The following is a 57,671-nucleotide window of genomic DNA, read 5'->3' as shown; positions in this document are numbered from 1 at the left end:
ATCGCCCGACGCCGCGAATCGGGCATCAACGCGACGGTCGGATTGTTCAGTGTCGGTGTGCAGACGAGCGCCGAGATGCGCTCGCTGTCGCACATCTCCTCGAAATGCTCGGGGTGAATGCCGTACTCGTCGATCTCGAGGCCCTTCAGCGTGAAGCCGAGCACGTTGGCCGAACCTATCACGCCGTGATCCGTCAGGCTTTCGCACAGCACGGTGTCGCCCGGCCCCACCAGCGAAGCGAGCGCGAGAAAAATGCCGTGGGCGGCGCCGTTCGTGACGAGCAGCGTATCGGCCGAAGCCGGCATGCCGAGCGACGCGAGCCATGCAATACCCGCCTGGCGATGATGCTCGAAGCCCGCGATCGGCCGGAACGCGCGAATCCACGGCTGATCGTCGAGCGTCGACAGCGTCGCGCAGACCTTGCGCCACATCGCATCGTGCTCGGACGTGTGAATGATGCGCGCGATCGAAAAGTCGACCACCGAACGCTCGGCCGTATCGAGCATGTAGCTCGACATCGTTTCGGTGACGCGCGCCGCGACGAAGCTGCCGCGCCCGACCTCGCAGCGGATCAGGCCTTGCCGCTCCAGTTCCTTGTACGCGTTGGTCACGGTCTGCACGCTGATCGCGAGTTCGGCGGCGACGTCGCGCTGCGGCGGCAGGCGCGCGCCCGGCGGCAGCGACGTGTTCTCGATGTCGCCGGCAATCGCCTTGACCAGTCGCTTGTATTTCGATTCCACGCCGTGCACCGCGCGCACGGCCTCGCGCCACTGCTCGATCACCGCTGCTCCTATGTTGGTGGTGGATGCTGGCTCCGTGAGGAGTCGGCGTCGTCTCGCTTAATCTCCCATAGTGCGGCAGAAACGGGGGAGGAAATTAATGTCCTAGGGCATTTAACGCGAAAAAATGTGGGGCAGGATCTCGCCAAGCGGCGCCATCCAAGGATGACGGTTGAATGAGGCCACCTATTCCAGCGTCGCCAGTTCAACATGGAAAACGCGTGAGTGGACGTTATGCGGAGGCAATCGATCATGTCACTGTCGACGGCCAAGACTTCGGCTGGCCATGCTACGAAGGATGGAGCCCTGGCGCCAACTTCGCTGCGGCTCCCGAGCCCGACTATCAAAGCTCGGGCTACTGCGGAAAGTTCGTGGGTGCCAAGGAGCCGTTTTATGCGTACGCTCACACGAGCTACATTTCAGCCGATGACAGTCGTGGAAGAACCTGCGGCGGCAAGCGGAACGGCAGAGGGCCGGACCAGAACGGCAGTGTCATCTCTGCGATCGGGTTTACCGACAATGCGAGCGCAACCTACCCTGCTCAATTCAAAAACGCACTGTACTTTGGTGATCTTCTGCGGCAATGCATCTGGACCATGCAACCTCTGAACAATGTGCCCCAGACTTTCGCAAGGGGTCTGCAGGGAGGACCGGTGGATCTGAAGGCGGGCCAGAATGGCGACTTGTTCTACGTGGATCTCGTGACCAGTACGATCAGGCGAATTACACACGACTAGGAAGAAGTATCGGTGGCGCGCTACAGCAACCCCACAAAATGCGCCAGCACAAACACAACCGCGCCGCCCGCGATCAACACCAATGCATTGATACGCGTCGTCATCACGAGCACGGTCGCGATGGCCGCGGTGAGCCACGCCATCCACCCGCCTTCGAGCTCCTTGAGCAGCACATAGACGGCCGCGAGAATCAATCCGGCAGCCACCGGCCGCAACCCGGCCTGCAACGCATTCAGCCAGCGCGCGCCTTCGTGCCGGTTCCATACGTGCACGACGCCATACATCAGAAACGCAGTCGGCCCAAATAGCGCGACGGTCGCGACGAGCGCGCCACCGAGTCCGCCGACCTGATAGCCAATCAGCGTCGCGAGCAGCGAGCCAGGACCGGGCGCGAGCCGCGCGATCGCGAAGTCGCTGAGAAATTGCGCATGGGTCATCCAGTGATGCACGTCGACGACCTGCCGCTGCACTTCGGGGATGATCCCCTGGCCGCCACCGACGGTCACGATCGATAGCGGCGCGAAAACGGAAAACAGAGTGATGAGAGTTCGAGGCACGACGAAAGCTTTTCCGGAATTTGACTAGCGGCGATCCAAGCCGATCAGCGCTGGCGCGCCTCGCGCACGTATTCATAGCCGACGCTCAACGCCCCGGCGATCAGCACGGTCCAAACCAGCGACACGCGAAACACCGCCGCAGCCGCGAACGTCGCGAGCAGCACCAGATACGGAAACACGCGGCGCGGCAGCCGGCGTGCGGCGGTGATCGCCATCGACAGCGACAGCCCGATCGCGCCGGCCGCGGCGCCAGCGAGCGCGATATGCGTGAGCGGAAACGATGCGATCGCCGAGAAGAACGCGCCGAGCAGAATGATCACGACGGCCGCCGGAAAAACGATGCCGAAAAATCCCGCTACAGCGCCGCGCCAGCCGAGCAGCCGGTAGCCGATCCAGATCGCCAGATTCTTCACGTTGACACCGGGCAGCGCCTGCGACAACGCGAGGCCGTTGAGAAATTCGTCTTCGCTCATCCAGTGGCGGTCGTGCACGAACTCGCGCATGAACCAGCCGCTCAGTCCGCCGCCGAAACTCGTCAGACCGATGCGGGCGAAGATCAGAAAGAGGCCCAGCGAGGTCACTTCGCGCGGCGGTGGCGCGTGGTGTGGCGCGTCGTCTTCGGATCTCGATACCGGGTCGCTGACGTGTTGCCCGTGGATGCCTTTGGCCAATGCTCGTCCTTAGTCGTTTTGATCGTGCTGCGCTTGCCGCGCGCCCGGCATGATAGCTGCAGACGTCGCCGATGACGTAGCCGATGAAGCAGACGCAGCCGAAGGCGAGGAAGCCGAAGAAGCCGCCGCCGGATGCCGCGGATCATGCAGCTCATCGGTCGACCATCCGCCGCCCAGATCGCCAAACAACGACGCCGCGTGCAGCAAGCGCGATTCCTGCACGTTCAGCGCGGTCTGCCGCGTCGTCAATTGCGTCGCTTGCGCAATCGCGACCGTCGTGTAATCGACGGTGCCCGCCTGGTATTCGTTGAACGCGATCTCCGCGCCACGATCCGCGTCGCGCACCGCCGTTTCGAGCACGAGCGCCTGCTCGGCGAGAATGCGCAGGCCGGACAGATCGTCCTCGACGTTCTGGAACGCGCCCAGCACCGTGCCGCGATAGTTGGCAACGGCCGCGTCGTAGGCCGCCTTCGCCGCGTCGACATCCGCGCTGCGCAGGCCGCCGTCGAACAGCGTCTCGGTCGCGCTGCCGCCGAGCGACCACACGTAGTTCGCGGCCTTCAGCAGACCGGACAGCGGCGACTGCGTGAATCCGGCCGCGCCCGACAGCGAGATGTCCGGGTAATACGCGGCCACCTCGACGCCGATCGCCGCATTCTGCGCGGCCATCTTGCGCTCGGCGGCGGCGATGTCGGGGCGGCGTTCGAGCAGCGTCGACGGCACGCCGACCGGCACCGAGGGCAGCGCCGGCATCGCGGTGCTATGCGTGATCGACAGTTCCTCCGGGTTCTTGCCGACCAGCACCGCGATCGCATGCGCGTTCTGCGCGCGCGCGACGCCGAGCGCGATCAGATCGGACTTCGCGGTATTCAACTGGCTGCGCGCGGTGATCACGTCGCTCGGCGGAATCGTGCCCGCGCGATCCTGCTCGGTGACGACGTCGAGATAGTGCTGATACGCGACGACCGTTTGCTGCAGCAGGTCGATGTTCGCGTCGCTGGTGCGCAGCTCGATGATCGCGGTCGCGAGCGCGACCTGCTCGGAGAGCGTCGCATTCGCGAGCGTCGCTTCGCTCGACTGCGCGGTCGCGGCGTTTTCCTCGACGGTGCGGCGCACCTGGCCCCACAGGTCCGGCGCCCAGCTCACGTTGCCTTCCAGCGAACCCGAATTGACGATGCGCGCCGCCGTACCATTGACGAAGCTTCCCGATGCACTGACCGAACCGCCGCTCGCGCGTTCGCGCGTCGCCGAACCGGTGGCGCCGATGGTCGGAAACAGGGCCGCGTGCGCGGCGCGCACTTCGGCGAGCGCTTGCTGGTAGTTCGCGTAGTCCACGCGCACGGTCTGGTTCGACACCGCGACGAGCGGTTCGAGTTCGTCGATCAAGGGATCGTTGAACGCGCTCCACCATGTGCCCTTCGGGCCGGTCGCGTTCGGCTCGGCCTGGGTCCAGCCCGGCAGTTCCGAGTACGTGGCGGCCACGCTCACCTGCGGCCGGTGATAATCCGGGCCGACCATGCAACCGGCGTTGAACAGCGCCAGCAGCGCGACGGCGAGCGTCGCGATGCTCGGCAACCCGGCGCGAGACCCTGTGATTCGTTCAGTCGCAATCTTCATCGTCATGCCTTCGTATCCGCTTGTCCCGGCTTCGCGTCGCGGTTCCAGCGCAGCCCCGCGGACCATCTGACCAGCCGTGCACGCAGACGGTCGAGATACAGATAAATCACCGGCGTCGTATAGAGCGTAAACATCTGGCTCAGGATCAGCCCGCCCATCACCGTGATACCGAGCGGCTGGCGCAGCGAGCCGCCCTGGCCCATGCCGACCGCGAGCGGCACCGCGCCGAGCACGGCCGCGAACGTCGTCATCATGATCGGCCGCAGACGGATCAGCGCGGCCGCGTGGATCGCGTCGCGCGCGGGCATCTGTTGCTGGCGCTGCAACTGGATCGCGACGTCGACCATCATGATGCCGTTCTTCTTGACGATACCGATCAGCAGGATGATGCCGATCATCGCGATCACCGAGAACGGCGTGCCGAAGATCAGCAGCGCGAGCGTCGCGCCGATGCCCGCGGATGGCAGTGTCGACAGAATCGTCAGCGGGTGGATCGAGCTCTCGTACAGCACGCCGAGCACGATGTAGACGACGCCGAGCGCCGCGAGAATCAGCAGCGGCACCACGCCCATCGACTGCGAATAGGCCGCCGCCGCGCCCGCGAACGAGCCGTGGATGCTCGCGGGCATGCCGATGTCGCGGATCGCTTCGTTGATCGCCGCGCCCGCCTGGCTCAGCGACCCGCCGGCCGGCAGGTTGAACGAGATCGTCGCGGCGACGAGCCCGCTCTGGTGGTTCACCTGCGTCGACGTATGGCTGTTCCTATACGTCGTCAGCACCGAAAGCGGCACCATCGTTTCGGCAGCCGTGCTGTCCGCGCTACCGGTCGAACTGCCGCCCTTGCTGTTGGCGATGCTGTTGTTGGTCGCGTTCGACTGCGCGTCCGAGTTGCGCGAGTTCGTGTTCGACGACGTGCCGGTCGTGGTCGCGGTAGTCGTCGCCGATACCGTGCCGTGCGGCATCTGTGTCGCGGCCGTGCCGGTCGGATTGCCGGCGGACGTGCTCAGATAGATCCGGTTCAGCGTCTCTGGATACTGCCAGTACTCTGGCGCGACCTCCATCACGACGAAGTACTGGTTCAGCGGGTTGTAGATCGTCGACACGGTGCGCTGGCCGAACGCGTCGTACAGCACGTTGTCGATCTGATTCGGCGCAAATCCGTAGCGCGCGGCGGTCGCGCGATTGATCGTCAGGTAGGTCTGCAGGCCGTTCTGCTGCAAGTCGGAGTTCACGTCGAGCAGCCGCCCGCGCTCCTTCGACAACGCGGCGACCAGCTTCGGCGTCCACGCAAACAGCGCGGCGGAATCGTCGCTCGTCAGCGTGTACTGGTACTCGGCCGCCGATTGCCGCCCGCCGATGCGCAAATCCTGCTGCGCCTGCAGAAAGAGCCGCGCGCCCGACACTTCGTCGAGCTTCGGCCGCAGCCGGTTGACGACCTGGGTGGCCGTTGCGTGCCGCTGCGACAGCGGCTTCAGCTCGATGAACACATTGGCGGTATTGAGCGCGCGCCCGCCGGTAAAGCCCGCGACGGACTGCACCGCCGGATCCCTTTGCACGATCGACTGCAACTGCGCGAGCTTCTTCTGCATCGCCGTGAACGAAATGCTCTGGTCGGCGATGATCTGCCCGATCACGATGCCGGTGTCCTGCTCGGGGAAGAAGGTGGCAGGCACGAGTTTGAGCATGAACACGTTGCCGACCAGCAGCGCGAACAGCAGCAGGATCACCAGCAGCGAATGATCGAGCACGGCCGTCAGCGAGCGCGCGTAGACGTCCTTGAAGCGATCGAACTGCCGCTCGATCCACCGCGCCCAACGCGCTTTCGAATGACCGGCGTTGTCGCGGCTCAGCACGTACGCGCACATCGCGGGCGTCACCGTCAACGAGATCACCAGCGAAATCAGGATCGCGATCGACAGCGTGATCGCGAACTCATGGAACATCAGTCCGACGATGCCCGGAAACAGGATGATCGGCAGAAACACCGCGATCAGCGACAGGCTCATCGAAATCACCGTGAAGCCGACCTCGCCCGCGCCCTTCAGCGCGGCCTCTTTCGGACTCAACCCCTGCTCCATGTACCGCACGACGTTTTCGAGCACGACGACCGCGTCGTCGACGACGAAGCCGGTGCCGATGGTCAGCGCCATCAGCGACAGATTGTCGATGCTATAGCCGAGCAGATACATCGGCCCAAAGGTACCGACGATCGACAGCGGCAACGCGACCGCCGGCACCAGCGTCGCGCGCGGCGACTGCAGGAAGATGAACACGACGCCGACCACCAGCAGCACCGCGATGAACAGCGTGCGCTCGGTATCGCTGACCGACGAGGTGACCGACTGCGAGCGATCGATCGCGACATCCACGTGCACGCTGCTCGGCAACGTCGCCTCGATCGCCGGCAGCACGTTGCGTATCTGCCGCACGGTGCTGACCACGTTGCTGCCCGGCATCGGATAGACGATCACGAGAATCGCCGATTTGCCGTTGAAGAGCCCCGCGTTGCGGATGTTTTCGTTCGAGTCGCGCACCTGGGCGACGTCGCGCAACTGCACCGGCGCACCGTCGCGATACGCGACCACCAGATCGCGATACGGCGCCGCGTGCGTGATCTGATCGTTCGACGTGACCACGTAGCGCTGATCGCCGACGTCGATATGCCCCTTCGCGCTGTCGGCATTGGCCGCGCTGATCGCCGCGCGCACGTCTTCCATGCCGATCCCGTAGCTATTGAGCTTGCCCGGCTGCAACTCGACGCGCACGCTCGGCAACGCGCCGCCGCCGAGCGTGATCTGGCCGACGCCCTGCACCTGCGACAGCTGCTGCTGGATCACCGAATCGGCGGAGTCGTAGAGCTGCGCTTTGGTCAGCGTGTCCGACGTCAGCGACAGCACCACGATCGGCGCGTCGGCCGGGTTGTACTGGCGGTAGCTCGGATTGCTGCGCAAGGTGGTGGGCAGATCGGCGCGCGCGGCCTGGATCGCCGCCTCGACGTCGCGCGCGGCGCCATTGATGTCGCGCTTCAGACCGAACTCGACGATGATCATCGACGAGCCCGCGTAGCTGATCGAGGTCAGCTCCGCGACGTCGGCGATCGTCGCGAGCCGCCGCTCGAGCGGCTCGGCCACCGTCGACGCCATGATGTTCGGGCTCGCGCCGGCCATGTTGGCCTGCACGACGATCACCGGAAATGCGATGTTCGGCAGCGGCGCGACCGGCATGCGGAAATACGCGAGCATGCCGGAGATCAGGATCGCGATTGCGAGCAGCGTCGTCGCGACCGGCCGCCGGATGAAGATCGCCGGGATGTTCACCGCGAGCCCTCCGCGCCGCCTTCCGGCGGGCGCCCGCCCGGCTCGTCGCCGCCGTTGCGCTTAGCGCGCTCGGCGCGCCAGCGGTTCACGCGCGTGGCCATACGGTCGAAGAACAGATAGATCACCGGCGTCGTGAACAGCGTCAGCACCTGGCTCAGCGTCAGGCCGCCGATGATCGCGAGACCGAGCGGCCGGCGCAGTTCCGAACCGGTGCCGGTGCCGAGCAGCATCGGCAGTGCGCCGAGCATCGCGGCGAGCGTCGTCATCAGGATCGGCCGGAAACGCAGCAGCGACGCCTCGAAAATCGCATCGCGCGGCGCCTTGCCATGATTGCGTTCGGCATCGAGCGCGAAGTCGACCATCATGATCGCGTTCTTCTTGACGATGCCGATCAGGAGCACGATGCCGATGATGCCGATCACGTCGAGATCCATACCCGCGAGCATCAGCGAGAGCAGCGCGCCGATACCGGCCGACGGCAGCGTCGACAGAATCGTGACCGGGTGGATGAAGCTCTCGTACAGCACGCCGAGCACGATATACACGGCAACGAGCGCCGCGATCAGCAGATAGACCTCGCTGGACAGCGAATCTTCGAACGCCGCGGTCGCGCCTTGCAGCGACGACGTGATCGACGGCGGCAGGTCGATCGCCCGCTCGGCCTGGTGAATCTCCTTGACCGCGGTGCTCAGCGATGCGCCCTTCGCGAGATTGAACGACACCGTCACCGACGGAAACTGCGCGAGATGGCTGATCACGAGCGGCGCCTTCGCGATCTGGATCTTCGCGATGCCGGAAAGCGGCACCTGACCGGTGCTGCTGGTCTGGCTCGGCAGATACAGATTGCCGATCGACTGCACGGTCGGCATCGTTTCAGGCTTCGCGACCAGAATCACGCGGTACTGGGCCGACTGCTCGAAGATCGTCGACACGATGCGCTGGCCGAGCGCGTCGTACAACGCGTTGTCGATCGTCGCGGGCGTGATGCCGAAGCGCGCGGCCAGTTGCCGGTTCACTTCGACGTTCACGCTGAGGCCGTCGCTGTTCAGATCGCTCTGCACGTCCGACAGCGACGGAATCTGCTTCAGGCGCGCGACGAGTTCCGGCACGTACTTCTGGAACGCCTGCTGGCTCGGTCCGCGCAGCACGAAGCTGTACTGGTTCGGCGACACGGTCGTGTCGAGCGTCAGGTCCTGCTCGGGCTGCATGAACAGCTTCACGCCGGGCACGTGCGCGACTTCCTGCGCGAGCCGTCGCGCGATTTCCTGGGCGTTGTCCGAGCGCTGGTCGCGCTCGCGCAGATTGATCAGGAAGCGACCGTTGTTCAGCGTCGCATTCGTGCCGTCGATCCCGACGTACGACGTCAGCGACACCACGTCCGGGTCTTTCAGGATCGCATCGGCGAGCGCGCTCTGGCGCTGCACCATCGCCGCGTACGACACCGAGTTGTCGGCGACGCTGATGCCCTGGATCACGCCGACGTCCTGCACCGGAAACAGTCCCTTCGGAATCACTACATACAGGATGCCGGTCAGCACCACGGTGGCGATCGCGACCATCAGCGTCAGCGTCTGATGATCGAGCACCCAGCGCAGGCCGCGCTCGTAGGCGGCGAGCGTCTTGTCGAACAGGCCCTCGCTGATGCGCTCGAAGCGGCTCGGATGGCGCTCGGCCTGCGCGCGCAGCATCCGCGCGCACAGCATCGGCACCACCGTCAGCGACACGACCGCCGAAATCACGATCGTGACCGCGAGCGTCACCGCGAACTCGCTGAACAGCCGCCCGATCACACCGCCCATGAACAACAGCGGAATCAGCACCGCGATCAGCGAAACAGTCAGCGACAGGATCGTGAAGCCGATCTGCCCCGCGCCTTCGAGAGCGGCTTCGAGCGGCGACATGCCCTCTTCCAGATAGCGCACGATGTTCTCGATCATCACGATCGAGTCGTCGACCACGAAGCCGGTCGCGATGATCAACGCCATCAGCGACAGGTTGTCGATCGAGTAGTTGAGCTGATACATCACCGCGAGCGTGCCGATCAGCGAGACCGGCACCGAGATGCTCGGAATCAGCGTGGCGGGCACGTTGCGCAGGAACACGAAGATCACCGCGACGACCAGCACGATCGCGAGAATCAGTTCGAACGCGGCGTCCCCGACCGACGCGCGGATCACGCCGGTGCTGTCCGACACCACGGTCACTTTCATGCCGGCCGGCAACGTCGATTCGAGCTGCGGCAGCTCCTTCATGATCTGGTTGACCGTCTGGATCACGTTCGCGCCCGGCTGGCGCTGCACGTTCAGCACGATTGCGGGCGAGCCGTTGTACCAGGCGCCGCGCTCGACGTCCTGGGCGGCCTGGCTCACGCGCGCGACGTCGCGCATGAATACGGGCGAGCCGTTCTGGTAGGCGATTACGGTGTCGAGGTAGTCCTTCGGATCGGTGATCTGATCATTGCCGTTGATCGTGTAGTCGAGATCGGGGCCGTCGAAATTGCCCTTCGGCTGGCTCACGTTCACATAGCTCAGCAGCGTGCGCAGATCGTCGATGTTCAGACCGTAGGCGGCGAGCTTGTGCGGGTCGGCTTCGACGCGGATCGCGGGCACGTTGCCGCCGCTCGTCGTCACGACGCCGACGCCCGCCACTTCCGAGATCTTCGTGCCGAGGCGGTTGTTCGCGACGTCCTCCAGTTGCGTCAGCGACATCGACTTCGAGGTGACCGCGAGCGTCAGAATGGGCTGGTCGGCAGGATTGACCTTTGCGTAGGTCGGCGGTGCCGGCAAGCCCGACGGCAGATAGCTGTTCGCCGCGTTGATCGCCTGCTGCACGTTCTGCTCGGCGATGTCGAGGTTCAGCGACAGATCGAACTGCAGCGTGATCACCGACGCCCCGTCCGAACTGTACGAGGTCATCTGCTGCAGGCCCGGAATCTCGCCGAGCTGCACCTCGAGCGGCGCGGTCACGGTGGTCGCCATCACGGTCGGGCTCGCGCCCGGATAAAAGGTCTGCACCTGAATCGTCGGATAGTCGACGTTCGGCAGCGACGAAACCGGCAGCACGCGCATCGCGATCAGACCGACGAGCACGAGCGCGATCATCAACAGCAGCGTCGCGACCGGGCGAAGAATGAACAGGCGGGAAATGTTCATTGGCGCGGGGGTCCGTTACGACGAGGCGGCTTCGGACGCGGCCGGCGCAGGCGATGCCGGCGCGCTCGACGCCGGCGCGGCTTCGGACGCGGCGGCGGGCGCCTTCGGGCCGACGGCGGACGTGCCGGTTGCGGACGTGCCGCTCGCCGCGGCGGCGGACTTCGGATGCGCCGGCTGGATCTTCGCGCCGTCGTTCAGACGATCCGTGCCGTCCGTCACGACCTGGTTGCCGGCCGCGAGTCCCGACACGATCACCGTGTTCTTGCCGTCGCTCGGTCCGAGCTTGACCTTGTGCACGGACACCGTGCTGTCCGGATTGACCAGATAGACGAAGTCGCCCGGCGCGCCGGACTGTACCGCGGCGGTCGGCACGAGAACCGCGTTCTGCATCGTGTCGACGAGCAGCTTCACGTTGACGAACTCGTTCGGGAACAGCGTTTCGTCGTCGTTCGCGAAGGTCGCGCGCAAGGTGACGGTGCCGGTCGCGGTCGCCATCTGGTTGCTGACCGCGTACAGCGTGCCGGTCGCGATCTCGCGCGAGTTATCGCTCGAATACGCGGTGACCGGCAGCTTCGCGCCGGTGGCGAGACGCTGCACGATCGACGCGAGCGAATCCTGCGGCACCGTGAACTGCACCGTGGTCGGCTTCACGGTCGTGATGACGACGATGCCGGTCGACGACGACGCGGTCACGTAGTTGCCCGGATCGACGAGCCGCAAGCCGACCTTGCCCGCGATCGGCGCGGTGATGCGGCAATAGGCGAGGTCGAGATCGAATTGGGCGATGTTGGCGAGGTCGACCTTCACCGCCGCTTCGTCCTGCTGCACGAGGAATTGCTGATCCGCGAAGGTTTGCTGCGCGATCGACTTGTGTTCGTTCAGCTGCGTATAGCGCTCGAGATCGGCGCGCGCCTGCGCGAGCGACGCGCGGTCTTTCGCGAGCGTCGCTTCCGCCTGCTGCTTGCTGATCTGATACTGGCGCGGATCGATCTGCGCGAGGAACTGGCCCTTTTGCACCTCCTGGCCTTCGTGATAGCCGACTTCGGTCAGATAGCCGCTCAGCTGCGGCAGCACGGTCACGGTTGCAGTCGGCGTGACCGTGCCGAGCTCGCTCAGCGTGACCGGCATCGAACCGAGCGTCGCCTGCGCGACGGTGACGACCATCGCCGCGTTCTCGCGCACCGGCTTCTTGCGCGTCAGCAGATGAACCGCGACGAGCGCGACCAGCACGAGCACGACAACCGCGAAGATGATGAGCCCGCGTCGGGAGCGCTTTGGCGGCGGGGACACGGTTTCGCTCATGTTGATCTCCGGGAACGGATTTTGGTGCTGATACTCGGTTGGAAGCTCGTCCGCCGACGGGACTGCGCAAAAGTGCCATGGTTCCCGCGCGTTGTCATCAGTCGAAGGCCTCCGGACGTGTCGTTATGAAGATGTAAGGAAGTGGGCAAGGGCTTGAATACGGGCATGCGTGAATGTAACCGGCTTGCGCCGGCCTTGAGTTACAGGGGTGCAACATGTTGGCCGGTGAAAGAGTCAGGGGCATCGATCGGGCGGCACGTGGGGGCGGACACCCGCATGGGCCGAGTTATGGGCGCGGCGGGACATCGCAATATGCGGTAACAGACGACAGTCAACTGAAACCCGGGCCGTGCGTCCAGAGTCGTCACAATCGTCCGCTATCATCGCGAGCCAGCGTCGCGCGCGCCGCGACTATCACGACACCCCACAACCTCGCGCCGATGTCCATCACCGTCAATTTCCCAGCCGAAGTCCGCGACTGGATCGCCGCCAACCTTTCGCGCGGCGTCGCGCCCCAAGCGATCGTCAACGAACTGGTGAGCCGCGACAACGCGGCCGAGCTCGCGTCGGCGATGGTCGATGCAGTCGCATCGGCGTTCCTGTACGGTATGGCGCTGCCCGGCGACAAGCTCGAAGTCGGCAGCGCGCCGCTCAGCTACCAGCACGAGCCGCTGCGCGTGCCCGACGGTCCGCTGATCCAACTCGGCGAGCGCAAGGTGCGCGTGCTGTCGCGGCTGCAACGACCGGCCGCCGTGCACATCGCCAATTTCCTGAGTGCCGATGAATGCGAGCAGCTGATCGCGCTCGCACAGCCGCGGCTCGACCGCTCGGCCGTCGTCGATCCAGTGACCGGCCGCGATGTGATCGCCGGTCATCGCAGCAGTCACGGGATGTTTTTCCGTTTGGGCGAGACGCCGTTGATCTCGCGCATCGAGGCGCGCATCGCCGAACTCACGGCAACCCCGGTCGAGAACGGCGAAGGCCTGCAAATGCTGCACTATGAGGAAGGCGCGGAGTCGACGCCGCACGTCGACTATCTGATGACAAACAACGAAGCGAATCGCGAGTCGATCGCGCGCAGCGGCCAGCGCATGGGCACGCTGCTGATGTATCTGAAAGATGTGGAAGGCGGCGGTGAGACGGTGTTTCCGCAGATTGGCTGGTCGGTCGCGCCGCAGCGCGGGCATGCGCTCTATTTCGAATATGGGAACCGCTTTGGGCTGTGCGATCCGAGTTCGCTGCATGCCAGTACGCCGCTGCGTTCGGGAGACAAGTGGGTGGCTACCAAATGGATTCGGACGCGGCGCTTCGCGCCGCGCGTTCAGGCTTGAGAAGTCAGGCCTGAAAGGCAACGCTTGTCGAGATGAAAAGGGCGTGCTGATTGTCCGAGAACGTGGAATAACATTCGAACGGCTCGCGCGAGCCGTAGTCAGCGTCGCGCTGCTAGCCGCGGGGGGCTGCAGCGCGAAGCCGGTAGCAGGAAGGACGCATCAGTCGACGCGCCCTCGAAGCAAGCTCATCAGAACTGCTCGATCCACGTGGCGAGGCGATCGGCGGCGAACTCGCTACCGCGCTGCGCCGGCCGGAACGCGATCGCATCGCCTTCACTAGCCGGCTGCAGTGCAACGTCATTGCCGTCGAGCCACAGAAGGCTCGCCAGCCATACCGCGTGCCCGCTCGACACCGCGTTGTTGCCCGGCTCCGCGAGAAACTCCGCGAGGGTGGCCGGCTGGTCGCACACGAGACCATCGCCTTCGCGGCGCACATTGATGCCTGCCTTGGAAAATGCCCCGACCAGCGTCGTCAGTGCGTCGCTCGCAGTCACGCTCGCGCTGCCGTGACGGCTGCGCAGCGTGGCGAGGTGCGCGGCCACCGTATGACCGAACGCGCCGCTGCGGGCACTCTCGGCCGCGATCAGATCGGAGTAGTCCTGCAGCAGCCAGTCCGGTTCGGAGTTCGGCACGTCGGCGAGTACCGCTGCGGCGAGATACGTCTCGACCGGCTGAAAGCGCTCGGGCCCGATCAGCGTGGCCGACAGCGAACGCAACAGACCGATGCGGGTGGCGACCACCTGCTTTTGCAGCACGCCCAGCTTCTCGCGCACCAGCGTGTCGCGCTCCTTGCGCAGCTCGGCAAGCTCGAGCGCCTGCTTCAGCTCCATGCGCAGCGCCGTGATGTCCCAAGGCTTCTTGATGTAGCGATGGATGTGACCGAGGTTGACGGCCGCGACGGTCTGATCGATTTCCGAATACGCGGTGGTCAGAATCCGCACGACATGCGGAAAGCGCTCGCTCGCATAGCGCAGCAGCTCGTTGCCGAACTCGCCCGGCATACGCTGGTCGGAGACCAGCACCCCCACCCTGTCGCCGTGCTCGTCGAGCAGCGCCTTGCCCTCTTCCACCGAGCCGCCAGTCAGGACCGGCGCCAGGCTTCCGATGGCACGCTGGAAGTACTTTACGGCGGTAGCTTCGTCATCGACGAAGATGATCGCCGGCGCCAATTCCTCTGTGGCTTTTGCTTCGTTCATCAACAACTCCTGTGCGTTTGACCTTTGATATGGGGGAAATCCAGCACTACGGTGGTGCCTCCCCACGACGTGGACTCGATCCTGAGTCCGCCGCCACAGGACTGCATGACACGGTTGCATAGAATCAGGCCCAAGCCGTTCCCCCCGGATTTCGCGTGCGTTGTAATTGGGTCCGTCAACAGGCGGTCTTTGATCTCGGGCGGAATTCCCGGCCCGTTGTCGCAGATGCCGATGCTCGGGTGGGGTTCCGTTGTCACGGTAAAGCGCACCGACGGCGACGACACATCCGCGAGCGCGCGCAACGCGTTGGACAACAGCGACGACAGCACGAGCGCCACGCAATTCGGTTGCGTGAGCACGGCAAAGTCGCTGTCGACGTCGACCTGCACCCACGAGCGCTGCGCGGTCGTAAACGGATACGTATCGAGCAACGCCGAGATCAGCCCATGGGCGGTACTCTCGATGCGCGCCTCGTCGCCCTCCAGTTGCCGGCGCCGCCCGTTGTGGACTGAGCGCCAGAAGGACGACACCACCGCCATGCAGTACTGCGCGCTCTCGCGCATCGATTTCGCGGCACCGAGAATTTCACCTTCCGCATCGCGCTCCGCGTCGATGCGGTCTTCGATGCTGTGCGCGTTCAACGCGATCGCCGCGAGCGGCGTGTTCAGTTCGTGCGCGATGAACGCCAGGGTTTCGTCGATGGCGATCAGGCGCTGATTCTGCATCGCGCGTTCGTGGTAACGATCGAACGCCAGTTGCAGCGTATCGCGCACTGCCGCCGGCTTCAGCGGCTTTTCGAGGATGCGGAACACCTCGCCGGTGTTGACCGTCCGCAATAACATCTCGACGTCTGCATAAGCAGTGACCAGAATCCGCACGATGTGCGGATATTCCAGCGCCACCTGGCGCAGCAGTTCGCCACCGTCACGCCCCGGCATGCGGAAGTCCGTGACCAGCACCGCGATGCGGGCGTGGTCCTGCTCGAGGATAGCGATCGCCTCATCGCTGCTCGTCGCGAGCAGGACCTCATAATCGGCACCTACGGTGCGCGCGAAATATTTGCAGGCCAACTCTTCGTCATCGACGTAGAGAAGAGTGGGCTGTGTCTGTCGGATGTCATTCATGGCGTTTCTCAGGGTGCGGGCGACAGATCGAAACTGAATGACGCCCAACTGCCCTGCTCGCTCTCAGCAAACAGCAGGCCGCCATGACGCTCGATCACCGCATAGCTGATCGACAGCCCGAGGCCCAGGCCTTGCCCCACTTCGCGGGTGGTAAAAAATGGCTCGAACACGCGCGCGATATGCTCCGGAGCGATGCCTGGCCCGTTGTCTTTTACCGTCACATGCAGGCGGTCTTCGGTCCATCTGACGTTGACGTGAATCGCCGGCGCGGGCGTGGCCGCCTTGCGCATCGCCAGCACCGCATTCGACAGCAGGTTGATCAGCACGCCGATGATGGCCGCCTCGTCGCCCTGCACCAGCGTATCCGCGGGCAGCTCGCGCGTGACGGTGACGCCGCGCAATTCATGCCCGACGAGCCGGATCGCCGAATCGAGCGCCTTTTCGAACAGGAACGGCGTGCCCAGCTCCGCCTCGGCGCCGGGCTTGCGATACGCGAACGTCTTCAGGTCCGACACGATGTGCTGGATCCGCTGCATGCCCTGCCGCGCATCGACCAGACATTCCTGCAGCGTCGGCTCCTTCTTCGAGATCGGCTCTTCCAGCGCAACCTCGATTGCCATCAGACAGAAGTTCACCGGGTTGTTCACTTCGTGCAGCAGGCCGGCCGCGAGCGTACCGATCGCCGCCATTTTTTCCTGCTGCAGCAGTTGGCCCTTGATGTCGAGCAACTGCCGATTGATCACTTCGAGTTCGGCGTTCTTCGCGGAGACCTCCGCGTTTTTCTCGGACACTTCGGCCTTCAGGCGAAACAGCATGAAGCGCACGCGTTCGTTGAAAAACGTGTAGACGGCACTTGCGGCAGCGGCGAACAGAAGGAGCAGAACATTGACGGTCATCGTGCCGAGCGGCACGCCGTCATGCGGAGGCAACAGGCAGGCCAGCAGATACAGAAAGCAGGACAGCACGCCGAACACGAGGTTTTGCCAAAGACCGAATGGCAACGCAATGCCGGACGCGAAGATGGCCAGATTCAGGCCCATGTAGTAAGGCGACAGAACACCATCGGTGCGCCAGATCATCCATGAAATCATCGCCTGCGGCAGCAGCAGCCAGGACAGCGTCAGCCATGGAGTAAGCCGCCGCCCCATGCTGGTGTCGAGCAAGGCGATGACACCGCCGATCATCAACGACACGAGCAGGCGCGCGAGCGCGAACGACGTCTGATACTGCGGATACTGCGCGTAATCCAGCCCCACGCCGAGCAGCACGAGCGCAATCGCCGTGCACGCGCCGCCCCGGCTGAACGTGACGCGAAAGTCGGCCAGCTCGGTTTGATAGCCGCTTTGCAAGGGACTGGTAGTCATGGACAGGGATGTCGACACGGTTTCAGAGGATCGTGGCTTCCGCGAACACATTCACCCCGGTCACGTCGACGTAGAGCTTTTGGTCAGTGGAATTAGCGGGAAGCAGCGAGCTCATGCCGCTCTCGTTCCGATAGATCAGATACCACTCGAGCAGATGCTCCATCCCGTACTTCTCCGGATTCGCCGAATGGACGTTGGTGACCAGCAACTGGCCGCCAACTCGCGTGCGAGCGGCGAAGTAACTCAAGAGACGCGCGCAGACCTTGTCCGACAGATAGTCGAACAGACCCGCGCAGTACACCGCGTCGAATTCGCGCGCGGAGGGGTCCGTTGAAATTTTACGCTTGAGCAGATCGTGCACCGACTGATGCACCATTTGCACCGAGGCTTTATGGCCCGCGGCATTCGCCGAGCTTTCGATCGCGTCCTTCGTAAACGCCAGCGTTTCCTCGCTGAAGTCGACCAGCTCGAACGACAGCAGCTCCGGATGCGGATATTCGCGCACGAAGCGCTGGATCTCGAAAGCGGGCCCGCAACCGACGTTGAGGATGCGGAACGGCCTGCCGGCAGCGCGCGCCGCTTCGGCCTGACGCGTCAGAAAGTCGATCAGCAGCGTGATGCGGTTGCGGTGCGCGGTCGCGACCGCCGCTTGCAGGAACGCGGTGTTGACGATCTGGAAGTATGTGGTCGGACCTTGCTGCGGATCGCTGAGGATCTGGTTGACCATCTCGTAGTCGCCGGCATAGCCGAGCGGCTTGGTGAACGTGCGGTAGACGAATGGCGCGCGCAGCAGCAACGGATGCAGTGCCGCTTGTGCATACGTGCGATGCACGGGTGCGGTCTCGGCTTCGACGCGCTCGGCCTCTTCCTCCAGGCGGTCGAGGAAGAACTTGATCTTGAGCATGATCGGCGTGGCGAGCTCGTAGAACAGGTCCTCGCGCAGCCTGCCTTCTTCGGTCTTCGGCAAGCTCTCGGTCAGGTCGACCTGCTCGACCCAGCGCGACACTTCCGACAGGAATGCGCGCATCTCGTTCACGACGATCTGATAGTCGCGCCGGATATTGAAACGCGCGTCCCAGTCGCTAATAAAGAGTTCTGCTTCCCGGCCGACCGACTTCGCTTCATTGGGCAGAACGCTAAGCTCGCGCCATTCGTCGATGAGTGCCAGCGAAACCACCGCGGTCAGACCGGTGTTCACCAGACTCACCACCACGGCCTTGCCGAGATAGGCATTCTTGGTGCCCATGCGCACGCTCAGCTCGCTTAACACCTCGCTGACCTGCACGATGGAATAGGGGTTATAGACCTCCATGACCAAAGACTTTCTCTGGAGGTTGATGATCGTCCCACGCACGTGCTCGCGCTGCGAGTTGCGGAAGCTGATCACCGGGTCGATTTGCGTTTGAGAGTACACGGTATTAGTACCTGAGGAATCCGGGAACGCAGCAGGGTGTTGGAGAAGTCCAGTGAATGGCTGCCGCATGCACGACACCAGCGACAAGTCGTGGACGCGTTTCAAACCACAGTTGAGCTGGAAACACCAAAGCCCCTTGCCAGAATGGCTCCAGCGGGTTGCAGTGTAACATCAACACATTCAATTCTGACTGAGGTCAAATTCAGGATGAAAAGTATACGCAAGGTTTTCTTGCGAGCATGTACGTGCTGTAGAAAGCCGTTTTTGCAAAGAACCACTTGAAACGAGTTGGCGAGCGCGCGGGTGCAATCGCCGACAATTCGTTTCTCGACAAAGACTTGCAATCGCATTGCCACGATGGCGGCACGATCCGCTATTGAGCGGGTGCGTTGCTTGTGCCTTTCTGATCTATGCCCTTTGGATATGCCCCGTGCATTCGCCGAATAAGCCTTTTTTGTTTTAACGCAATTCGCGCCCGGCGCGGCAAACGTTTTTCTTTTAGAGCTTCGGCGCGAGTACCGTCGACAATCGAGCGGCTCGCGCACTCGTTGACTCATTCGTGCAAGGCCAAACCTTTCACGGCCTTATCGACGGCTTTCTTCGGTCCGTGCAGTGCGAGACCGACGAGGTCGAGATTCGCCGCGTCCTCGGCGCGAAAGACTGCGCGATTCGCCGCGTCATGTCCTGTCGAAAACATCGCGTGCACGTACGGCACGATTCGGAGTTCGCGCGACAGCGCCTGCCGATGCGCGCCCTGCAGACCGAACCGGTCGGCGGCGAACACCATCATCGGCTGGCCGAGCATGCGGCCGTAGCGGTGCCCGGCGGCATCCTCGTAGGGTTCGCCCAGCGCATCGGGCGCCGCGGCCGCGACACCGGTCGCGAGAAACGCGATCACATTGAGCTTCTGCCAGACCGCGAGATCGCTGCGCACGATCAGCGCCACTTTGGTATCGAACATGATGACTCCTCGTTGAGCCGCTCATGATCGACGATGCCGCGCGGTCAGTCTGGAACGTTTGTGCACATCTGCCGGTACGCCGCCGGCGTCATGCGGTACGCCCGACGAAACCAGCGGCCGAGATGGCTCTGATCCGCGAAGCCGACTTCGGCGGCGACCTGCGCGGGCGTGCGGCCGGTCGCGAGCAGGCGCCGCGCGGCGCGCAGGCGCAAGCGCACCAGATACGCGTGCGGCGAGGTGTCGAACGCGCGCTGAAACAGACGCGTCAACCTGAACCGGTCGATGCCGGCAACTTCGGCGAGTTCGTCGAGCCCGAGATTGCCGTCCATGTGTTCGTGCAACAGATCGCGCACCCGCGTGATCGCAGGTGACGCAGCGAGGTCGCCGCTCAGCGGTGCATCGCGCAGCTGGGCGCCGAGTTGCAGCAGCAGACGATCGAGCGTCTGGTCGCGCGCGAGCCGGCCCTCGTTGCCGTAAATCGCGGCGAAGGCCCGGCCGATCACATCGACGAGCGCGCGGTCGTCGACCAGCGTACGGCCGAACGCCGCCTCGACGCCGGCCAGTCCCGGCAGATCGAGCCGCCGCGCCGCGCGCTCGACCCAGGCTTGCGGCAGATACAGCATCGCGTAGGTGAAGCCGGCCGCCTCTGGCGCGTGACCGTCGTGCAGCGCGCCGGGCTCGATCAGGATCGCGCGGCCCGGCACGCTCGTGTGCAACGACCGATGACACTGGAAGCGTTGCACGCCCTGCTCGGTATAGCCGATCAACATGTCGTCGTGATCGTGCGGATCGTAGGCGTGGCCGCCGAAATGCGCGCGCAGGCTCTCGATGCCGGTTTCGGCATCGCGGCGGGCGATTAGCCAGTTGGCGGGACTGAGTGAAGTGGGCATGGGTTGGAGCTGGCGGGCAGCGGGCGATGCGGCCAGCGGATAGTGTACGGCAGCGGGGGAATCGGGTTGGGCCAACGCCCCTGTCGGCGAAACGTCCTCACGATGTCAGTGCAACTCACCCCGCTCGTCGCCGACCAGAACGACGATGCCAACGACCGTTCCTGTCGACGAAGGCAACCAGCGTCACGGCTTCTTCGAACGCGGTGGCCGTGCGTTGACGAACGGGTTATAGCCGCGCGAACTCGCCGGCCGATCCTGTTCGGTCGCGCGGCGGCGCTTGCTGGATCGTCTGTCGCCCGACAATTGCGCAAGCAGTTCTTGCGATTCGGACTCCGACTCCGCGTCCGTTTCATCCACGGGCGGCGCGGTTTTTTTGCGTCGCGCGGTTTTTGGCTGCGCTGCTTTCTCGTCCGTATCCGACGCGACGCCCGCGATGTGTTCGATCACGGTCATGAACGATGCCGATGCCGATCGGACAGGTTGTCCCGGCAGCATCGTCAGCGCGACGATTTCGTGCAGTGAACGACCGTCCACGGAGCGGCCCTGCACCGTGTCATGCCAGTCGACATCCGCTTGCGCGAAGGCGCCGATCACACGTTCGAGCACTGCCGGCGACAGGACGCCGCCGTCGTACAACCGGATGACGACGCTTTCGAACATCTGGAGCGGGGCGATACCCGTTGTTTTCGGCGCCACGTTTTGTCGTCCGGTTGGTTTCTCTTCCAGTATCAGCCAGCAAATCACATGCCGATGTAGAGAGTAACTCATCGCGATCGCCGAATACGGCATGCACGAGGCGTGAATCATGCTCGGGCCGAACTTGGCAAACAGATCTTCTTCGACGCGTCGCTATCGGCCTCGGGAAAGATGTCATGCGCGAGCTGCCATAGTCCCGAGCACGCCTACGGTCCACCGAACTGCCTTGCCGTGCAACTGGGCGGCGCCGACATGCGCCAGCCGGGTACGCGTTCGGTGCCGTCGCTGCGCTATCTGAGCTTCACGCCGTTGTTCAGCCGGCACTTCTATACGCCCGCCTCGGAAGATACCGAGGACGAAGGACCGACGGGCGGCTTCATGCGCGACGGCGCCGCCGCATCGTTGCACGATCAGGCGTCGATGCCGCCCTGTTGTCGGAGCGGCCGCTTCGATGCCGTGGAAATCATACTTCATCGCATCGCGCGGGCGATCATCGATTCCGCCTGGACGCATACCCTACTTCAACGGCCCTGCCCGCTTGCTACACTATGTACAAAGGTCGCCGGCGCTCCCGCAAGAGTCATGAACCGCCTGCGACGCAACTTCGCTAAAAAATAGAGGATGAGCATCCAAATGACGCTTTCGACGAGAAAATTTGGTCGTACCGGCTGGAATGTGTCGGAAATCGGTTTTGGGGCATGGGCGATCGGCGGCTCGTGGGGCAGTGTTGCGGAAGATGACGCCAAGGCCGCGCTAAATGCCGCGCTCGATAACGGTGTCACGTTCATCGACACGGCCGATGTCTACGGCGATGGTCGCTCCGAACGGATCATCCGCGACGTGCTGCGGCAACGAGGCGGCGAACGTCCGATTGTCGCCACCAAGCTCGGGCGCCGACTCGACCCGCATGTGACCAGCGGCTATCTGAACAAGCGCGAGCTCGAAGCTTTCATCGACCGGAGTCGCTCGCATCTCGGCGTCGAAACGCTCGACCTGGTCCAGCTGCATTGCCCGCCGACGGAGGTTTACTACCGTCCCGAGGTGTTCGACGCAATGGACGACTTCGTCGCCGCCGGCAAGATCCGCTACTACGGCGTGTCGGTCGAAAAGGTGGAAGAGGCGCTGAAGGCGATCGAATATCCGAACGTGGTTTCGGTGCAGATCATCTACAACATGTTCCGTCAGCGTCCATCCGATCTGTTCTTCAGGCAAGCGCAAAAGAAAGACGTTGCGGTCATCGCGCGAGTGCCGCTGGCCAGCGGCATGCTCACGGGCAAGATGTCCGCGGATTCGACTTTTGCATCAGACGACCATCGTGCATTCAATCGGCATGGCGAGGCGTTCGACGTCGGCGAAACGTTCTCCGGCGTGCCCTACGACGTCGCGTTGCAAGCGGTCGACGAACTGCGCGGCCTCGTACCAGTGAACGCCTCCATGGCGCAGCTGGCTCTGCGCTGGATCCTGATGGAGGATGCCGTCTCCGTCATCATCCCGGGCAGTAAAAACGCGGCCCAGGCGGCGTCGAACGTCTCGGCCGCGAGCCTCGCGCCGCTGTCCGACGAGGCAATGCAACGGGTCCGGGATGTCTATCAGCACCATATCGCGCCGCACGTCCATCAGCGCTGGTAAAGGAAACGCGGTGGCGGCTTCGCGGTGGGCGCATTCGACATGCAGGGAGCACCCGGAATAAATTGTGTTTGCACCTGGACTCTGGAGAACCCCATGACAGACATCGCACTTGCACGCAAAGATGCTTGCCTCGCAGTGGTTCATGCGGTACTGACGGACTTGAGCGACGACAGCAATCTGATCGGCGCGGCTCTACGTGTTGCGGACTACCTCGTAGATGATCTCGAAGGCAAGATCACCGAGACCGACGCCATACTGCTCGCTGTCACCGCGCTAACCAGGGTCAATCGCGCGATTCGCGAGTGGAACGACGTGGACGGCAACGCGATGGACGCGATGAGAGTCGCGGATTTCGTCATCGATGAACAAATAAACGGGTACGACAGCGCGCCACATCAACCGACTTCGTCGGCGGCAAGAATCGAGGCGCGAGCGGCCGCGGTGATCCGGCCGACGGGGTCCCCGGTGCGGCCTGTTCACCACTGAGTTTCGTATCTCACTCCGGGCGCGCCACCGCCGGCCGTTTCAGCGGCTGGATGGTGGCCATCGCAAGCCCCGCTCCGGCGAACGCACACGCGGCGCAGACGAGCGCGACGGCCCGCAGCGCGTCGGTCATCGCATCGGCTTGCGCGCGCGCCACGGATGTCTCGCGCGGCGTATGCGAGGCGCCCGCCGCCCCTCCCGCCTGCTCGACCGGCGCCAGCAATTGCGCGGTCTGGCGCGTATCTTGCGGCATATGCAGTTCGTCGAGGCGCGCCGATAGCGCCGCGTGGTGCGACCACACGAATACGATGCCGAGCACTGCAATCGCCAGCAGACCCGCCACGCGCGCAACGGCGTTATTGATGCCGGACGCCACGCCTGTTCGGTCGCTCGGCACCGCGCCCATCACGGTCGTGGTAAGCGGCGCGACGGTGATCGTCATGCCGAGCCCGAGCACGACGAGCGCAGGGAAGAATTCAGCCCAATAGCTGCCGCGCACGAACGGCAGCGCCAGCAACGTGAACCCGACTCCGGCGACGCCCGGACCAACGGTCAGCAGCGTGCGCGAACCCAAGCGGCTAGTCAGACCGCCAGTGAAGCGCGATAGCAAACCGATGATGAAAGGCACCGGCAACAGCGCCGCCCCCGCTTCGGTCGCGGTGTAGCCATGCGCGCGGATCAGCGTGAACGGCAGGAAGAAGAACATGCCGCCGAGGCCGAAGTAAAGCAGCAGTGTGACGAGATTGGCGCCGGTGAAGTCGCGCGAGCGAAACAGATCGAGCGGCACCATCGGGTTGGGGCTACGCGCCTCAATGGTCACGAATGCGGCGAGCATCAGCACGCCGGCGCCGATCGCACAGAATACGAGCGGATGCGCGAAGCCACGCGCCGATGCCTCGGTCAGGCCGAACGTCAGAGCGCCGAGGCCCGTGGCCGCGCTCAGCGCGCCGGGCCAGTCGAGCTGTCCAGGCGCATCGGCCCCGTGGCTGTTGGGCACCGCCGATATGGCGAGCGCGATCGTCAGCGCCGCGAGCGGGACGTTCAGGAAGAAGATCGCGCGCCACGACCACGCGTCGACGAGCCAGCCCCCCGCCACCGGCCCCACGGCAGACGTGATCGCGCCGACGCCCGCCCAGGTGCCGATTGCCCGTCCGCGCGCTGCGTCGTCGAACACCGCGCCGATGATCGCGAGACTGCTGGGTACGAGCAGTGACGCGCCGATGCCTTGAACCGCGCGCGCGGCGACCAGCGCAAATGCATTCGGCGCAAACCCGCAAGCAGCCGACGCCAGCGTGAAAAGCGCGACGCCCGCGATGAACACCGTGCGCCGGCCGAGCTTGTCGCCCATCGATCCGCCGACCAGCACGAGGGAGCCGAGAAACAGCAGATACGCGTTGACGACCCACTGCATCGCCGCAACGCTCGCGCCGAGTTCGCTCTGAATGGACGGCAGCGCGACGTTGACGACGGAGCCATCGATGAACGCCATGCTCGAACCACCGATCGTCGCGGCCAGCGCGAGGCGCTTTCGCTGGCACGGGCGGCCGGTCGTGATGGGCTGCGTGCGGATGACGAGCTCGTCGCACGGGCTCGCCTGCGCGGCGACGATGTGCGCCGTCCTCGGCTTGCTGCCAGAATGATCAGGGTCGGCCACGTTCGCTCCCGTGCTGGTCGATGAAGACTTAGAGCCTGTTCGTGCCACCGAGGCTAGTCAACCCCGCAGCGCAACATCGCGGAGCGGGTTTTGCCCATTCGGGGTGTCCCGCGCCGCCGGACGGGACGCCAAGGACTTCGCCGGCGAGCGGTTACAGGCGATAATCGGTTGGAAGCAATCGATCTATAAAAGCGGAGAAGGAATGGACAAGCAAGGTTTCACCACTGGCATCGTTCACGGCGACAGAATTGCAGGCACCGAGCACGGTGCCTTGCGTCAGCCAGTTCATACGTCCGTGCAATATGGTTTCGAGCGCGTCGAGGACCTGATCGGCGTGTTCCAGGGCACGAAGAAAGGCGGCTTCAATTACGCGCGGCAGGGCACCCCCACAACCGCCGCGCTCGAGCGCAAGATCACCAGCCTCGAAGAAGGCGTCGGCACCATCTGCTTCAGCACCGGCATGGCCGGCATCACCGCGACGTTCCTCACGCTGCTGCGCGCGGGCGATCATCTCGTGTCGAGCCGCTACGTGTTCGGCAACACCAACAGTCTGTTCGGCACGTTGCGGATGCTCGGCATCGAAGTCACGACCGTCGACGCGTGCAACGTCGACGACGTGAAGAACGCAATCCGGCCGAATACGCGCATGGTGTTCGTCGAAACCATCGCGAATCCGGGCACGCAGATTCCCGACCTGCAAGGTATCGGTGACGTGTGCCGTGAGCGCGGCATCGTGTACTTCGTCGATAACACGATTACCTCGCCTGCATTGTTCAAGCCAAAGGCGGTCGGCGCGAGCCTCGTCATCAACTCGCTGACGAAGACTATCGCGGGTCATGGCGCCGCGCTCGGCGGCGCGGTGACGGATACGGGCCTGTTCGACTGGAGCGCGTATCCGAACATCGCCGACGACTATCGGCGCTCGGCGGCGAAGGATCAGGGGCTGCTGCAGATCCGCAAGAAAGGCCTGCGAGACATGGGCGCGGCATTGTCGTCCGAGCAGGCGCACTCGATCGCGATGGGCGCGGAAACGCTCGCCTTGCGCGTGAAGCAAAGTAGCGACAATGCGCTCGCGCTCGCGCAGTTTCTCGAAGGGCACGAAGCGATCGGCAACGTGTTCTATCCTGGCCTGAAGAGCCATCCGCAATACGAGATCGCACAGACGCTCTTCAAGGGCGCGTCGTGGCTGTTGTCATTCGAATTACTCAACGTGGATCGCATGGTCGAAGTCGTCAATGCGCTCAAGCTGCCGGTCAAGGCGACCGGTCTCGGCGACACGCGCACGCTGATCATTCCCGTCGCGCCGACGATCTTTTTCGAAGCCGGGCCGGAAACGCGCAAGGCGATGGGCATTTCCGACGGCATGCTGCGGCTGTCCGCGGGCATCGAGGATATCGACGATCTGATTGCGGATTTCGCACAGGCGCTCAAGTTGGCGGCGTAGTTTTTCGGGCCTTCGAGATTTTGAGCGAGGCTGGTGCGCCGGCCTCGCTTATTTAGTTCCTGGCAGTGCAATCGGACGTCGGGTATCAGTTGAAAGTCTGGGCTACTTCCTGCGCCGCTGATACATGAGCTTCACGATATCGGTCGTCGGCCCGCTGGTCATGAGGCGACGGATGTCGTCCATGTGAACCCAGCGACACCTGGATATTTCGTTACTGGGGCGAGCCTTGGCCCGATTCGGGATTTCGCAGGAAAACACGTGATGGTGCTTCTGCTTGCCACGGAAGTCGAAGAGATGCTTGGCCGACTTGCCGGATAGTTGAGTTTCTTCCTTGAGTTCCCGAAGTGCGGCGTCCGTGCGATGTTCTCCACGCTTGAGGATCCCGCCCGGCAAAGCCCACTTTGATTGACTACGTGCGACCAGAAGGATTCGCTTACCTCTGCGACAGATCACGGTGGCGCGTTTCTTCAAACCGAACTCCCACTTATGCCCCAGATGCTCTCAAGACGCGCCCCGCACGGCGGCGTATCGGGCTTTGCCAGACAATAGTTGAGCATCCTAATACAGAACAGCGGAAGCCAGAAATGTTTCGAAGCGAGGACAGCGGACGCGCGGCAGCTTAAAGTATGTCATCAACGCGTCACAATCTCGGCGCACGAAGGTCGCTATGGTAAGGTCTGGGCAAATGATTTTCTATCCGACTCGAGGTTGCAATGGATATGGATGGTGACTGGTCCTTGCCACGGCCAAACACTCTCTTCAAAGCAAACCGCCGGACGGCCGGTTCATCACTGTCAAAAACGAGTTCCGTTGCCAGTACCTTCTCGTCCCTGGCGGCGCCAGTGGTGGCCGAAGCCGTGCAAAGGGCAAGAGAGCTATCCACGCAGAGCGATGCAGAAGGGTTTCATCAGCTTCGCGTCGCTTTCAGAAAGCTTCGGGCTTTGTACTGGGCGTACTCTCCATACCTCGGAGAGGAATCGACCGCGCAAGCCACCGAAGAATTCAAGCGTCTTGCGGCCGTGGCAGGCGGAACCCGTGACTGGGACATAGCCGGCGATCTGCTGAGAGCCGCCCAGGAGTCCGGCGCCTCGATCGAACTGCTGGTGGCCGCGGCGCGCGAGAAGCGCGCGCAGGCGGTGGTACATAGCCAGACGATGATCAAAAGCGACGATGTCGAGGCGTTCCTGAACGATGTCCTGCTTCGCGCGCAAACCACACTCCTGTCGCGTTGCGACAATCTACCCATTCAGGCGTTCGCCGAGAAGCGTGTCCGTCTGGCACAGCGCGCACTTCAAAAGCGAAGCAGACGCGCTGCACGCAGCGAGGACACCCACGAGGAGGATCTTCACGACGTTCGAAAGGCAGGCAAAAAACTGAGGTATCTGCTGGAGTTTTTTCAACCCGTTATCAAAGGCGGACACGGTCGCACCATCAAGGAATTGACATCCGTGCAGAACAAGCTGGGGCAGTTCAACGACATTGCCGCAAGCGAGGCGCTGATTCGCAGCGCGTCATTCAATGAGGTTCCGGCCGAGGTCGTGCAGGAATCGCTGCAATGGTTGGAAAAACATAAGTCCCAACGGATGCGGGCGGCATCGCGGCGGGTCCGGGGCATCTCTAACTGAGGCGGGCGCGATCTCACTGAATGGATGCCGAAGTATCAGGGGGTTGTTGCGCGGTTGGTAAGCGGCTGCGCTCAGCCATGAAGGGACCGTCGACGCGTATAGCCAAATCGTCGGCAATCTACGGCGCCGCGCCGTCGACGAGCGGAAAAGAATCTCGCTATAGCGGGGTAGCTCCCGCTGGAACTCTTCAACTGATACTTGTACATGCGGAGATCGTCGAAGCGATCGTTGCCTTCCACATACAGGTCGCCAGAATTGAGTTCGCGCATGATCTGATGGACGCATAGCTCGAAGAACCACCGATCCTGGGTGCGCCGACGGCGCTAGATAGAACCGCTCGGGCCACCCTCTGCCACAAACCACGGATTCGCGAAATCTACGTCGCTGCTCTGCCCGCGCTTGCCGTAAGTCAACACCGTGCCGTCCATCGACATGACGCGACCGCCCGCGGCCGACAGCACCGCATGCCCCGCGGCGGTGTCCCACTCCATTGTCCGGCCGAGCCGCGGGTAGATATCCGCCGCGCCGCTCGCGATGGCGCAAAATTTCAGCGACGAGCCGACCGACACACATTTTGCGTCGGGGTAGCGCTGGATAAATTCGTCGGTATCGGCCGACGCGTGCGATCTGCTTGCGACGATGGTCGGCGGCTCGCAACGGGCGCGCACCGCGATTCGCTGCCGGTTGCGTATTCCGCGATCAGCACCGACCTCCGACATGCACGCGTAACCGGGGCGGCCCGAGTACAGCACGCGCGTCGCCGGTGCAAGCACCACGCCGATCAGTGGCGCACCGTCCCGTATCAACGCGATGTTCACCGTGAAATCGTTGCGGCCCGCGATGAACTCCTTGGTGCCGTCGAGCGGATCGATTAGAAAAAAAGCTCGCCCCAGCACGTTCGGCACCACGCCCGCCGATACCGCCTGTTCGGCCACGCACGGCACGCCGCGATACACCGCGCGCAATCCGTCCACGATGACCGCCTCGGCGGCGTGATCGGCTTCGGTTACCGGCGACCGGTCCGCTTTGGCCCATACCGGGCACCGGTTGTCAAAATACTCGAGAATCTTTTCGCCCGCCGCGATGGCGATCTGCTCGAAACGGTCCAGCGTGCTGGCATCCACCGACAACGCGTCTTCCTGTTCAATCATTCAAATACCCCCGCTCCTTCAACCATACCTCCACTCGCTCGACCGTTTTCTCTACCGAGTGCCCGACGGTATCGAGCCGGATCTCCGGTGACTCGGGCACCTCGTACGGAGAATCGAGTCCGGTGAAGTTCTTGATCTCGCCGCGCAGCGCGCGCGCATATAGGCCCTTTGGATCGCGGCGGACGCACTCCGCAATTGGTGTCTCCACAAACACTTCGACAAACTCGGCTTTTTCGGATTGAACGAGATCGCGATGTGGTCGATGTCCGATGCTTTCAACCCGCTGCGCGCGAGACAGCTTTCGATCGCGCGCTCCGGAAACTTCTGGGAATGTTTTTCGCCCGTCAGGCGCTCGTCTTCCACGGCGACCAGCAGTTCGCCATCGGCAACGACACATGCGGACGAGTCATGAAAAATGTAGACGTGAAATAATGGTGATACATGCGTTCTTCAAAAAATATTCCGTGCTCCTCGACACTGCCCAACTGGTGTTCGTGAATCTTCGCGGCAAGCCGGCCTAATTCGGTATTCGGCCAATAGCTGATTCCCTCGACGCATTTTCGCAAACCCAATATATCGAGGATTTTCCACAGCGTGATGAGCGGAAAGCGCCATTCCAGATGTGTCAGGGAAAAGAAGGTATTCGCGTCGAGCGACAGCGTCCGCAGCAGGAACGTTGTTCCGCTGCGCGGCTGGCTCATGATGAAAACCGGCCTGGCCAACTCCTGATGCGTAAACCGTGAAAACAGAATCTCGTCAAGATACCAGAGCACCGTGAAAAACGGTGCACAAATCAATTCCTTGCAAAGATGCCATGCCATGCTGCGCTTCTGATTCAGCGTCACCTCGCGGCTTCGAATAACCTCCCTCGCGACGACAAGAAATGATCGCCACAAAAAGAACGGACAACAGGCAACCAGAAAAAAATAACTGATCAATACCATAAACAACACCACTCACCTCCCCCATACTTCAGTTTAAAAATTAATTCCTTCGGAAGAACGATGTGCGCTATCACGAAATTGACTTTGATTATCATATATCTGCAAATGGCCTCGATGCATCCGCAGATTTGCAGTCTTGAACTGCAAAATTGCAGTGAGTAACAATTTATACAGACGTGCCCGCACTTAATTATCCATATTGATTTAAAACAGCGGCGCGCGACTGGTGATTTCACATTGTTTGACTATTGGCGCATACCGGTGATGCAGTTATGATCCGATCCAGACGATAGATCGCGTAAGGAAATACGGTGTATGTCAAAAGAAAACTGGGACGACCTGCGCGTCGTGCTGGCCGCTTCGCGGACCGGCAATTTCGGCGAGGCGGCGCGTCTGCTGTCAGTTAACGAAAGCACGGTGGTCAGGCGGATTGCTCAGGTCGAAGAGCGGTTGGCCGCGCGCCTGTTCGATCGCGTCAAAGGCAAACTGACGCTGACGGATGCGGGCCTCGAAATCGCCAGCCTCGCCGAGCGCATCGAGATCGAAGTGCAAAGCTCCACGCGGACGATTTCCGGCGCCGATGTTCGCGTCGCCGGCACCGTACGCGTCACGTCGGTGCCGATCCTCACCAACCGTATTCTCATTCCGGCGTTGCCGAATCTGCTGGGCCAGCATCCCGACCTCAACGTCGAACTGGTCGCTGAGGCGCGTTCGCTGAGTTTGACCAAGCGTGAAGCGGATATCGCGATTCGCCTCGCGCGGCCGCGCGACGAACTCAGCGTGGTCGCGAGAAAATTGGGCGATTTGCCGTATGGTGTCTATCTGCGCGAGGGCGCGGCAGAAGACACGCTGCGATGGCTCACCTACGATGATCGGATGAACGATCTGCCGCAAGCGGAATGGATGGCGAAAACCATCGGACTTGGACAAGGGTCGGCGGGCCAGGTGATGGTCAACGATGCCGAGGCGCTGCTCGCCTGTGTACAGGAAGGTCTGGGCAAAACGCTGCTGCCGGTCGCCGTCGGCGAGAGCATCGGCGGCCTTGTCCGTGCGACGCAATTTCCTTGCGACCTGACACGCGAAATCTGGCTACTCGTGCATCCCGACCTGCGCAAGCTGAACCGGGTGCGCACGGTTATCGACTGGGCCGCGGCGACGGTGAACGCGCTCGCGTCGCGCCACGCCGCCGGGTGTTGAGGCGAGCGCTTAGCGGAACAGATAGTCTTCGCTCGAACTGCGCAGTTTGATGCCGGTCGCCCGAGCCGTTTGACCGATGATCCACTCGGCCAGCAGGCTGCTTTCGTGCGCCGATGCGCCGACCACCTGAAAGTGAAACGGGCACGTACTGCTGTCCATTTTCGCCACCTGCGTGCCGCGGCTGACGTCGAAGCGCCAGCCGGCCAAACGTTCCTTGAACGGCGCGTTCCAGTGCGGCGCGATCGCTTTTTCCACCTGCGTCGATTCCGCCGCGCCGATCATTCTGGTGGTCGCCGCCCGGATCGGCACGATGTCGCGGCACGCGACCGGCATCGCGCGCGTCAGGTACATGTCGACGAGCAGATCGTACGCGTCGATGCCGGTCGCGAGCTTGAAAACCGTCGGCATGTTGCCGCCCATGATGCGCGGATTCGCCTCCACCAGCACCGGCCCGTGTTCGCTCAGAATGATCTCAACGTGGAAGATGCCGAAGTCCAGCCCCACGCTGCGCACGACCTCGACTGCGTAAGCGCGCAATGCATCCGCCACTTCCGACGACACGGGAGCCGGCATCGTCGTGCCCAGTTCGATCGCGGGTTCGTCAATGCAGCGCTTTCTGGCGGAGACGATCAGCGGCACCACTTCGCCGGCGGCCGCCGCGACCTCGACAGATAACAGCGGCCCGTCGATGTAATCCTCGAGCAGCGTTTGCGGTGAAATCGCGTCCAGCAAACCGGCAGGCAACGCAAGCTGCTTGCCCAGCGAGGCGAAGTACGCGCGCAGCCGGTCTTCGTCGTCGATCTTCTCGGCTAGGATACTGCCGCCGCCGCTCAACGGTTTCGCGATGACCGGATAGCCGATGTGCGCCGCGCGCACGAGTGCCAGCTCAAGGGTGTCGACGACGAAATGGCCGACAGACCTCAGGCCGCTCGCGCTGATCCGGTCGCGGCAAGCGGCCTTGTTCTGCGCCAGCGACAACGCGGCCGGTTCGGTGCCCGCGAGGCCCAATCGCTGCGCGCAACGCGCCACCGAACTCGCGCAGTACTCAAGCACCGTCACCACCGCGTCGAGCGGATGTTTACGGTTCAGCTCGGACAGCGCGGCAAACAGTTCGTCCTCGTCTCTCGACGCATCGATGCGGACGATCCGGTCGGCCAGACCGCGTGCTTCGATCGCCGACAGATCGCCGAGAAATTCGACAAACTGCTTCGACGAAACGAACGTGACTTCGTGTCCGCGGCGCTTCGCGGCAAGCAGCGCATTCAATCCGACCGGATTACTGTCGACAAACGCGATATGCATGATTACCCCACTTCTTTACCAAGGAAGCCGGCTTGGTTTCCGAACGCCGCCCGGCGAAACCGGGAGAACAGCGGCACCAGCGCGGCGATGACTATCACGATGAGCGTGACCGGCGCGAAGCCGATTTTGCTCACTAGATAGCTGCCGCCCAGCGAGACGGCCAGCATCAGGCCGAGCGCCCACGCATTCGCGTTGGCCATGATTCTGGGCATGCTTGCCGACGGCACAGAAGGTGAGCACGAAGCGCATATGCACGCAGTACGCGGCCTCGAAGCCGAACGCGAACACCGCGTACATCGGCACGCCGAACGCAGGGCGCGTGATGAAGATCAGCGGAATCAGCGTGGCGAGCTCGATGCAGTGCGACAGTGGCCCGATCGTGCGATAGCGGCCGCCCGCAACACCGATGCGCGCCGCCGCGAGCGCGCCGACCACATACGCGATATTAGTAACGGCCTGCAGCAGCGCGATACCCGATGCCGGCATGCCGAGCTGATCGACCGCGAAGACCGAACGGGCGACGTTGTGATACCCCTGAAAGAGCGCCACCGCGGCAATGAAATAGACGAGCGCCGATTGCGCATCCGGATCGGCGCGCTCGTTCACCGCGCGCGATTTGCCGGACTGATCGGCGGGCTGCCGTGCTTTGGCGACCGTCGCATAGCTGCAGGCCGAAATCAGGTGAAGCGCGATCGAAAGTGCGATGACCTGCTGCGAACTCAGACGCGGCAGGAACAGCGCGCCGGCCAGCGCACCAACACCGCCGCCGAACAGCATCGCTGTGTTGTAGTACGACGCGGCGCGATCCAGCGTGGCGCCGGTAAAAAGCCGCTTGACCGCGACGGGGCGCGCGACCTTCGACACGTTGTCGAACGTGCCCTTGACAACGAGAATCCCGAGCAACGGATAGAGATCGTTCAGCAGCCGCATCGCGACCAGCAAGGAAAGCGCCGAGCCCACTTCCGCCGCGATCAGAAGCGAGCGCCCGTCGTAACGCGAAGCGAGCGACCTAATCAGCGGCAACGCCAGCACTGCCGGCACCCACTGTGTCAGGACGATGCCGTTTGAAAAGACCGGGGAGTGGGTTTGTGTGAACACGGCGGCTGACAGTGTCATCAGCAGCAGGAAGGTTGCGACCGTTGACGCGAATATCGCCGCCCAGATTCGCACGAACGTCGCGTCGCGCACGACCCAGGTTTCCGGCAGGTTGAGTGACCGTTGATTCACGGAATCCTCTGCCTTTTCGGCTAGTTAAATGATCGAGATGAACTTGATAAAGCCGAGCACGCTGAAGATAAGCGGCGATGCTTAAAATTCAATTTCTTATCTAAAGTAAGCACTCAACCAGCGAAGCTATACATTCCGCTTAACCGTCGAAAACACCTGGGGCCATTCAAAAATGCGAAACGACTTTCTCAAACCGGTCGGCCAGAATGGATCTTCCTTGATTAAACCGAGGACCTGCTCCGGCGTTTCCGCCTCGACCACCCACAGGCCGCCTGCACCCGTGCCGTCAGCCGTGTCGATCAGCGGTCCGGCCTGCAGAAACGCCGCCTTGTTTTTTTGCAGAAACGCCAGATGCGGTTTCATATTTTCCGCACGAGCAGAGGCAATCGCCTCATTGTCTTCGAACTGCACACAGTAAATCATTTTATTTTCCCGAATGATGCTATGCTGGGCATAGTAGCATCGGTACGGCAGGTTTTACCCGCGCATATTTGCCTGGCAGAATTGCATTAATGCGGGCGGTTGGGATGAACTTTGCGCGCGCAGGCGCATCATCGTTCAGAGACGAAAGAAACTGCGCTGGCGGATTGGACTTGCGGACCGGAACGCATGCGCCAAAGCTGGCTTATGGCGGGTCTGGGACAACGCGGACGGCTCGCAGACTGCTTCCATGACCATGCTTACTCTCAACGCCGCCGAGCATCCGTTGATGAAGCGGTTCCACAAGCGCGGCGGCGTCGTGCTTCCGCAATCCGAACACGTCGACTGGCTATCGTGCAAGAGCACGGACGAAGCCAGATCTTTTCTACGACTGCTGCCAGCCGACGCCTTGCAGGCGGAGCCATACCCGCTCCCGCCGCGCGTACGGACCCCGCTCGCTCCCGAAGAGGGCGATCAACCGTCCCTTATCTAAGCTGGCAGGGCCGACTCCGTCCCTTGCAGTTCTCGCCTCGTCGGGCCACAAAGATCGTTCTTCGCGGATTTGCGGGAGACCACTTGCCGACAGGCAGTAGTCGGCCACAAGCAGCCTGTCGAAATGGCCACGCAGATCGTCGACAATATTCGGGTTAGCCGTAGAGCCCAACGCAATTTTCCCAAGGGTCGCGCAGCATGCACATCCGCTTTCCATCTTCCACTTGGCCTGGCCCACGATAAAGCGTGGCACCTATGTTCAGAAAATGCTTTAGCGATTCATCGAAGTCATCGACGGTCCAGTAGACGACTGTGCCCGCCGATCCCGCCGATAATTTTGCATCGGCGGGAACAATTTCGAGTCTGATGCCATTGAATTTGAGGTATGTCAGATTGAACTCGTCAAGAAAGCGCCTCTCAGCGCCTCGAAAAGCTGACTGATACCAGTCCAATGCGGCCGGCACGTCTGGCACATACACAAGCACTGCACATATTTGCGAGTTCATGCGGGTTCTCTTTTGTGTCGTCGCTGAACGAGGTGAGGAAAGATCGCGATTCGCGATATTGGTCGAAAAATCTGCTTTAGCAAAGTGGGCCACCTAATTGTTGAACCGAGAGAGCGCTTTGTCGGTACCCATTTGTCCGCTACGGTCGAGGCATGTAAATCGGATAGGGTTGTGGCCGACCATGAAGAGACGTTCGACACACGTTTCTGATTCGTCGACAATTGGTGAATATAAACAAACCTCGACGGAATACTTGAGATGCTGCTGCGGCCGACCGAAATCCAGATTGAATCAACCCGGCTCTTGATGAAACCGTTCTCGGCCAGCGACGCGGATGCCACGTTTTCATGCATCACCCCTTCGCTCACCCGTCACATGGCGTGGGAGCCACCGGCATCCCGGCATGACTTTGACGGTGTTTGGCGGTCCTGGATACCGTCGATAGCCGACGGGTCAGACTATGTATTCGCGATACGTCAGTGCGCTGACGGGAGTTTCCTTGGGTTGGCCGGACTTCACCGCGTACACACCGAGAGCCCGGAACTCGGCATCTGGATTCGTGAAGATTGTCATCGAAATGGCTTTGGTCGTGAAGCTGTAACTCGAGTTGCACACTGGGCAACGCGAACCATTGGCTCAGCGGCCTCAAATCTGAAGTGCAACACCTATCTCGTATAAGGTGTTGCGATGCACGAAAGAACTCAGTACCAGCAACTTCAACCTGAAGAGCGTCTGACCATTGCAAGCCTGCATCTGCAGGGTTCGAGTATCCGGGCCATGGCCCGGATACTCGGGCGCTCGCCGGCCACCGTTAGCCGGGAACTGACGCGAAACAGCTCTCCCGCTGGCTACGCGTCCGTGTCGGCTGAAGCACTCAGTGCCGCACGCCGCAGCGCGGGTCGCCATCCCACAAAGCTTTGCCTGCAAAGCGTCTGCTGGCGTATCGTTCTCACCCTGCTCGAGTGGAAATGGTCACCCCAGCAGATATCGGGCACACTCAAGCGTATGTATCCGACCGACCCGACCCAGCAGGTTTCGCACGAAACCATCTACACGGCCATCTATGCCCAGCCGCGCGGCGAACTGCGCCGTCAGCTCATTGCGTGCTTGCGCCATGGCCACAGCACGCGCATGCCGCGTACACGGGGCACAGACCGGCGCGGACAGATTCCTGACATGGTCAGTATTCATGTGCGGCCGCCCGAAATCGAAGACCGACTGCTGCCTGGGCACTGGGAAGGCGACTTCATCAAGGGTGCCGGCAACCAGTCCTCGGTAGGCGTGCTGGTCGAACGGACCAGCCGGCTGGTGCTGCTTGCCAAGATGGAAGACGCCACCGCCGCTTCAGCGCTGGCGGGCTTCTCCGCCAAACTCAATTCGATTGTCGCGCCATTACGGCAGAGCTTCACCTACGACCAGGGCAAAGAAATGTCGCGCCATAAAGAGCTCACCGCCGCAACCGGCGTGAAGGTGTACTTCTGCGACCCCCACAGTCCCTGGCAACGCGGCACTTGCGAAAACACCAACGGGCTACTGCGCCAGTATCTGCCCAAAAGCACAGACCTTTCGGTCTACAGTCAGGACGAACTTGACGCTATCGCCGACAGTCTGAACAGCCGACCTCGCGCGACTCATGCCTTCCATTCGCCATTTGAGGTCTTCGCCGCGACCCTTGCCTCAGCAACTCAACCTCAAGGCTCTAAACATTAAACCCGCTGTTGCGCTTCACTCTTGAAATCGCCCTCTGAAAGCTTCACCTATCCGGCTGCCGAAGAGAACCACCCCAGCCGACGCATCGCCGAGTCGTTGGGCGGCGTCATTGTGGAAAGGCGCGTGACACCAAAGTACAAGTCCGTCGTCTACCGAATTCCTCGCCAGCCACTCGCGAAAGAGGCATAGGCGGTTCGGCCTTCAAACCGACGGTCGTCGGCGAATACTGAATCGTCGACAATTTTGACGCGGTGAACAGCCAGTAGAATTTGGCCGATTACCCAAATACCCTTTCCCGCGTTCGCCTGGTTGGAAAAAGCAATGACTCATGTGATCCGCATCGTCCGATGGGAGGCATTAAGCCCGGCCCAGAAAATCGACGTTGAGAATTTGAAGATTTCCGATCAACAGATTGAGTATGCTGGGCCCACTCACCGCGCAGTCGAGGCTTGCATGTCCGATCTGACTGGCGAAATCCAAGGCGCGGCTATATTCCACACGGAAGTAATTGTAGGTTTTCTCGTTCTGAAGAGGCGAAACGCCGCCCCCAGTTGGGCTTCAACGCGAGCCGCCGTCATTTCGGCCCTACGTATCGACTTACGCTTCCAAGGTCTAGGAATCGGAACGGCTGCGCTCCAGCGTCTGCCGGAATGGCTTTTGACCCACTGGGCCGACACCAAGTCCATTATGCTTTCCGTCGACGAAGAGAATGAGACCGGGCGCCGTTCGTATGCAAAAGCCGGCTGGGTGGATCTGGGAACCCGGGACGAGGGAAGAATCGGGTGGGTTCGCTATATGAAGCGCGACCTGCAAACGGTGTTTGCTGTCTCTGACTGAGCTCAGCGCAGGAACTCGCTTCGGCCCCAATCGGTCAGGCGGAAAGGCGGCGACAATTTTCGTTTGACGTATCCTTGAGGATCGATGTTCCGACACTCTTGGCCAACGATCCCGATAACAAAACCCGATGCAAGCACATCTCAGAATAGCCAGACCTGTCAGCGACCTTTCGCGGGCAGAAAGCATGTATTGCGCAGCGCTCAGCCTCGTTGTGCTGGCGAAATTTCAAGACCATCAGGGGTTCGACGGGTTGATACTCGGACGTTCCGGCATGGACTATCACTTCGAGTTCACACAGTGCCGTGAACATCCGGTAGCGCCAACACCAACGCGTGAGGATTTGCTGGTGTTTTACGCCCCGGATCGAGTTGAGTGGCAGTCGACTTGCGATCGTCTCGCCGAGAGCGGATTTGTTTGCGTGGCGTCGCTCAATCCTTATTGGGACGTGTCAGGCAAAACATTTGAGGATCACGACGGCTACCGAATCGTTTTGCAAAACTCGGCGTGGCCCTCATGATGCTTGCGTAATGCATTTGGATGCCGGCCCGATCGCTTTGCAGCAAGTCGCACGGTCGCGTGAGAGGCGAACTCCGGCCATATACGGCTAAACGGCTTACCTCCGTGAACTGCTGACACTCGCTATCTTAAGCATCGCCAGTAGCGAATCGGACGTGTATGTCGTCAATTAGCGAAACGCCAGCGTCTGGAGGCGTGCATCTAAATTTCGGCAAAAAATGTTGAGGTAGCATCATCGGACTCAACGGGGGAAGACGGTGTTTCGGGGAATCAAGTCTCACATAAACGCAATTGGCGTCCCTCTTGCCCGTCTGCTTCTCAGCGATCTGCTGAGGATCCTGGCAGAAATGGTTGGCTACATCACGCTCCCTTGGTGGATCGTTCATCTGGGCGGCGCACACGACTTGGCGATCTACAGCGTAAGCATTGCCGTCACCACGATTTTTGCAATGCCACTACTTTCGCCTCTTGGGGACCGCTACGCAAAGAGGCCACAGATTGTATGGGGTCTGTGCGCCCTGATGGTCGTCGCCTTTACCCTCGCTACGCTCGCGTCCCTGTCCGACTACCGGCTTATGCTGATCGTCTGCATAGGCATGGTGACGGTTATCGCGAAAGCTTTCATCGATCCAGCTAGCTCCATCATTTCGGCTGAACTTGTTCCGGCGGATCGTTTGGCCAAAGTGCTTCGTCTTCGTAAATCGACGCAGGCGGCTGGCCGTGCCTTAGGACCCACATTGGCTGGCGCGACTCTGGCGTTGGGTGGTATCGCCGCAACATTTTGGATGAACGGCATTTTGCTCGGCGTCGCTGCCTACGTGGCCTGGCAGCTTCCATCGCATACTCAGCCTAACGAACGCCATCGCGGTTTAGCCCGTTGGTGGGAAGACCTGCGCGCCGGCCTGCATGCTAAATGGATCGTCCCGTTGGAGCGCGGCTGGACGCTTGTCAATTTCTTCGTTTGGATATTCCAGGGCCCTGCAGTCGGCATGCTGATCCCGCTCAAAGTTCAATCACTTGGGCTATCGGGTCTCTGGCTAGGTGCTAGCGAAGCGGCCTTATCTTTAGGTTCGCTTCTCGGCAGCTTTCGTGGTTCTGATGCGCTAGTCGGTCGTTTCGGCCGATTCAATGTCAGGGTGGGGGCCGCCATGTGCGAAGGGCTGGCGCTTGCTGCTTCGGGCTGGGCGCACTCACCCATCGTTCTCATACTGGCGTTTACATGTGTGGGTTTCGCCAATGCATCGATGGGGCTCGTCGGCGCGACGCACCGTTCATTGGCTATCCCGCAGAACTTCCGCGTTCGCATTCTCGCTGCCAGCATGATGACCACGCAGATTGCGGGCATTCTTGGACCAATGATCGCAGGCGCTGCGCTCACGCATTGGGCGGTGGGCGAGGTCTATACATGCTTCGGCTTTGGCACTTGTTTGCTCGCTTTTGGTTTTGTCCTGATACCGCGATCGCGCGAATTCTTTGCGCTCAACCACGATCAGGTGAAAGATTGGTTTCGTCACGAATATCCCCAGGCATTCAAAGCATCTGCGGTGCCCGAATCGAGACAAACTACGTAGATCGAAACGCGGCAAGTCTCGGGAAACGCCAAGTGTATGTGCGGATCGGACTTACCCGAGACACGATCGAGTGACCGCTTTGTAGAAATTTAGTCGACCGCTCATGGTGGCGGACCTTCGGCCCCAAAGTGCAAATTGGTGACAATCGATTCGGCGCGATAGTATTTGCACAAGAAGTAAGCCTCGCGAATCCTTTGACCGGAAGCCGTTCCCAATGAACATCGCCTTTTCCGATACAACCGAGTCCGACGCCGACACACTGGTCGCCATTCGTATCGCCGCGATGCGCGAGAGTCTGGAGCGCGTCGGTCGTTTCGACCCGCAGCGTGCCCGCGAGCGCTTCCTCGCGTCATTCGACCCTGCGCGGTGTCGATTCATAGAGGTCGATGGCGTTCGGTCGGGCTTTATCCTCATTCGCCCACAGGCAGACTACTGGCTACTGGACCACCTTTACATTCTGCCGGCGCACCAAGGGAAAGGAATCGGCGCAGCCGTCCTGCGGGACGTCTTCGCGAACGCCGACGCGCAACGCATGCCAATCCGCCTCGGTGCTCTACGCGGCAGTGATTCAAACCGCTTCTACCAGCGGTATGGATTTGTACAGACTGACGAAGGAGAATGGGATATCTACTATGTGCGTCAGCCAATCGAAACACAGGAAGAAAGCTAGGCTGTATTGGTATTCATAGGGCGGGGCCCATCGCTGGAGTCGGCGACAGAAGTTCGAGCGCCCAGACGCGTAACCATGTACTGCCGAGTTCGGCCAGTTTGGGACATTCGACGTCGTGGGCCAATTTGTTGACAATCGGGTCGACCCGTTGCCCTGCGAACCACACACCACACACGGGAAACGAACGCGATGGAATCGGCCAGGATACGAGCCGGACCCGTGTCTCGCCGATTATCCGAGATCGGGAATTCCAGTCCAGGCGAGTCGGGTCGAGCGCATCTTTACGTATTCCGGGTCAGACGACAGCCCGGGAGATAGTTGACTCCAGGTCAACTCGGAGGGCGACCCAAGATAAAGGACGGCGTCGAACTGATCTTGCATCACTGGAGATCGCGTCGGATCAACGTAGATTTCCACCATGGCATCGCCGTCCTTGGCGAACATCGCGTTGGATAATTTCCGCTGCACAACTGGCACGGTCGCCTAACGCTCGCCAAGCTTTATCGAGTTCCTCGGCGCTCTCTATTTTCGACCAGTCTATCGGCGCATCGCCCAGCAATACACGGATCTGACGGTCTCTTGGAAGAGGCATTCAGATGACGGACTTCACGAAAAAGCCCTTCAAAGACGGGACGGTCCCACACGTCGTGGGGCTGCGTGGTGTTTTGCCAGGCTTGCCGGAGTTGATTTTCGGGGATGTCTTCCCCCGCAACGAACCGGTCCATCATCTCCTGATAAAGGGAATTGCCACTTTCAACTACGATATCGTTCACGGTGTAAGCAAATCTGGGGTCCCGGATCAACGAGACCCGAAATGCATAGGCCTGTTCACATCCGTGGCCGCCGTCGCAAATGGCGACGACATCGTGCGATTTGAAGGCTTCGAGAATGCCGGTGATCGGATCGATCGGACTTGCAGCTATTGTCACTCGGGGGGCTCCTGCTCCGGCGTCAAACGTTACGAATCCTTCATCATCGAGCGTTTGTGACGGCCAGATAGGGAGGAAGTTCCACGTTTTGCATTGGTTTGCATGTCCGGGTTCAATCGGCGCGGCCGCCGCTGGAGACTCGGTTTGGCGCGTGGGCCGTTGGCCCGCGTTCGGCCAAAAACGGGCGCTCGACAGCCGCCGCTAAATCGTCGTCAATTTGCGACGCTGCAATTTCCTTAAAACCGTCTCCGTCCCAATAGCGCTCCGTCGCACGAGTCCATCGTTAGCTCGCGCTTCCTCGCGTCGATTACGGCTAGAAATGTGGCACTAAGCAATGCAATAAGCACCGCGACCATAGTCGGTACCAGTACGTCGATGGTGAGGCCAAATATGATGGTGCTGAACGAGACGGCCAGGCCAGAATAGGCTGCTGCCCGAATGGTGGGGTCGGCCGCGCGGCGGCTGCGCCAGAAATAAACTGACAGGCCGAAGTAAAAAAGCACAAGAGACAGGACGCCGATCAATCCCTGTTCAGCGAGCGTCGAGAAAAAGTCACTATGGGCGCGCTCGTTGACGATTCCGGCGTTTGCTACGCCCCGTTGTGCCAACTCGCCAAGTGCATCCTCCAAATGTCCCTTGCCCACTCCGTACACCGGGTGCTCCATGAACAATCGGTATGATGCCAGCCACAATTGAATACGTATCCCGACGGACGTGTGGTCTTTACCTTGATGCATCAGTACATAGTCGGTCGCGATATCCTTGATGCGATGCGCGACGCGCTCGTTTGACCAAAGCGCACCGGCGACCATCACGATCATGATGGCCGATACGAGCAGCCTCTTTCCGTTTGCGAACCATTGATATTGAGCACCGAGCAGCACGACGAAGACTGGGATGGCAAGCCATCCGCCACGGGTTCCGGAAAGGTACGACGCAAAGCCACCGCACAGAAACGCCAACAGCTTGACTATCAGCATGCGCCAGTTGCTCGGCCCATCCCAGCCGAGCGTAAACATCGACAGAAACGCGAGCAGCAGGGCCGTATCTCCGAACGGGATGGCATTCGTGTAGTAGTTGTCGAGCCGGCTGTCGTCGGTCCACCCGCCCTGCGAGCGCATGATCAACGCCCAGCCTCCGACGGCGATGGCGCCCGCCGCACAACCCCAGCCGATCGCACGCAAATTCCGCGAGGGCAATTGACGCAACAGCAGGAACACTGGCAGCGCTAGCGCGAAGCGCGAAATCGAATCGAATTCCCGCGGCATCCAATACCCAAGCAGCGGCTGCTGGACGATGACCGCTATAAGGACGGTCATCATCCCGACGGTGTACCAACGGTATCGATGCAAAGGCGAGAAGAAACCGTTGGCTCGGCGGGAGCGTACCGTGATGCAAAGCGCTAGCGCCAAAAGCACGAAGAAGCAGTATCCGCTACCACCACGCCACACGAGGTTGAGAGCAGGTGCAAAAAACAGAAGTGCGGAGACAAACCAAAGCAAACTGGGGGGAAAGACCATCGGGCGAGCATTCCTTGCTAATCGGCTACTGTTAGGCGCGGTATTGGTCGCGGAGCTCAGCGCTTGTTCGAAATAGTGTGCGGCGGGCGATTATAACCATGCCTGCTTCGTAGCGTCAGTTGAGTTCCCGTTGTGGGATAATGCGCCGCATAATGCTCAAGATACATCTGATGATTTCGCGATGGTGAGATGATCAGCCTCAAAACACTCAATATTTAAGCAAAAAATGCGCCGCTCAGGTGAGAGACTTTTGGATTCAAACTTGAGTCAGCGTATCGGGGCCTCGAGATTGTGGAATTCAGAGAAGATATAAATGGCCTGCGAGCCATCGCTGTACTGTCAGTTGTCCTTTACCATTTCGGCGTGCCTGCATTTGGTGGCGGATTCATAGGGGTCGATGTATTTTTCGTTATCTCCGGCTACCTGTTAACCGGTATCGCGCGTCGGGATCTCGAAGTCGGTCGCTATTCAGTTATCAGATTTCTCTCGAACCGACTGCGCCGAATATTTCCAGCCCTATGTGCGGTTTTGGCAGCCTGCGTCCTCTGGGCGACGTATTCCTATCTGCCGGGGGACTATAAGCGGATCGTCCGCGATGCCACGTCGGCACTTGTGATCCGCTCAAATTATGCATTTGTCGACAATGCCGGCTATTTCGCACCGGACGCCAGACAGAACATCCTGCTGCATACATGGTCGCTGTCAGTCGAGTCCCAGTTTTATCTCGTCTTCGCACTGCTTTGCGGTGTCTTTTGGCCGAGATCGGGGCAGTTCGCGCGGAAGGTTGGATTCGCACTTTTCTCTGCTTTGGGTGTGGCGTCGCTGGGTTGGTGTCTTGTGCACACGCCTGGTAACCAGCCGGCCTCGTTCTACCTGCTCTGGAGTCGTGCGTGGGAATTCATGGCGGGCTCGATGGTGTCCATTTACGGGGCTCGAAACCTTCGCATCGCTCACGCGAACACGCTTGCCAGCATCGGAGCAATATCGCTGACGGCCAGTATTGTTGGCCTCGATTCCGCGATGCCCTACCCAGGGTGGCGGGCCTTGTTTCCCGTGATGGGGACGATGCTGATCATCTATGCAAAGCGAGGCTATATCGCGCAGATTCTGTCCACCACTCCATTCCAGTTCGTCGGCCGTATTTCGTATTCCGTGTACCTCTGGCATTGGCCGTTGCTGGTAGCATTTCGCGAACGCACAGGTGTCGACCCGTCCCGGCTCCAGATCATTCTGCTCCTCGTCGCATCTCTTGCTGTTGGCTGGATGTCGTTTCAATTCGTAGAGCAGCCTACCCGTCGACGGGCGCGGAATTCGCACCTTGCGGGCGCGTTGGTGACAGCAATCGCTGCAGGCTTCATTTTCTCAGGCGTTCTCTCGTGGAATCAGGGTTGGCCGCAAAGGTTGCCTGCGTATCTTCAGCAAGCCGTTGCCGGCCGGGAAGAGCCGAACCCGCTCGCGGCCGAGTGCATGCGCCAAGCCGATGGAACAAAGCGATCGCCTGGCGACTTTTGCCGGCTTGGCGACCCGGGCGATACACGGCCGCCCGTAGTAATGCTTTGGGGTGACTCCTTTGCCAGCGGGTTGCAGCCCACCGTCTCGTCGATCGTGAGCGATTTGGGCGTTCCTGGAATTCTGGCCTCAGAGGGAGGATGCCCACCCTTCATAGGAGCGGCCTTCAAGGGATCTGGCGCAGAAATATTCCCAGGATGCGAGAATTATGCGAACTTCACGTTCAAATACTTCGAGCGTACGCCGTCCATTTCTCTCGTGGTCGTCGCCGGCGACTGGAAGCGCTACAACGCTGACTACGAAGGGCGTGTGCTCAAGAAGATCGCTGAGATTCTGGCAGCGCGGGGCGGGCGCATGGTCATCCTCGGCGCAGTCCCGGACCCTCAAGGAGATGTTCCACATCTATGGGCCCATGCACAGTTTCAAGCGGGGCACGCAATCGATGAACTGACCGTTCCGCGTGCTTCGCAAACCGAACTGCTCGATAAGGTCGAGCAGATTGTCGGTCCCGCATTGAAGGTCGGAAATGGGACCGTAGTCGAGCCGTTTAAATCGCTTTGTTCGGATGACTTCTGCTACAGCGTGAAGGGAAACCGCGCACTCTTTATGGACACTGACCATTTGAACACGGCCGGCCTGGCGTATGTGAAGCCCTTGATGAAAACCGCAATCACGCATGCGCGCAATGAAATAGAGGCGGAGGCCGATAGGCAGCAATCCGGAAATTCTGCGTCAGTCGCCTTCGTGAAGCATAATCAGCCAGGCAAACTTCGCGACCGCGGTGGTTCGCCTCTAGATCTTTCGATACCGGATCAAAACTAAGCGTTGGATCCCTGCCGCTCGTGACGCGCGTCTTGGAGTTGAACGGTCGAAGAACCGCCTTGGGGCTCAGCTGGCGTCGATGCGCAGTCGGTCAGCCACGACTCATCGCAGTAGTTCGTCGATACCAGCCAGTTCACAGTTCAGGGCACTGCAGAGGCCAAACGCGGCAACACGAACATTACATTGAGTCATGACAAGAATATCTATCGTTGTTCCATGCTTTAACCAGCAGGAACTCATCGCGGAAACACTCGAATCAGTGTTGCATCAGTCGTTTACCGATTGGGAATGTATCGTTGTAAACGATGGTTCGACGGACGACTCAGAGGCCGTCATTCAGCGATACGCAAAAAAGGATCATCGGTTCCTGTCGTTCACTAGGAAAAACGCAGGCGTTGCGGCGGCGCGAAATTTCGGCTTCGCCGAGGCAAGTGGCGATCTCTTTGTGCCGCTTGATGGCGACGACAAGATTCATCCTGATTTCCTGCGGCGGGCCTTGAAGTGTTTCACTGAACAACCCGACACCGATCTCGTTCACTGCAAGACGCAGCGCATCGGAGAATCCAGAAAAATCTGGCGCTTGCCTGAGTACAGCTATGAAAAACTTCTTTGGCAAAACATGATCGTCAATACGACCATGTACAGGCGCGACGCTTTTTTTCGTGTTGGCGGATATTCACCCGAAATGATTCACGGGTTCGAGGACTGGGAATTCTACGTGCGACTTCTGAGCCCCGCATCCAAGGTGCGGTTTATTGATGCGCCGATGTATCTTTACCGCGTGAAGAAAAGTTCACGGTCAACCGAACTGGTGTCGCTGGGAAAGGTTGAGGAATCGCAGCGCCTGATCTACATGCGTAACCGGGAAGTGTATGGACCGTTCATGGAAAACCCGATCAGCGCTTTCGGCGCACGTATGAAAGAATTTGCCCCATTTTTTTCTGCACGGTACAGGCGAACACTCCGGTACGTGCATGCGGGCTATGCAAGTGTGATCGCAGCGCTGCTGATCAACATTGCATGGCTGCTATCAAGGCACTAACACATGCTGATTCGTGATCGGGTTTGACCGGGCAGTGCGGGACAGTCAATATTGAACCGGAAGCCGGATTACTGTGGCACGTCACGTAGCGGGTGCCGATCGGTGCGCGCACACTTCTCCGCGTCCTCACGACGACGCTCTTACGGCAGCGCTCGCGCTATTGTCTTGGCATCTGGTCGAGCGCCCAGCACTATGCCTGAAACGATATCTGAAGCGTGTGCATAGATTCTCCACCCGGGGTAAATCTGTCAGCTGAGATGTTGGAGCCCGGTTTCCGAGAAGGATGAAAATTCGGCCTGATCCGGGTGTCAGGCGCCGATATTGTGGCTAAAACCGCATGGTCGGCGGATCTCGACAGTCCGCTAACGAGAAAGCTGAATGCCTTTTCAGGGTCGCGTGCTGCCGATCGCTGCCGTCTGGACTAGCCGGGCGCGTATGCGATTTGCATACGGCTGCGCTCGCCCAGTTTCCGCCGCTCGTTGCCATGCGCACGATGTCGTTCGAGCGGCCACTTCGCATAACACGCGACGGATGTCGCGTTCAAGAGACTCGCGCAACCGCTCGTGCCGGTGAGCTGTTCCATACGGGCGAGCGCCGGCTTGCTACCGCCTGCAAGCGAAGGTCGCCGCGCAGCTTCCTGCTGAGCGGCCCAGTCGATGGTCGTGGCGGAGGTCATGAAATTGTCCTGATAACTGATGCGCCTTTTTCAGAAAAAAGGGGCTCGTCGAACCTTGGCCGCAATGTGATGCGTGGACGAGCGCTTCAACCAAGGCCGAATGTTTTCCTCAAGCTTGAATCGACGGGACCAGCGGGCATAAAGCGGCGTAACTTGCTCAGCAACGATGCCTGTCCGGCAGGCGTGCGACGCATCCGCCAGGCGCCAAGCGCCGCTTCGACAATAGTGTTTGCCACGCCCTCGGGCTCGGGGGCACCTTTGACACTGCTCACGACTGCGCTCGTTGCAAGGGCACGCTCGCGATCATAGTCGGCGATTTTGGAACCCGCCTGGGGCGCATTGATGTCGAGATTGGTCCTGGTAAAAGTCGGTTCGACCAGCGTTGCGCGTATACCGAACTGGCGCACCTCGTGATCCAGGGTTTCGGTTAGCCCTTCCACAGCGTGCTTGGACGCCGAATAGAGTCCCATGTAGGGCGCCGGGAGAAACCCGAGCACCGAACTGACATTGACGATCCTTCCACCGCGTTGTGCCCGCATCTGGGGGAGTACAGCGTGGGTCGCGCGCAGAATGCTGAATACATTGGTATCGAACAGAGACGAGGCCTCGGCGGTCGACGTCTCCTCGACCGCGCCAATCATGCTCGTTCCTGCATTGTTGACGAGCACGTCGATTCGCCTGGCGCGATCGATGACGGACTGGATTCCAGCCTGGACCGAAGCATCGTTGCAAACATCCATCTCGACAAGCTCGACTCCCGAGATAGGCGCCGCTTTTGCGATGCTGCGCACGGTGCCAAATACGCGGCACCCCCGCCTGGCAAACTTCTCGGCGGCGGCGCGTCCGATACCCGATGACACGCCGGTAACAACGACAACAGTGGAATTCGACATGAACAGCTCTCTTCAGGTGAATTGATGGTGTTTTTTTAACTGCCCGCGTCGAGCGCGTCCTGCAGCGTTTGCTCGGAAGGCTGCGCCTTCTCATGCCGATCTTTGCGCGAGCCAGCGATACTCGCGGGTCGAATCTTGAACCAGATCGAATACATGGCCGGCAGGAAGACCAGAGTCAGAATCGTCCCGGCGAACGTACCGCCGATCAGCGTGTACGCGAGGGTTCCCCAGAACACCGAATGGGTCAGCGGGATGAAAGCGAGGATCGCCGCCATGGCCGTCAGGATCACCGGCCTGGCACGCTGCACGGTGGCTTCGACGACCGCATGGAACGGATCCAGCCCCGCCTGCTCGTTCTGGTGAATCTGTCCGATCAGGATCAGCGTGTTGCGCATCAGGATGCCCGATAGCGCGATGAGACCGACCAGCGCATTGATGCCGAACGGCTGCCTGAACAGGATCAACGTCGGCACCACCCCGATCAAGCCCAGCGGGCTGGTCAGGAACACCATCACCATGGCGGAGATCGAGCGCACCTGGAAGATGATGATGATGAGCGTAACCGCCAGCATGATCGGGAAGAGCGGCAACATGGCTTTCGTCGCTTTAGCCGATTCCTCGATGGAGCCCGCCTCTTCGATACGGTAGCCGGTCGGCAGCCGGGCCATGATGGGCTGAAGCTGCTTCGTGATCGCCGTCGATACGTCCGGCGGCTGAAGGTTGTCGGCAATGTCGCCCCGTACCGTGATCGTCGGCACGCGGTCCCGCCAGCGCATGATCGGTTCTTCCATGCGCACGTCGACCTTGCCCACCTGCGACAGCGGAATGCGTTGCCCGTTCGCGCCAGCCAGCGTGAAATCGCCGATCCGGGCCGGATCGAGACGAACATCGCCGGCCGAACGCGCCATGACCTGCACGGTTCGAATATCCTCACGCACGGCGGTGACAGCCACGCCGGTTAGCAGGAATTGCAGTTGTTGCGCCACGGCGCTGGATGTCAGCCCCACCGCCTGCAAGCGGTCCTGCTGCAACGTGAAGTGCAGCGTGGGCGTGCGCGTACCCCAATCAGCGTTGACCGTACGCATCATCGGACTGCCCTCCATCCCCTGCTCAACTTCTCCCGCAATACCGCGTAGCTTGTCCGGGTCCGGGCCAGAGATACGGTAGGCGACCGGGAACGGCGAATATGGACCGAATACGAGTTGCGTAACCCGCACGCGCGCCTCGGGGGCGAGACCGTTGGAGACTGCCTGACGCAGTCGCTGCTTCAATGCGTCGCGCTCATCCTGGCTGTCCGTGCGCACCACGATCTTGGCAAACGACGGATCGGGCAGTTCCGGCCCCATCGCCAGGTAAAAGCGTGGCGCGCCTTGCCCGACGTACGCGGTGACGATCCTGGCTTCCTTCTGCTTCGCGAGCCACGCTTCGACCTTCGTCGTGGCGGCGCTGGTTTGCGAGATCGACGTGCCATAGGGCATCTGCACCTCGACCAGCACTTCGGGACGGTCGGAGATCGGGAAGAACTGTTTTTTGACCACGCCCATGCCGAGGACGGCCAGCACGAAGAGGCCCACGACCGAACCGGCGACCAGCCATTTGCGCGCGATGACGCGCGTGAGCAGCTGACGGAAGCGGTTGTAGCGCGGCGTGTCGTAGATCGCGTCGTGACCGCCTTCGACCTTTTTGAAGTCGGGCAGCATCTTCACACCCAGGTAGGGCGTGAAGACCACGGCGACGACCCACGATGCGATCAGTGCGATGCCGACGATCCAGAACATGTTGCTGGTGTATTCGCCGGCCGTGGAGCGCGCGAAGCCATTGGGCATGAAGCCGACGGCGGTCACCAGCGTGCCCGCCAGCATCGGCGCGGCCGTATGACTCCACGCGTAGGCGGAGGCGGCGATGCGGCTGTAGCCTTCCTCCATCTTTACCACCATCATTTCGATCGCGATGATCGCGTCGTCCACGAGCAGGCCGAGCGCGAGGATCAGCGATCCGAGCGTGATGCGATCGAAGTTCTTGCCGGTCGCGGCCATCACGACGAACACCACCGCGAGTGTCAGCGGTACGGCCGCGGCAACGACGAGGCCCACCCGCCAGCCCATGCTGACGAAACTCACCAGCATGACCACCAGCAGCGCGACGAAAAACTTCACCATGAACTCGTCGACCGCCGAATGAATGTTGACGGCTTGATCGGTGACTTTGGTGAGGCTCATGCCCAGCGGCAGCCCGGCGTTGATTGCGCCGACCTCGCTGTCCAGCGCCTTGCCGAGGTCGAGCCCGTTCCAGCCGTCGCGCATGACGATGCCCAGCAGAAGTGCCGGTTCGCCGTTGTTGCGGATCATGAACGTCGCCGGATCTTCATAACCACGCGTAACGGTGGCAATGTCCGACAGCTTCAGCGAGCGGCCCTGCGCTACGACCGGCGTGTCGCGGATCTTCTGCAGGTTGTCGAAGGCACCGTCCAGGCGAATGAACAGCTCCGGACCTTTGGTCTCCACGGAGCCGGCCGGCGTCAGGGCGTTCTGACCGTTGAGCGCGGCGAACACGTCCTGGGGGCTCACGCCCAGCGTTGCCAGCCGGTCATGTGAGAGCTCGATATAGATTCTCTCCGACTGCTCGCCGATGATGTCGACCTTCTTCACGCCCGGCACGTGGAGCAACCGCTGGCGCAGCGTCTCGGCATCGCGCACCAGCAGGCGCTGCGGTTCGCCCCTGGCCTTCAGTGCGAAGAGGGCAAACGTGACATCCGAGTATTCGTCGTTGACCATCGGCCCGATCACGCCAGCCGGCAGGTTGGCTGCCTCGTCGCTGATCTTCTTCCGGGCCTGGTAGAACTGTTCCTGTACTTCCGACGGCGGCGTGCTGTCGAGCAAGGTCAAGGTCGTGAAGGCCAGCCCAGGCCGTGTGTAGGTCTCGGTCCGGTCGTACCAGCGCAGCTCCTGCATGCGCTTTTCGATCTTCTCGGCGACCTGATCGTGCATTTCCTGCGCCGTGGCTCCCGGCCAGGCGGTGATGATGGTCATCACCTTGACCGTGAACGCGGGGTCTTCCGCCCGGCCCAGCTTGAAGAACGAAACGAGCCCGGCCAGTGAAATCAGGCAGATCAGGAACAGGGTGATGGAGCGCTCGCGCACGGCGAGCGCCGACAGGTTGAAACGGCCTTCGCTCACGGACGGGCTCCCTCGGCCGTCATGGCGACGGCTTGACTTGTCACCCGGACCTGCTCGCCTTCGCGCAGCAACTGCGCGCCGAGCGCGACGATCCGGTCGCCTTGCTTGATCTCACCAGCGACGCGAGCACTATCGTCGTCCAGATGTTCGACGGTAACCGGCCGCCAGGCAACCTTCGCCGGCTCGCCGTTGATGACCCACACCCCCGGTCCCTTGCCCGCGTCAAACAGCGCGCCGATCGGCACCTGCAAACCGCCTTGCACCGCGGAACGCGCGTCGGGAATCTGGACCGTCACCGTGGCGCCCAGTGGGGCGTCGGCCAGCTCTCCCTGCAGCACGTACCGCGCTTCGAACGTACGGGTACGAGGATCCGCCGTATCCGAAAGCTGGCGCAGCGTCGCCGGCACGCTAACTCCGCCGTTGCCGAACAGCGTGGCCTGGGCGACCGAACCGATGGCGGGGCGCAAGGTTTCGGGTAGCTGGATGACAGCCTCGCGGCGCCCGGCGTGGGCGAGGCGCACCACGGGCTGTCCGGCGCTGACGACCTGGCCCGGTTCGGCCAGCGTTTCCATCACGACGCCATCGCCGTCCGCCAACAGTTCGGCATAACCCGTCGCGTTGCGCGCAACGTCGGCGTCAGCCACGGCCGCACTGAGCTGCGCTTTGGCGGCATCGGCCGCCGCCTTGATCTGGTCATAGGCCGATGCCGATATCGCGCCGGTTCCGCGCAGGTCGCGATAGCGCTCTTCATCCTGCGCGGTCTGCTGCGCGCGTGCTCGCGCGGCGGTGACCGCGTCCTGCCGGGCCTGCGCGGCAAGCCTCAGATCGATGGGGTCGAGGCGCATCAGCGGCTGGCCGCGTTTGATGGTTTGTCCGGCGTCCGCCAGCCGCTCGAGCACCTTGCCGGAGACGCGAAATCCCAGGTCGCTCTGCACGCGCGCGGCGACGGTTCCGGTAAACGAACGGGAGGCGGGGATCGCCGCCTGAGCGATGGCGGTGCGCACCAGGGGCGCTTCGGTGCGCGGATCGGACGGTGCTTTTGCGCCGCAGGCGGCTAGCGCAAGTGGCAGTGCACAGACGACTGCAGAGGTAGCAAGGCGACGCCGGAGCATGAAAGACCCATTGACGGAGTGATCGGGGCTTTCATTATGGTTCTAGTGACCAACTTAGTCAATAGTCACCCACGAGATTTCCATCAAGGCGACAGACTGCGGAGCACGAGACTGGACAGTTGTGCAGGCGCGACCTTGGTGTAATCGAAGCTGTACTGCAGGAGCATTGGGTTCAGGTAGGGGCGCATCACCAGATAGATCGCCATCGCGGTCTCATCGAGCGGTGTTTTGCGCTCGAAGTCCCCGCTTTGCCGTCCCTCCTGGAGGACGTCCCGAAGCAGCTTCTGGACGCGCTCTTCATACGCAAGCACCGCCTGCCAGTTCTCCGTGGCCGCCGATGCGGCAATCTCGTAGAGCTTGCGGTCCTGGAAAAACAGACGGAGGCTCGCTTCCGTGAAGACGTTGAACATCCGCCGCAGCTTCTCCGGTGGCAGATCGGTCTGTGCGACGGCCGCCCTCACCTCGGTTTCGATCTCGTGCAGGCAGTTCGCGCAAATCATCTCGCCAATGGCCTGCTTGGACTCGAAGAACTTGTAGATGTAGGCCTTGGAAAACCCGATCGCCTTGGCGAGGTCTGAGACCGTCGTTTTCTCGTAGCCATACCGGCTGAAGTGCTCGGTGGCGGCGACGACGATCTGATCCCGTACCTCGTGGTCAGCGGGGCCGCGCGCCGGGATGGAGGAAGTGGTGACTTTTTTCATGGGTATAGCATACAGGAATGGACAACCAGTGACTATTTGGTATTATAGTCACCACTGGAATCTTGCGAAGACGCTCATGCTACCCAAACCTATCCTTGCCGCGGTTATTGTCGCCAGTCTCTCGGCTGGCTGCGCTGTAGGCCCCGATTATGTCCGGCCCAATGTAGCCATGCCCGAGCAGTTCCAGGGCCAGGCCGCGGTGGATCACCGGCACGCGGCGGCCAGTGCCGACCTTGTCACGTGGTGGACGGGTTTCGATGATCCGCAACTGACACGATTCGTCACGCTCGCACTGGATCAGAACCTGGACCTCGCGCAGGCCGCCGCTCGCGTCTCGCAGGCGCGCGCGGGACTTGGCGCGGCGAATGCCGCGCTGCTGCCGTCCGGCACTGTCAGCGGGCAGGCGGCGCGAGTCTACCAGTCGGTTGAGACCCCCTTGGGGAGAGTCCTGAATTCGACGCCCGGTTTCGATCGCTACGGCAATGAGTACGAGGCTGATTTCAACGCGAGCTGGGAACTGGATGTGTTTGGTGGCCTGCGTCGCGGGCGGGAAGCGGCACTTGCCGAATACCAGGCTTCGGAAGCCGCTGCGGTGGCCACGCGCCTGGCAGTGGCGGCGCAGACTGGCGATATTTACATCACGATTCGTGGATTGCAGGCCCGTCTGAAGGTTGCCCGGCGGCAGGTGCAGACGCAGCAGGATCTGCTTTCGACCATCAACCTCCTGTATGGCAAAGGATTGGCGGCCGACCTTCAGGTAAGCCAGGCCGAAGGTGCGCTGTCCCAGGTTCAGGCATCCGTCCCGGTCCTCGAGGCGGGTCTGGATGCGGCGATGAACGCGCTGGACGTGATGCTGGGTTCGCAGCCCGGCACGCATCGAGCCGAACTGGTCGAAGCTGGTGACATCCCGGTCGCCCCGCGGATCGCGGACACAGGATCGCCGGGAGAGTTGCTCAGGCGCCGGCCCGACCTGATCGTGGCCGAGCGACGCCTCGCCGCATCGAACGCGCGCATCGGCGTAGCGATCGCAGAGTATTACCCCAAGGTGTCGCTCAGTGGACTGCTCGGCAGCGCCACCTCGGTGGCCAGCGGCAACCTGTTCAGTACCGGCGCCAATCAGGCCGCTGGCGTGCTGGGGCTGCGCTGGCGTCTGTTCGATTTCGGCCGCATCAATGCGCAGATCGAGCAGGCCAAGGGGCAGCAGGCGGAAATGCTGGCCGCGTATCGGCTCGCCGCGCTTCATGCAACCGAAGACGTCGAGAACTCATTCTCGGCACTCGTGAAGCGCGAGCAAGAGGCCGCGGTGCTCGCCCAGGGAGTGGATTCGCTCGGTCGCGCTCGAGCCGCCTCGTTCGCAGCCTATCAAAAAGGCGTCGTCAGCCTCATCGAAGTCTTGCAGGCCGACGACAACCTGCTACGCGCCTCCGATGAGCGGGTGCAGGCGCAAACGGAATCCGCACGCGCAGCCGTTGCCGCCTTCAAGGCGCTCGGTGGCGGGTGGCAACCTGGCGAATCCGAAGCGGTCGCCATCAAATAGCAACCCTACGCACCCAACGATCTGCCAGGAGCGTGGATTTTGGCCATCGTTCTTTGCCAGATGAGCGCTTTGCCGCATGCCACACAAACGAATGACGCGAGCAGAAAGCCGCGAGCGAACCCGGCAGCGCTTGCTCGACGCAGCAGCGTCGAGCATCGCCGAAAAAGGGTTTGCTGCGACTAGCGTGGAGGATATCGCAGCCGAGGCCGGCTATACCCGCGGCGCGTTTTACTCGAACTTCAGCAGCAAGAGCGATCTATTCGTCGAACTGCTCCGCCTCGATCACCAGAACATGCAAGCAAACTTGCAGAAGCTGCGAGACGCCACACCGTCCAGCGAAAACCTGCAAGTGCAGCTCACCTTGTTGTACGCGCAGTGCTATCGCGACGACAACAACTACATCATCTGGGCTGAGGCACGTTTGCATGCCATGCGTGACGCGAAATTCCGACAACATGTGAATGCCCTATGCCTGCAAAAGCGCGACATGATCGCGTACTTCATTGAGCAGTTATGCCTGCGCCTCAACATACGGTTGCCGGGCTCTTTCGCCGACCACGCGCTCGCCGTTATGGCAGTGATCGACGGCATCCTCTGCTTCAACATGACGATGCCCAATGATTTGTCCAACGCTTCGGCCGAAGCGATTTTGAGCAACGTTTTGACAAAGATGCTCTGCAATGCACCAGTCCTGACTGAAACATAGTTTGATCTTGCGCCTCCTCCACAGATACCCCGCTCAAGCGATTCAATCCATCAGTCGGTGTCAGCCAGGTCTCCTGGTTGTTCGTTCGAATTGGCGGATTCAACCGGTCGATGCAACACAACGAACGTCGCATGAGCGGAGGGAGTATGGCGCTGCCTGTCGCTCCGATTTGCCGCCGCAATCTCCTTCGGCATCGCATCACAGATGCCCGCGCGCGAGGAGCGGGCGCTCCGGCGCCTTCAGTGCGGCGCCGGAGCGTCGAGATAGACGCCTGCCGACAACCCGGCCTTCACCTGCCGCGTGAACTCGTCGGTGGAGACTTCCTCGGCCCCTGCCTCGATTGCGTCGTATGCCTGACGCACGACGTCGGCCGGCGTCGCCTTCGGCACCTCCAGCCCGCGCGTCAGATCGGTATCGATAAAACCGGCATGCAGCCCGACCACCTGCGTGTGCTGCTCGCGCAGCGAGTGACGCAGGCCGTTGGTCACCGCCCACGCGGCCGACTTCGACACGCCATAAGCCGCGAGGATCGGCCGGTTTATCCAGCTCGCAACAGACAGTACGTTCAGGATCGCGCCGCCGCCGTTGCCGGCAAGGTTGCCCGCGAACGCCTGCGACATCGACAGCATCCCGAACACGTTGGTGTCGAAGTGATCGCGTAACGCGTCGAGCGCGCCGTCGTCCGTCAGACTGCCTAGCCGCGCGATGCCCGCGTTGTTGATCAGAAGCGTGACGTCGCCCGCCGCGTCGGCGGCAGCGGCCACGGCCGCCGGATCGGTCACGTCAAGCTTCACGGGCACGACGCCCGGCAGCGTTACGCTGGCCGGATCGCGCGCGCCCGCATAGACCTTGCGCACTCCTCTTTCGAGCGCCTGCTTCGCGAACTCAAGACCAAGCCCGCGGTTCGCACCCGTCACGAAAACAACAGCACCTTCGATCTTCATATCTCATCCTTTCGCATGATGAATCGCATGGGCGCCGGTTCGCAGCGCGCGTGAAATTCGGAGAAAACAAACCTGCCCTTGCGTACCGAACCGTTGCGCCGCCGAACGGCGCCAACGTCCGCCGCCAGCCGGCATCAAAGAACCGCGATGGACCTGGACTGCCATCCGTGCCACGCCGGCGTTGCTTCGCGTTATGCGCGAAAGTCGGCTACACTCATGTCAATGTCGATCACCATCGTGCTACGCCGCATTGTGTCGACGTAATTTGGGCATGTCAATGGTGACCGACATTGTGTTTTTTAATCGACGCGATCGCTTGTATAAGGGAGAGATCGATGGGGGTGTCACGACAGCAGGCCGCCGAGAACCGCAGCGCGATCGTCGCGGCCGCCGAGCGGCTTTTCCGGGTACGCGGAGTCGATGCCGTGGGGCTGACGGAGTTGATGAAGGAAGCCGGTTTTACCCAGGGCGGCTTCTACAACCACTTCAAGTCGAAGGACGCGTTGGTCACCGCGGTCATGGAAAAGGCGATGCAAGCCTACGCGGATTCGCCAAACGGCGGCAGCCTCGGGAAGCAGGCGGCACGCTACCTGTCGGCCTCGCACCGCGACAACGTCGAAGCAGGGTGCCCGTTGTCCGGCTTTGCTGGCGACGCTCCGCGGATGACCGATGCGGCGCGTGCGTCCTACGCGCGCGGCCTCGCCGCGTATCTCGACCGGCTTGCAGCCATGATCGCCACGGAAGGCGCGACGACGGAACAAACCCGTCGCGATGCGATTGCCGCGTTCAGTCAGATGGTCGGGGCGCTCGTGCTGTCGCGTGCGATCGCAGGCGTCGATTCGGCCTTCGCCGACGAAATCCTCGACGCGGGGCGGCGCACGCTCGTCGATGCGCTCGACGACCCGGTCACGCCGGACAGCCGGCGCCGCAGGAGGTCGAATGGCTGATACGCCGCCTGCGGCCCCGGGGGCTCTGCATGGGAATGCGTAGGTCGGCGGGGGCAGCACGATTTGCGCGCAGAGACTCAGCGCTTTAGCGCGCCGGTGAGGGCGGCTCCGTGCCGTCGTCGCCCGCCTGTCCTGGCGTAGGCAGGTACCTGCCGAAGTTCATTTCGAAGTCGCTTGGAACGCCGTAGGCCAGGCTACGGAGCTTGGCGCGGCGGGCCTGCCCACTTGGCGAGGCCAGGGCCGGGAAGAACAGGTCAATGCTCGACTGGAGTTCGCCAGGCGTCGGCATTCCGAAACGATTGATCTGGGCTTTCGCGGCGCCGAGCGTTTCACGGTCGAATGTGGCCAGACGCCGGACAAGCGCATCGACAAGCCGTGAATGAAAATGACGGGCGGGTCGTTCTTCATATCGGTCGTCCTCTCTTTGGATTGCAAAAGTGCCCCCTCGAACGCCGGAACGCTTCAACGGCATCTTTCAGGTCTTGACCGAGATAGTTCCGTTCGACGGCGAGCGCCGTGCCATCTACCGAACCGATTATTGGAAGATGTTCCGTTCGAACCGCCCTGAATCTCTCTGCGAATACAACGTCAAGATCGCGCAAATGGCACGCATGCTCCACGAGCGCGAAGTGCGTCAATGACCTCACTAAAGGGCAACTTGTTGGGATATG

52 protein-coding genes and 4 pseudogenes (1 of these 56 only partly in view) are annotated in these 57,671 nt (G+C 61.6%); 22 read left to right on the top strand and 34 right to left on the bottom strand.

The genetic code is table 11. The features are described from left to right. Window positions 1-782 carry the 5' portion of a MocR-like ectoine utilization transcription factor EhuR gene (ehuR, locus tag OKW44_RS13880; RefSeq protein ID WP_018423803.1) on the bottom strand. Its footprint begins 616 nt before the window's first position, so only the first 782 of its 1,398 coding nucleotides appear in the window; its start codon is at window positions 780-782; its stop codon lies beyond the left edge, outside the window. Between the two features lie 218 nt (window positions 783-1,000). Between ehuR and OKW44_RS13875 the strand changes: the two genes are divergently transcribed. Next, entirely contained in the window at window positions 1,001-1,516 is a 516-nt protein-coding gene (locus OKW44_RS13875) for a PQQ-dependent sugar dehydrogenase family protein (protein WP_018423804.1), read from the top strand. 20 nt (window positions 1,517-1,536) lie between these two features. Here the strand turns inward: OKW44_RS13875 and OKW44_RS13870 are convergent, their stop codons facing one another. The 6 genes from OKW44_RS13870 to OKW44_RS13845 are packed head-to-tail and all read right to left on the bottom strand — an operon-like array spanning window position 1,537 to window position 12,132. Next, complete coding sequence (locus tag OKW44_RS13870) at window positions 1,537-2,073, bottom strand: chromate transporter (RefSeq protein ID WP_018423805.1); 537 nt, start codon at window positions 2,071-2,073, stop codon at window positions 1,537-1,539. A 44-nt stretch (window positions 2,074-2,117) separates the two neighbouring features. Next, window positions 2,118-2,744, bottom strand: coding sequence for a chromate transporter (locus tag OKW44_RS13865; RefSeq protein ID WP_018423806.1), 627 nt, complete (start codon window positions 2,742-2,744; stop codon window positions 2,118-2,120). Between the two features lie 9 nt (window positions 2,745-2,753). Beyond that, window positions 2,754-4,367, bottom strand: a complete 1,614-nt coding sequence (locus OKW44_RS13860; RefSeq protein WP_026226407.1) for an efflux transporter outer membrane subunit — start codon at window positions 4,365-4,367, stop codon at window positions 2,754-2,756. Then, window positions 4,364-7,678 carry an efflux RND transporter permease subunit gene (locus tag OKW44_RS13855; protein ID WP_018423808.1) on the bottom strand — a complete coding sequence of 1,105 codons (3,315 nt, stop codon included), beginning with the start codon at window positions 7,676-7,678 and terminating at the stop codon, window positions 4,364-4,366. The genes OKW44_RS13860 and OKW44_RS13855 overlap by 4 nt, the downstream gene beginning before the upstream one ends. Continuing rightward, entirely contained in the window at window positions 7,675-10,830 is a 3,156-nt protein-coding gene (locus tag OKW44_RS13850; protein WP_018423809.1) for an efflux RND transporter permease subunit, read from the bottom strand. Before OKW44_RS13850 ends, OKW44_RS13855 begins: the two co-directional genes overlap by 4 nt. 15 nt (window positions 10,831-10,845) lie before the next feature. Further along, entirely contained in the window at window positions 10,846-12,132 is a 1,287-nt protein-coding gene (locus OKW44_RS13845; RefSeq protein WP_018423810.1) for an efflux RND transporter periplasmic adaptor subunit, read from the bottom strand. Window positions 12,133-12,572: 440 nt separating this feature from the next. Between OKW44_RS13845 and OKW44_RS13840 the strand changes: the two genes are divergently transcribed. Then, window positions 12,573-13,463, top strand: a complete 891-nt coding sequence (locus OKW44_RS13840) for a 2OG-Fe(II) oxygenase (protein ID WP_018423811.1) — start codon at window positions 12,573-12,575, stop codon at window positions 13,461-13,463. 188 nt (window positions 13,464-13,651) lie between these two features. On the opposite strand, the gene OKW44_RS13835 is transcribed toward OKW44_RS13840, so the two are convergent. From OKW44_RS13835 to OKW44_RS13800, 8 genes are all read right to left on the bottom strand, one after another. Next, on the bottom strand, window positions 13,652-14,659 hold the full coding sequence (locus OKW44_RS13835; protein WP_018423812.1) for a response regulator: 1,008 nt from the start codon (window positions 14,657-14,659) through the stop codon (window positions 13,652-13,654). Continuing rightward, window positions 14,659-15,783, bottom strand: a complete 1,125-nt coding sequence (locus tag OKW44_RS13830; RefSeq protein WP_018423813.1) for a hybrid sensor histidine kinase/response regulator — start codon at window positions 15,781-15,783, stop codon at window positions 14,659-14,661. The genes OKW44_RS13835 and OKW44_RS13830 overlap by 1 nt, the downstream gene beginning before the upstream one ends. Window positions 15,784-15,791: 8 nt before the next feature. Further along, window positions 15,792-17,147 carry a sensor histidine kinase gene (locus OKW44_RS13825; RefSeq protein WP_018423814.1) on the bottom strand — a complete coding sequence of 452 codons (1,356 nt, stop codon included), beginning with the start codon at window positions 17,145-17,147 and terminating at the stop codon, window positions 15,792-15,794. Between the two features lie 22 nt (window positions 17,148-17,169). Further along, window positions 17,170-18,561, bottom strand: coding sequence for a class I SAM-dependent methyltransferase (locus tag OKW44_RS13820; protein WP_018423815.1), 1,392 nt, complete (start codon window positions 18,559-18,561; stop codon window positions 17,170-17,172). A gap of 101 nt (window positions 18,562-18,662) precedes the next feature. Beyond that, on the bottom strand, window positions 18,663-19,106 hold the full coding sequence (locus OKW44_RS13815; RefSeq protein ID WP_162634083.1) for a hypothetical protein: 444 nt from the start codon (window positions 19,104-19,106) through the stop codon (window positions 18,663-18,665). 8 nt (window positions 19,107-19,114) lie between these two features. Beyond that, window positions 19,115-19,522: a DUF2000 domain-containing protein gene (locus tag OKW44_RS13810; RefSeq protein ID WP_018423816.1), complete on the bottom strand. Its 408-nt coding sequence runs from the start codon at window positions 19,520-19,522 to the stop codon at window positions 19,115-19,117. A 44-nt stretch (window positions 19,523-19,566) separates the two neighbouring features. Further along, on the bottom strand, window positions 19,567-20,412 hold the full coding sequence (locus tag OKW44_RS13805; protein ID WP_018423817.1) for an AraC family transcriptional regulator: 846 nt from the start codon (window positions 20,410-20,412) through the stop codon (window positions 19,567-19,569). Between the two features lie 183 nt (window positions 20,413-20,595). Next, window positions 20,596-21,108 carry a hypothetical protein gene (locus OKW44_RS13800; RefSeq protein WP_026226408.1) on the bottom strand — a complete coding sequence of 171 codons (513 nt, stop codon included), beginning with the start codon at window positions 21,106-21,108 and terminating at the stop codon, window positions 20,596-20,598. A 111-nt stretch (window positions 21,109-21,219) separates the two neighbouring features. Here OKW44_RS13800 and OKW44_RS13795 point away from each other — a divergent pair. The 3 genes and pseudogenes from OKW44_RS13795 to OKW44_RS13785 all read left to right on the top strand — a co-directional run. Beyond that, a pseudogene (locus OKW44_RS13795) lies at window positions 21,220-21,534 on the top strand (cytochrome c peroxidase); the annotation flags it as partial. A gap of 207 nt (window positions 21,535-21,741) precedes the next feature. Further along, window positions 21,742-22,737 carry an aldo/keto reductase gene (locus tag OKW44_RS13790; RefSeq protein WP_026226409.1) on the top strand — a complete coding sequence of 332 codons (996 nt, stop codon included), beginning with the start codon at window positions 21,742-21,744 and terminating at the stop codon, window positions 22,735-22,737. A gap of 93 nt (window positions 22,738-22,830) precedes the next feature. Continuing rightward, complete coding sequence (locus OKW44_RS13785) at window positions 22,831-23,223, top strand: hypothetical protein (protein ID WP_018423821.1); 393 nt, start codon at window positions 22,831-22,833, stop codon at window positions 23,221-23,223. A gap of 10 nt (window positions 23,224-23,233) precedes the next feature. Here OKW44_RS13785 and OKW44_RS13780 read toward each other — a convergent pair whose 3' ends face one another. Continuing rightward, complete coding sequence (locus tag OKW44_RS13780) at window positions 23,234-24,874, bottom strand: MFS transporter (protein ID WP_018423822.1); 1,641 nt, start codon at window positions 24,872-24,874, stop codon at window positions 23,234-23,236. Between the two features lie 202 nt (window positions 24,875-25,076). On the opposite strand from OKW44_RS13780, the gene OKW44_RS13775 reads away from it, so the two are divergent. Further along, complete coding sequence (locus OKW44_RS13775; protein WP_018423823.1) at window positions 25,077-26,318, top strand: cystathionine gamma-synthase family protein; 1,242 nt, start codon at window positions 25,077-25,079, stop codon at window positions 26,316-26,318. A gap of 102 nt (window positions 26,319-26,420) precedes the next feature. On the opposite strand, the gene OKW44_RS13770 is transcribed toward OKW44_RS13775, so the two are convergent. Further along, window positions 26,421-26,789, bottom strand: coding sequence for an NUDIX hydrolase (locus tag OKW44_RS13770; protein ID WP_035471738.1), 369 nt, complete (start codon window positions 26,787-26,789; stop codon window positions 26,421-26,423). A 242-nt stretch (window positions 26,790-27,031) separates the two neighbouring features. On the opposite strand from OKW44_RS13770, the gene OKW44_RS13765 reads away from it, so the two are divergent. Further along, the gene (locus tag OKW44_RS13765) at window positions 27,032-27,943 is read left to right on the top strand and encodes a CHAD domain-containing protein (RefSeq protein WP_026226410.1); all 912 of its coding nucleotides are present in this window, start codon (window positions 27,032-27,034) and stop codon (window positions 27,941-27,943) included. A 323-nt stretch (window positions 27,944-28,266) separates the two neighbouring features. Here OKW44_RS13765 and cysQ read toward each other — a convergent pair whose 3' ends face one another. The 4 genes and pseudogenes from cysQ to OKW44_RS13745 all read right to left on the bottom strand — a co-directional run bounded on the left by cysQ (window position 28,267) and on the right by OKW44_RS13745 (window position 30,038). Beyond that, window positions 28,267-29,094, bottom strand: a complete 828-nt coding sequence (cysQ, locus tag OKW44_RS13760; RefSeq protein WP_018423825.1) for a 3'(2'),5'-bisphosphate nucleotidase CysQ — start codon at window positions 29,092-29,094, stop codon at window positions 28,267-28,269. Then, window positions 29,087-29,365: an adenylyl-sulfate kinase gene (locus OKW44_RS13755; protein WP_429410882.1), complete on the bottom strand. Its 279-nt coding sequence runs from the start codon at window positions 29,363-29,365 to the stop codon at window positions 29,087-29,089. Before OKW44_RS13755 ends, cysQ begins: the two co-directional genes overlap by 8 nt. Window positions 29,366-29,397: 32 nt before the next feature. After that, window positions 29,398-29,457: pseudogene (locus OKW44_RS13750) on the bottom strand (hypothetical protein); the annotation flags it as partial. Continuing rightward, window positions 29,439-30,038, bottom strand: a complete 600-nt coding sequence (locus tag OKW44_RS13745; protein WP_162634084.1) for a sulfotransferase — start codon at window positions 30,036-30,038, stop codon at window positions 29,439-29,441. The pseudogene OKW44_RS13750 and the gene OKW44_RS13745, both read right to left, overlap by 19 nt. Window positions 30,039-30,353: 315 nt before the next feature. Here OKW44_RS13745 and OKW44_RS13740 point away from each other — a divergent pair, with 315 nt between their 5' ends. Next, entirely contained in the window at window positions 30,354-31,235 is an 882-nt protein-coding gene (locus OKW44_RS13740; protein WP_018423828.1) for a LysR family transcriptional regulator, read from the top strand. A 9-nt stretch (window positions 31,236-31,244) separates the two neighbouring features. On the opposite strand, the gene OKW44_RS13735 is transcribed toward OKW44_RS13740, so the two are convergent. The 3 genes from OKW44_RS13735 to OKW44_RS13725 all read right to left on the bottom strand — a co-directional run bounded on the left by OKW44_RS13735 (window position 31,245) and on the right by OKW44_RS13725 (window position 34,175). Beyond that, a complete protein-coding gene (locus OKW44_RS13735; RefSeq protein ID WP_018423829.1) occupies window positions 31,245-32,537 on the bottom strand; it encodes an ATP-grasp domain-containing protein in 1,293 nt (430 codons plus the stop codon). 15 nt (window positions 32,538-32,552) lie between these two features. Further along, on the bottom strand, window positions 32,553-33,764 hold the full coding sequence (locus OKW44_RS13730; protein WP_026226412.1) for an MFS transporter: 1,212 nt from the start codon (window positions 33,762-33,764) through the stop codon (window positions 32,553-32,555). A gap of 126 nt (window positions 33,765-33,890) precedes the next feature. After that, window positions 33,891-34,175, bottom strand: coding sequence for a YciI family protein (locus OKW44_RS13725; RefSeq protein ID WP_204357174.1), 285 nt, complete (start codon window positions 34,173-34,175; stop codon window positions 33,891-33,893). A gap of 76 nt (window positions 34,176-34,251) precedes the next feature. Here OKW44_RS13725 and OKW44_RS13720 point away from each other — a divergent pair, with 76 nt between their 5' ends. Further along, window positions 34,252-34,677: an SOS response-associated peptidase family protein gene (locus tag OKW44_RS13720; protein ID WP_084754362.1), complete on the top strand. Its 426-nt coding sequence runs from the start codon at window positions 34,252-34,254 to the stop codon at window positions 34,675-34,677. 154 nt (window positions 34,678-34,831) lie between these two features. On the opposite strand, the gene OKW44_RS13715 is transcribed toward OKW44_RS13720, so the two are convergent. Beyond that, a complete protein-coding gene (locus tag OKW44_RS13715) occupies window positions 34,832-35,182 on the bottom strand; it encodes a VOC family protein (RefSeq protein WP_018423832.1) in 351 nt (116 codons plus the stop codon). 258 nt (window positions 35,183-35,440) lie between these two features. On the opposite strand from OKW44_RS13715, the gene OKW44_RS13710 reads away from it, so the two are divergent. From OKW44_RS13710 to OKW44_RS13675, 8 genes and pseudogenes are all read left to right on the top strand, one after another. Further along, entirely contained in the window at window positions 35,441-35,860 is a 420-nt protein-coding gene (locus OKW44_RS13710) for a GNAT family N-acetyltransferase (protein ID WP_084754365.1), read from the top strand. A gap of 9 nt (window positions 35,861-35,869) precedes the next feature. Next, window positions 35,870-36,892, top strand: a complete 1,023-nt coding sequence (locus OKW44_RS13705) for an IS30 family transposase (protein WP_280785265.1) — start codon at window positions 35,870-35,872, stop codon at window positions 36,890-36,892. Window positions 36,893-36,931: 39 nt separating this feature from the next. After that, window positions 36,932-37,081: pseudogene (locus OKW44_RS13700) on the top strand (GNAT family N-acetyltransferase); the annotation flags it as partial. Between the two features lie 132 nt (window positions 37,082-37,213). Continuing rightward, the gene (locus OKW44_RS13695) at window positions 37,214-37,729 is read left to right on the top strand and encodes a GNAT family N-acetyltransferase (RefSeq protein ID WP_018423833.1); all 516 of its coding nucleotides are present in this window, start codon (window positions 37,214-37,216) and stop codon (window positions 37,727-37,729) included. A gap of 127 nt (window positions 37,730-37,856) precedes the next feature. Next, window positions 37,857-38,246, top strand: coding sequence for a VOC family protein (locus tag OKW44_RS13690; RefSeq protein WP_084754367.1), 390 nt, complete (start codon window positions 37,857-37,859; stop codon window positions 38,244-38,246). 280 nt (window positions 38,247-38,526) lie between these two features. Then, entirely contained in the window at window positions 38,527-39,816 is a 1,290-nt protein-coding gene (locus OKW44_RS13685) for an MFS transporter (RefSeq protein WP_348524890.1), read from the top strand. 214 nt (window positions 39,817-40,030) lie between these two features. After that, on the top strand, window positions 40,031-40,486 hold the full coding sequence (locus OKW44_RS13680) for a GNAT family N-acetyltransferase (protein ID WP_018423835.1): 456 nt from the start codon (window positions 40,031-40,033) through the stop codon (window positions 40,484-40,486). A 596-nt stretch (window positions 40,487-41,082) separates the two neighbouring features. Then, window positions 41,083-41,475: a hypothetical protein gene (locus OKW44_RS13675; RefSeq protein WP_018423837.1), complete on the top strand. Its 393-nt coding sequence runs from the start codon at window positions 41,083-41,085 to the stop codon at window positions 41,473-41,475. Between the two features lie 176 nt (window positions 41,476-41,651). Here OKW44_RS13675 and OKW44_RS13670 read toward each other — a convergent pair whose 3' ends face one another. Further along, the gene (locus tag OKW44_RS13670; RefSeq protein ID WP_018423838.1) at window positions 41,652-42,935 is read right to left on the bottom strand and encodes an O-antigen ligase family protein; all 1,284 of its coding nucleotides are present in this window, start codon (window positions 42,933-42,935) and stop codon (window positions 41,652-41,654) included. A 291-nt stretch (window positions 42,936-43,226) separates the two neighbouring features. Here OKW44_RS13670 and OKW44_RS13665 point away from each other — a divergent pair, with 291 nt between their 5' ends. Together OKW44_RS13665 and OKW44_RS13660 are read left to right on the top strand one after the other, a co-directional pair. Beyond that, complete coding sequence (locus tag OKW44_RS13665) at window positions 43,227-45,266, top strand: acyltransferase family protein (RefSeq protein WP_035471741.1); 2,040 nt, start codon at window positions 43,227-43,229, stop codon at window positions 45,264-45,266. Window positions 45,267-45,456: 190 nt separating this feature from the next. Then, entirely contained in the window at window positions 45,457-46,308 is an 852-nt protein-coding gene (locus OKW44_RS13660) for a glycosyltransferase family 2 protein (RefSeq protein WP_084754371.1), read from the top strand. A 421-nt stretch (window positions 46,309-46,729) separates the two neighbouring features. On the opposite strand, the gene OKW44_RS13655 is transcribed toward OKW44_RS13660, so the two are convergent. The 5 genes from OKW44_RS13655 to OKW44_RS13635 all read right to left on the bottom strand — a co-directional run bounded on the left by OKW44_RS13655 (window position 46,730) and on the right by OKW44_RS13635 (window position 52,866). Further along, window positions 46,730-46,984 (bottom strand): hypothetical protein, encoded by a 255-nt coding sequence (locus tag OKW44_RS13655; protein ID WP_018423841.1) that lies wholly within the window; start codon window positions 46,982-46,984, stop codon window positions 46,730-46,732. An 86-nt stretch (window positions 46,985-47,070) separates the two neighbouring features. Continuing rightward, on the bottom strand, window positions 47,071-47,877 hold the full coding sequence (locus OKW44_RS13650; RefSeq protein WP_018423842.1) for an oxidoreductase: 807 nt from the start codon (window positions 47,875-47,877) through the stop codon (window positions 47,071-47,073). Between the two features lie 35 nt (window positions 47,878-47,912). After that, the gene (locus OKW44_RS13645) at window positions 47,913-51,053 is read right to left on the bottom strand and encodes an efflux RND transporter permease subunit (protein WP_018423843.1); all 3,141 of its coding nucleotides are present in this window, start codon (window positions 51,051-51,053) and stop codon (window positions 47,913-47,915) included. After that, window positions 51,050-52,165 carry an efflux RND transporter periplasmic adaptor subunit gene (locus OKW44_RS13640; RefSeq protein ID WP_026226413.1) on the bottom strand — a complete coding sequence of 372 codons (1,116 nt, stop codon included), beginning with the start codon at window positions 52,163-52,165 and terminating at the stop codon, window positions 51,050-51,052. The genes OKW44_RS13645 and OKW44_RS13640 overlap by 4 nt, the downstream gene beginning before the upstream one ends. An 83-nt stretch (window positions 52,166-52,248) precedes the next feature. Further along, the gene (locus OKW44_RS13635) at window positions 52,249-52,866 is read right to left on the bottom strand and encodes a TetR/AcrR family transcriptional regulator (protein WP_018423845.1); all 618 of its coding nucleotides are present in this window, start codon (window positions 52,864-52,866) and stop codon (window positions 52,249-52,251) included. A gap of 76 nt (window positions 52,867-52,942) precedes the next feature. On the opposite strand from OKW44_RS13635, the gene OKW44_RS13630 reads away from it, so the two are divergent. Both OKW44_RS13630 and OKW44_RS13625 read left to right on the top strand, forming a co-directional pair. Next, the gene (locus OKW44_RS13630; protein ID WP_026226414.1) at window positions 52,943-54,403 is read left to right on the top strand and encodes an efflux transporter outer membrane subunit; all 1,461 of its coding nucleotides are present in this window, start codon (window positions 52,943-52,945) and stop codon (window positions 54,401-54,403) included. 76 nt (window positions 54,404-54,479) lie between these two features. Next, entirely contained in the window at window positions 54,480-55,109 is a 630-nt protein-coding gene (locus OKW44_RS13625) for a TetR/AcrR family transcriptional regulator (protein ID WP_026226415.1), read from the top strand. A gap of 239 nt (window positions 55,110-55,348) precedes the next feature. Here OKW44_RS13625 and OKW44_RS13620 read toward each other — a convergent pair whose 3' ends face one another. Further along, window positions 55,349-56,053 (bottom strand): SDR family oxidoreductase, encoded by a 705-nt coding sequence (locus OKW44_RS13620; RefSeq protein ID WP_018423848.1) that lies wholly within the window; start codon window positions 56,051-56,053, stop codon window positions 55,349-55,351. Window positions 56,054-56,388: 335 nt separating this feature from the next. Here OKW44_RS13620 and OKW44_RS13615 point away from each other — a divergent pair, with 335 nt between their 5' ends. Continuing rightward, entirely contained in the window at window positions 56,389-57,000 is a 612-nt protein-coding gene (locus OKW44_RS13615) for a TetR/AcrR family transcriptional regulator (protein WP_018423849.1), read from the top strand. An 85-nt stretch (window positions 57,001-57,085) separates the two neighbouring features. Here OKW44_RS13615 and OKW44_RS13610 read toward each other — a convergent pair whose 3' ends face one another. Together OKW44_RS13610 and OKW44_RS13605 are read right to left on the bottom strand one after the other, a co-directional pair. Then, on the bottom strand, window positions 57,086-57,472 hold the full coding sequence (locus OKW44_RS13610) for a hypothetical protein (RefSeq protein ID WP_018423850.1): 387 nt from the start codon (window positions 57,470-57,472) through the stop codon (window positions 57,086-57,088). Next, window positions 57,432-57,635: pseudogene (locus tag OKW44_RS13605) on the bottom strand (DinB family protein); the annotation flags it as partial. The pseudogene OKW44_RS13605 and the gene OKW44_RS13610, both read right to left, overlap by 41 nt. Window positions 57,636-57,671: the final 36 nt, after the last annotated feature.

The sequence above is a fragment of the Paraburkholderia lebeckiae genome (assembly GCF_050436325.1).
Taxonomy (GTDB): domain Bacteria; phylum Pseudomonadota; class Gammaproteobacteria; order Burkholderiales; family Burkholderiaceae; genus Paraburkholderia; species Paraburkholderia tuberum.
The sequence above is the reverse complement of the archived record's forward strand: the minus strand, read 5'-3'. Positions and strand labels throughout refer to the sequence as shown.

Coding starts and splice junctions, on each gene's coding strand:
- cysQ (WP_018423825.1), bottom strand. CDS start 29,094: ATGATTGAACAGGAAGACGCGTTGTCGGTGGATGCCAGCACGCTGGAC.
- OKW44_RS13640 (WP_026226413.1), bottom strand. CDS start 52,165: ATGCTCCGGCGTCGCCTTGCTACCTCTGCAGTCGTCTGTGCACTGCCA.
- OKW44_RS13845 (WP_018423810.1), bottom strand. CDS start 12,132: ATGAGCGAAACCGTGTCCCCGCCGCCAAAGCGCTCCCGACGCGGGCTC.
- OKW44_RS13840 (WP_018423811.1), top strand. CDS start 12,573: ATGTCCATCACCGTCAATTTCCCAGCCGAAGTCCGCGACTGGATCGCC.
- OKW44_RS13765 (WP_026226410.1), top strand. CDS start 27,032: ATGGATATGGATGGTGACTGGTCCTTGCCACGGCCAAACACTCTCTTC.
- OKW44_RS13830 (WP_018423813.1), bottom strand. CDS start 15,783: ATGAATGACATCCGACAGACACAGCCCACTCTTCTCTACGTCGATGAC.
- OKW44_RS13710 (WP_084754365.1), top strand. CDS start 35,441: ATGCTGCTGCGGCCGACCGAAATCCAGATTGAATCAACCCGGCTCTTG.
- OKW44_RS13620 (WP_018423848.1), bottom strand. CDS start 56,053: ATGAAGATCGAAGGTGCTGTTGTTTTCGTGACGGGTGCGAACCGCGGG.
- OKW44_RS13660 (WP_084754371.1), top strand. CDS start 45,457: ATGACAAGAATATCTATCGTTGTTCCATGCTTTAACCAGCAGGAACTC.
- OKW44_RS13635 (WP_018423845.1), bottom strand. CDS start 52,866: ATGAAAAAAGTCACCACTTCCTCCATCCCGGCGCGCGGCCCCGCTGAC.
- OKW44_RS13675 (WP_018423837.1), top strand. CDS start 41,083: ATGACGGACTTCACGAAAAAGCCCTTCAAAGACGGGACGGTCCCACAC.
- OKW44_RS13745 (WP_162634084.1), bottom strand. CDS start 30,038: ATGGTATTGATCAGTTATTTTTTTCTGGTTGCCTGTTGTCCGTTCTTT.
- OKW44_RS13670 (WP_018423838.1), bottom strand. CDS start 42,935: ATGGTCTTTCCCCCCAGTTTGCTTTGGTTTGTCTCCGCACTTCTGTTT.
- OKW44_RS13805 (WP_018423817.1), bottom strand. CDS start 20,412: ATGCCCACTTCACTCAGTCCCGCCAACTGGCTAATCGCCCGCCGCGAT.
- OKW44_RS13860 (WP_026226407.1), bottom strand. CDS start 4,367: ATGACGATGAAGATTGCGACTGAACGAATCACAGGGTCTCGCGCCGGG.
- OKW44_RS13615 (WP_018423849.1), top strand. CDS start 56,389: ATGGGGGTGTCACGACAGCAGGCCGCCGAGAACCGCAGCGCGATCGTC.
- OKW44_RS13825 (WP_018423814.1), bottom strand. CDS start 17,147: ATGACTACCAGTCCCTTGCAAAGCGGCTATCAAACCGAGCTGGCCGAC.
- OKW44_RS13740 (WP_018423828.1), top strand. CDS start 30,354: ATGTCAAAAGAAAACTGGGACGACCTGCGCGTCGTGCTGGCCGCTTCG.
- OKW44_RS13705 (WP_280785265.1), top strand. CDS start 35,870: ATGCACGAAAGAACTCAGTACCAGCAACTTCAACCTGAAGAGCGTCTG.
- OKW44_RS13735 (WP_018423829.1), bottom strand. CDS start 32,537: ATGCATATCGCGTTTGTCGACAGTAATCCGGTCGGATTGAATGCGCTG.
- OKW44_RS13655 (WP_018423841.1), bottom strand. CDS start 46,984: ATGACCTCCGCCACGACCATCGACTGGGCCGCTCAGCAGGAAGCTGCG.
- OKW44_RS13810 (WP_018423816.1), bottom strand. CDS start 19,522: ATGTTCGATACCAAAGTGGCGCTGATCGTGCGCAGCGATCTCGCGGTC.
- OKW44_RS13775 (WP_018423823.1), top strand. CDS start 25,077: ATGGACAAGCAAGGTTTCACCACTGGCATCGTTCACGGCGACAGAATT.
- OKW44_RS13650 (WP_018423842.1), bottom strand. CDS start 47,877: ATGTCGAATTCCACTGTTGTCGTTGTTACCGGCGTGTCATCGGGTATC.
- OKW44_RS13630 (WP_026226414.1), top strand. CDS start 52,943: ATGCTACCCAAACCTATCCTTGCCGCGGTTATTGTCGCCAGTCTCTCG.
- OKW44_RS13715 (WP_018423832.1), bottom strand. CDS start 35,182: ATGAACTCGCAAATATGTGCAGTGCTTGTGTATGTGCCAGACGTGCCG.
- OKW44_RS13610 (WP_018423850.1), bottom strand. CDS start 57,472: ATGCCGTTGAAGCGTTCCGGCGTTCGAGGGGGCACTTTTGCAATCCAA.
- OKW44_RS13835 (WP_018423812.1), bottom strand. CDS start 14,659: ATGAACGAAGCAAAAGCCACAGAGGAATTGGCGCCGGCGATCATCTTC.
- OKW44_RS13680 (WP_018423835.1), top strand. CDS start 40,031: ATGAACATCGCCTTTTCCGATACAACCGAGTCCGACGCCGACACACTG.
- OKW44_RS13695 (WP_018423833.1), top strand. CDS start 37,214: ATGACTCATGTGATCCGCATCGTCCGATGGGAGGCATTAAGCCCGGCC.
- OKW44_RS13850 (WP_018423809.1), bottom strand. CDS start 10,830: ATGAACATTTCCCGCCTGTTCATTCTTCGCCCGGTCGCGACGCTGCTG.
- OKW44_RS13690 (WP_084754367.1), top strand. CDS start 37,857: ATGCAAGCACATCTCAGAATAGCCAGACCTGTCAGCGACCTTTCGCGG.
- OKW44_RS13785 (WP_018423821.1), top strand. CDS start 22,831: ATGACAGACATCGCACTTGCACGCAAAGATGCTTGCCTCGCAGTGGTT.
- OKW44_RS13790 (WP_026226409.1), top strand. CDS start 21,742: ATGACGCTTTCGACGAGAAAATTTGGTCGTACCGGCTGGAATGTGTCG.
- OKW44_RS13625 (WP_026226415.1), top strand. CDS start 54,480: ATGCCACACAAACGAATGACGCGAGCAGAAAGCCGCGAGCGAACCCGG.